The sequence below is a fragment of the Geomonas ferrireducens genome (assembly GCF_004917065.1).
GTDB classification, from domain to species: Bacteria; Desulfobacterota; Desulfuromonadia; order Geobacterales; family Geobacteraceae; genus Geomonas; species Geomonas ferrireducens.
On the sequence record NZ_SSYA01000002.1, the window covers coordinates 1,386,114 to 1,443,784 of the forward strand.

Below are 57,671 nucleotides of genomic sequence, written 5' to 3' on the forward strand. Positions count from 1 at the left end.
CGGGGGGGGGGCTCGCCGCCCCAGAGGGGATCGCCTGCGACGCCAAGGGGGGGATCGTAGTCGCCGACACGGGGACCGGCCGCCTGCTGAAATACAGCTTCAAGGATGCCGGCATCTCCGGGGGGAGCGAGGTGAAAGTGCCGCAGCTGACCGTACCGACCCGGCTGCAACTCGACTCGAAGGGGGACATCTACGCCCTGGACAGCAAACTGCGCCGCATCGCCCACCTGAAGGGGGACGGAAGCTTCGTCGGATACCTTGACCTGCACGGCGTCCCTGCCCCCGACCCGCAGGCTCGCAGCTTCCGGATCGGGGCCGACGACCAGTTCTACCTCCTCGACATCCTCGGCCGGAGGGTCCTGGAGCTCGACCCAAGCGGCAACTTCCGGCGCCAGCTCCCCTTTCCTGCCGAAGCCGGTTTCTGCTCAGACCTTGCGGTGACGCGGGGGGGCGACCTTCTGCTGCTGGACAGCCTCGCCTCCGTGGTCTACGCGACATCCAAGGGTGAGGCCGAATTCAAGCCGCTGTCCAAGGACCTCAAGGAGTACGTGAGCTTCGCCACCTACCTGACCACCGACAGCCGGGGCACCATCTTCGTTATGGATCAAAACGGCAGTTCCCTGGTGACCCTCGGACCGGACGGCACCTATACCGGGCGACTGCTCGCCCTGGGGTGGAAGGAGGGGCAGCTCTACTACCCCGCGCAGATCTGCGTGAGCGACGGCGGCCTGCTTGGCATAGCGGACCGGAACAACTCCCGCGCCCAGTTCTTCGAGCTCATCAAGTAGGACATGAGGGGGGGACTCGCCCCCTCGTACTGCGGAACACGCAAAGGATTGAATCATGAAGATACGCATGCTTTGCAATGGATGGCTCGCCATCCTCATGCTGGCCTGGGCCGCCATCTCATGGGCGGCCCCCCAGCCCGGCTTCAGCGTGGCCTTTCGGGCCTACCAGCAGCACGACTACCCCACCGCACTGCGGCTTTTCAAGGCCGACCACGGCGGAGACTCGTGCTACCTTCTCGGCATCATGTACTACAGGGGAGAAGGAGTCCCCGCCGACAAGAAGGAAGCGATCCGCTGGCTCACCGAGGCCGCGGAAAAGAACCACCTCCGGGCCCAGTACAACCTCGGCATGATCTACGACAAGGGGGACGGAGTCCCGCAGGACCTGAAAGAGGCGGCCAAGTGGTACCGCATGGGTGCGGAAAAGGGGCATGCACAGTCCCAGTTCAACCTGGGGCTCATGTACACAAACGGAGAAGGTGTCCCAAAGGATCACGGCGAAGCGGTCAAGTGGCTGCGCCTGGCGGCGAAGAAGGGACACGTCAACGCGCGCAAGCTGCTCAAAGTCATGGGTGAGAAGTATTGAACGCTGCAACGGGACGATCACCCCAAGGAGGAACGAGATGAAACATTTTTGCCTGGCCGCAGCCGTGCTGATGATGCTGGTGGTCGCCACAGGATGTAACAAGGCCTACGGGGTCGTCGGTACCTGGGCCAACCCGCAGGTACCGGAGACGGTCCAGTTCAAGGCCGATCATACCGGGGTGTTCGTCGTGAAGGGCTCCCCCTCGTTGCAGTTCACCTGGCAGGACGACAAAAACGGGATGGTGAGGCTGGACATATCGATCCAGGGAACGGTGAAATCGCTTTACGGCAAGCTCGACAACGGTGCCTTCGTCATCGCGGGGAACGGGCAGAAGGCGGTCTATCGCCGGCAGGATGACCAAAAAGGTTAAACGGCATGAAGGTGCCCACGAAATTTTTGACCGCACTTCTGCTGGTTGCGGCCGGAGCAGGCAACGCCCTCGCCTTTCACAGCGGCGGGGTCGCCGCCTGCGACGGTTGCCACACCGTGCACAACTCCTCCGGCGGGATGGCGGCGAGTACCAAGGGGTCGGCGAATCAGTACCTGCTGCAGGGCTCGGACCCGAGCTCGACCTGCCTCATCTGCCACTCCGGCTCCACCCCGACCGACAGCTACCGGGTGGCAACCAATCCGCCGCCTCCCCTGGGGCTGCCGCCGGTCCAGCTGACTCCCGGGGGCGATTTTGCCTGGCTGCAGAAGAACTACAGCTGGGTCGACCCCGCGACCGGCCTCGCGGTTTCCAGCAGCGGTGATGCCCACGGGCATAACATCATCGCCAACGATTTCCTGTATTTCCAGGACGCCCGCAACGCGCTGGCTCCCGGCGGCACGTACCCGTCTGCGAGCCTCAGCTGCATCAGCTGCCACGACCCGCACGGCGGGTACCGCATCCTCGACAGTAGCGGCACGGTGGCCAAGGGGGGCAAGCCGATTGCCGGTTCCGGCTCCTACGGCGCCCTCCCAACGGCAAGCGAGGCGGTCGGGAGTTACCGGATGCTGGCTGGAGCCGGGTATGCGCCCGCCTCGTACCCCCTGGCTCCCTTCGTCAACGATCCGCCCTCCGCCGTGTCTCCCGCAACCTACAACAGGTCGGAGAGCACCTCGGACACCAGGGTCGCCTATGGCCGGGGCATGTCGGAATGGTGCGGCAACTGCCACGCCGGCCTGACGCACTCCTCCTACCCCGGCGACACGGTAGGTAACCACCCCTCCGGCAACAGCGCCAAGCTACCGGCCGACGTCGTCGCCACCTACAACGCCTACATCGCCACGGGGAACCTGGGGGGGACCGTCGCCAACGCCTACACCTCGATGGTCCCCTTCGAGGAAGGGACCTCCGACGCGACGCAACTCGCCATTGCCACCACCTCGACCGCCGGCCCTTCCGTCGACGACAACGTGACCTGCCTTACCTGCCACCGGGCGCACGCCTCCGCCTGGGACAGCGCAACGCGCTGGAACTGCGCCAAGGGGGTCTACCTCACCGTGGCAGGCTCCTGGCCCGGAATCGATGCCCCCACCCTGCAGGGGCAGTCGGGGCCTGCGTCCACCGGCAAGACCATGGCTGAATACCAGCAAGGGATGTATGGGAGACCGGCGAGCCAGTACGCGACCAACCAGTGGTCCCTGTGCAACAAATGCCACGAGAACGACGCTTACAAACAGTAAATGTCCCGGCGAACTTTCTACCTGCCACCCGTCCGTTCCATGCTCCTAAAACAAAGCGCCCCTTGACCGGGGCGTTTTTCTGTCTCAAGCGTACAGCCATACCTTCTCTTCGCTAACGCCTCAAGTTATAGCCGTTCTCCCCGATGAGTCCATCATCGGGCCGAGAGAGCACCTTCCTCTTGTTGCCGCGGGAAAGGAGACAGGCTATGCGAGGAATGAAGGCGGCCATCGCTTTTTTGCTGGTGCTGACTGTCGATATCGCCGACGGGAACGCGGGCTTCCATAACGGCGGGACCGGGGCCTGCGACGGCTGCCACGGTTCGTTGGCGGGTGCCGGTTTTTCCGCTTTGCAGCCAGGCGCCACGACGAGTGAGATATGCCTGCGCTGCCATGCGGCGGCACGACCTGAAGACTACCAGGTCGCTACCAGTCCGGCCCCTCCCCACGGGGTCCCCCCCGCCTCACTCACCCCCGGCGGAGACTTTGCCTACCTGACCAAGCAGTACTACTGGTCCGAAGCCAACGGAGCGCGCGCGGTGAGCCCGGGAGAGCGGCACGGCCACAACATCGTCGCGCCGACGTACGCGTATTTCACCGATACAACCCTCACCTCGTCCCCCGGCGGGACCTATCCCTCAGATGCCCTTTCCTGCATCAGCTGCCATGATCCGCACGGCAACTACCGGGTAACCGACAGCGCAGGCAGTGTAACGGCGTCGGGTAATCCGGTCACCGGCTCAGGCTCATATGGCGCCTCCCCAAGCGCCACAGATGCCGTCGGGAGCTATCGTCTGCTTGCCGGCAGGGGATACGGTACCAGGGGCACGAGCCACGAGTTCGTCTACGACCCGCCCATCGCGGTCGCCCCGCGGGAATACAACCGCGGCGAAGATAGCGGTGATACCCGGGTCGCCTATGGCAAGGGGAGCAGCGAGTGGTGCCTGAACTGCCACGGCGGGCTGTCCAACTGGCAAGGGAGCGCCCATCTCCACCCTTCGGGGGTCGCCCTTGGTGAGGCGATCGCAAAGACCTACAACCATTACGTGAAAAGCGGCGACCTGAGCGGCAACGAGAGCGGCGCCTTCACCTCTTTGGTCCCCTTCCAAAGCGGCGACCTGACCGACGTGCGGCAACTGGCCTCGATCGCCACGTCCCACGCCGGTCCCAAGGGGGACGACAAGGTCATGTGCCTCACCTGCCACCGGGCTCACGCCTCGGCCTTCGACGCCATAACCAGGTGGGACACGAAGGAGACCGTCCTGACCGTGAATGGCGCCTATCCCGGCACCGATGCTGTCAGCCAGGGGAGCGACCCTGGCGCCGCCGGCGGCAAGACCAGGGCGGAGTACCGCATAGCCATGTACGACCGCGCCCCGTCGCATTTCGGCCGTTTCCAGCGCAGCCTGTGCAACAAGTGCCACGCCAGGGACTGATCCGAGTCAGGTCAGGCCACAGTTAATGCGGCATTGCCAGCCCGCCGTGCTATAATGAGCGACATGGCCACCTTCCCTCCCATGAGACGGACGATGTACGTCGTGTTGCGACTCGTTCTGCTGATCTGCGTTTCGCTCTGGCTCGCGTTCATTATCAACCACAAGAACTACGACTACGTCCTCAACAAGACCCTGCTCAGTATCCATACCAATCTCAAAACCTCCAAGCTCACCAGCGTCCTTCCGGAAGCGGTCGAGTCGATGCTGATCCAAAACCAGAGAGGACCGCTCCAGGAGCTTCTGGACCGAAATTACAGCATCTTCGCCCTGGTGATCACGGACTGCCGCACCGACTCCGTGTATTGCCCGGACCAGAAGGTGTTGATGACGACCTCCCCAAACCTCCTCGTCAGGAAACTTCCCGCTCCTGAGAACCTGGTCAACTATCCCTTCATCATGCTGCGCCTGACCGTTCCCGCCGTCGCGTCACGCTCACAGGCGCCTCGCCCCATCATCGGAAGGCTCTACACGATCAGCACCATGCCGGAGAGCTTCGCGGACGATTACCATGAGTGGCTGAAGGATCCCTTCGGCGACTACAGCCTGTGGAAGACCTACCTGACCACCACGGTGAACAGCCTGGTAGCCGCCCTGCTGGTGTGGGTGATCCTGGAACTCTTCATCAAGATAAAGTTGATCCAAGGGAGAGCCGCCCTGGAAAGGGAGCGCATTCTCATTGCCAACGCGGACAAGTATCTGCGCCAGATGGAAGACAAAGAAGCCCAGATCGCCGAGCAGGAAAAGGCCTCCTATGCCCAGTTTGAGGTACTAATCGGCCGGATCAAGGAGTTGGAGGCCACCCTGCGCCATGACAGGGAGCAGCAGCGTGCTGCCGAAGCGATCATACAGACCATCGAACAGGAATGGCAGGCGCAGGTGGTTCAATTCAGGGAACAACTGGAACAGACGGGCCGGGAGAAGGCCGCCTTGCTGAGCGAGGTGACACGATACCGAAGCGCATCGGGAAAGGAAAAAGAGGAGGCGTCGCGAACCCTCACCAACGCGATCTCCACTCCCTTCGAGAACGCGCTGGAACGCGAGATCAGGGAAACCCTCGGCTCCGCCACGAAGGCGAAATCGGGCGCGTGGAGGGTGCTGCACCAGGTTGATGTTGCGGTGGGAAAAGAGGTAAGCCGGTTCATTGACAGCGTGGTGATCAGCAAGGACTGCATCGCGGTGATCGAAGCGAAGAACTACTCCGGCAGCATCTTCGCAGAGGGAGACGTGGAGAATACCGCTTGGCACTGCCGGCCGGGGAACCGCGCAGCGGTGGCGATCAAGGCGAGCTGGGGGGTGAACCCGTACCACCAGGTACGAGAGTACGTGATGACCTTGATGAACGTCGTCAACACCCGTGGCAGCTGGCGGCTGCCCGTTTATGGAGTCATCGTCTTCCCCGGCGGGGCTGACCTCTCCGGGATAGGAGAGCGGCTCGGCAAATTCTATCGGGTGACCAGCAGCGACCGGCTCATCGCCACCCTTGACAACATCGAAGCGGAGGCCCGGCGCGAAAATGCCCATACGAAAAGGCCCCAGCCGTTGCAGGTCGAGGAGTTGGTACTGGGGCGTAGAACCATGAAAACTACCGCAAAGCTTGCGGCAAGATGATCTGACACCTGCTCACTGTCTGCGTCTGGATAACAAAAAGGCCAGTCAGCTGTTTCAGCTAACTGGCCGTGCTCACCACGCACGAGACCATCACCCAGGTGTACCAGAACCTACCCGACATCGAACTGTTCCGCAGCTTCGGTTCCGAGACTGAGACAAAATATTAGGAATCTGCAGTGTAGTGAAGTCACCCTCTATTGACTTCGAAAAAAGAAGCCGCAAATACTAAAATGACTTGAGAGAGAGGAGCTGTGCCTGGAATGATTCGTGGGCTCTTGATCGGCGTCCACCATCGTACTGATAGATGACAAAGGACGCGAGCCAACTAAGACAGAGTGAAGTTGACAACCATAAAACTGGTAGTATCAGTTTAGCAAACCAACCCCGCCGTCCAGGACTGGGGCGGATAGTATAGGGTCTTCCTTCAGGAAGATGGTCGGGCTGCCACCGAATTATCTGCCGGCAACTCGGCCTTTTTTCTGCCCGCACGAAGCGCAGCATTTTAGAGAGGAGCTCGCTAAGCCGAGGACAACACTGTCGGCAAGCCAACAACTCATCGGCGCAGAAATGGAAACGTCCCGACGGCCGGCACCGATCCTCACCGTCAACGCCCCTGAAGTGGTGGCGATGCCCATATGCGAAGCCTGTCGACCATCGTGCCGGTGATTGACGGGCGGAGCTTTTCACCTCTTTCAACTGCCCCATCTTGCATTTATCCAACACTAGCCTCCCGGCCTCCCGACTGCTCGTAAATCTTGCAACTGTCACTACCCGGTGGCCGCCTAAGCCCCGGCGCAAGTCTCTACGTGCGTCATGAACTTGAGCTGTCAGTGCCGGACCGCGGAGAACATACCGTTTCTGGGAACCAACGGGAGCTGCACCGGCAACGATGGAGGGATTATGTCCAGCTCCGCGCTCTGGACCTGGGATTTCCAAGCCAACGCGTACCGTATTCCCTTGCCCGGTTTGGAATACGCACAGGCATCATGCGCCCCGTTTAGCTCCGATACGCGGACGGAAGGAGGTGAAGGCGCATCCCGCTAGAAACGGGTTATGGTGACGTCACCGGAGGGGAAAGGGAAACGGGAAAGAGTAGTGCCAAGAAAGGGGGATACGATGAGACTGCCGAATCGGACGGAAGGAAGAAAGCCTATTGGCACCGGCAACGTGACATCGGTAGAGCATGGCTTCGCTCCCATGGCGGCAAAGCCCATGTTGCGCAATCTGCTGGCCATGCTTCTTTGTGTTTCCATGCTCCTGCTGGCGGTCGTGCAGGCATGGGGGTCTCCGGGGCGGATGGTCCTGGTAAACGGAAAACTCCATCGGATATTGAGGAACGCTTACTCCAACAACGAACTGAGATACGCCAGGGGGCACGCCGACGGGGACTGGAAGTTCGACTCCGAGAGCATAACCCTGCCGGCGTTCACCACGCCCTGGCCGAGCCGCACCTGGATCCCCAAGTACGGAACCAATGCGGATGCCGTTGAGACGTTTGCCGCCGAGGGACTGGCCGTCTTCGATAACAAGATCTTCGTCGCCTTTACGGCCGACGCCGACGGCTCGAATCACAGTGCGGGGATGGACGCCTACGTTGCCGCCTTTGATCTGACGCCGACCACCGACGCCCCGGACGGTCACTGGCTCCTGTTTCCCGGCGGCAAGGGTGGCGGCAACACGGAGGTAGTACAGTACAACAAGGTGGCCATCGGCTCGGCCCGCGTCGACACCCCGGCCAAGGGGTGGGGCTCGGGGGCGGCGATCACCGTGTGCGACAACCAGCTTTATCTCTTCACCAATAGCGGGGTCTATACCAGCGGCGACGGCACATCCTGGACCTATCACGCCGTCCCGTTCACCACCAACGCCCAGCACGAGCCGCTGGACGCGGTGACGCTCAACACGCCTGACGGCCAGAGAATCCTTGTGGCCTACGGTTACATATCCGGCCAGCACTACTATTACGATCACCTGGACGCGGTGGATTGGAACGGGAAGTTCGGCTCGGAATCCCAGTCCAAGATTCACAACGGCTCCAATGACGGCGGCCTGTACGACCCCAGCGGGCACTGGAGAGGCCGGGTATCGCTGTCGGTCGGAACCAAGGCGAAAGGGAACGCAGGAGACAACGAGGATCTGGCAGCCGGTGCCCTCGCCCCCGCGGTACAGCTCTTCGGACAATCAGGGGAGCAGTTCACCTCTTCCAACCACAACCCGGCGCGTCATGCGGAGTACGTTTATACCTCCATCGACGGCGGCTGGGGGACCTGGACCTGGGACAGCACGCGGGTCAAGTACTTCGACCACGTAAATCCCAGCCTCATGGTCTATCCCTGGTCCGAGTTCAAGTGCAATTCCAGCTATCCCGACAGGCAGGCGGTAAGACAATATATCGCTCTCCTTGGAGGTTATAACTGGTGGATCACCGAGACTCCCTTCGCGTTTGGTTCCGATTTCCTGGTCCCACAGCACATCGACGCCGTTCCGGCCTGTACCTTCGTCGATACCGACGGCAAAACGAAGCCCACGCCTCCTCCCGCCGGGATCGAAAACGTCACGGAAAGCATCAGCAAGAAGTACTGGACCCTCGTCGGGGTGATTCTGGGCTCGCCCCCCTTCAGCCGCCAGGGGCTCCCGGAAGGGAGCAACCTCATCGGCGAGCTCTCCGGGGTGGACTTCAACAGGAGCACGACGAACACCACTGAAACCACGACGGTAATGGAGAATACGGCATCGGTATCGGTCGGCAGGAAGATAACGGTGGGGCTTCTCGATATGTTGCATTTCAGCAGGAGCTTCGATGCAACCTACAAGCACACATGGGAGAAGGAGTCTGGAACCAAGTCGAGCGTGACGGTCGCAATTTCGGACGAACTGGGAACCGGAAAGCAGAATTACAACGTGATCGGCACCCGCGGCTGGGCGCTCTTCAGCGCACCCCACGTGTACGTGCAGAACTCGACGTTGTATGCCTACGATTACCGGACCGACGCCTCGATCGGGGGTACGGCGCTGATCGACCAGGGCACGGGCTACCAGATGGACCTGCAGACCATTTCCACCAAGGGGCGCCCGGACTACGTGCTGGAGGACTTTGATCTGCGGGATCCGGTCTCCAAAACCGCGGAGTACCCGGAGGGCACCAAACCGTGGTTCAAGGGGATGGGTTCTTTCAACTACGGCGACGTGTACGACAACGCCGCGAACCTCGATTACTGGATGGCGCCAAAAAATCTCGCCAACGGCGAAATCCTGAACTGGCAGAACGATGCCCGTTGGGAAACGAGGGCGGGGGACGGAGGCACGACGTGGTATCCGTGTAAATCCACGACTTCCACTTGCACCACCGACGTACTGGCCACCAGTTCCAGCAAAAGGACGATCGGCTACACCCTGGCCACGGAGAGCATGACCGGTTCGGGACACACCAACGAGATCCAGGTGAATGCCGGCATGAGCATGGGGGGGCAAGTCGGACTCAAGGGCTTCTCGATAGGGGCTGAGAACAACATCTCGGTCGGCTACGACGGGAGGTTCAGCTGGAACACCAAGACCACCACGGGGATCGGAACGACATTGGCGGCGTACGCCACGACCCCCGCCTGCTCGGACAGGAAGTGCTTTGACCGCATGAGGATCCGGACCTACTGGCTGCACCCGGTAGCAAGCGCTGCCGCGGAAGGCAAGGTCCCATGGGTTCCTACCGCCTACAGCAGCCAGTTGCCGTGGTGCCTCACCTGGAGAATCAGCATGGCTTGCCGTGTCGGCGAATACTGCGATGACGACGCCATCAGCATGGCGCTCTCCGCTCCCAATTCGTTCGGCGGCGGGATCAGCGGCACGGCCCTCCCTCCTGCCCGTGCGTTCGGCCGCATCGTCAACGGCACCGGCGGCAGCGATGGTGGCGCACCCTACAGCCACTATGTTGTCCAAGCCGGTCGCCTGGCTTGGACAGACGAGGATGGAAGGGAGCGGCGCATTCCTATGACTGCGGAACTCTTCGATCCCGCCAAAGGCGTCACCATCGAGGTCGCCAGCGGCTCGTGGTCCTCATCCGGGAATGGGTCCTGGCACCGCAGCGGGAAAGTCTGGAAGTTCCAAAGCAACCCCGGCGCGAAACCAAGCGTCAGTCTTAGCCTTGATTTCGGCTCGGCCACCTATGACCTCGCCATCGACAAGGCCGATTTCAACGGTCGCCTGCTGGCGGGCGTCACGCAAGCCAGGCTGGTGCTCGGAGTGAATCAACTGTACACCTTCTACACTGTCTTAAACCACGACATCAATCTCAGTTGGCGGTGGAACAAACCGGCCCCGGACGACCTCCGGGCGCATGTGACATCCTTTGAGGGGCGTTACGACAGCACCAACCAATCGGGGAAAATGTCGCTTGCCGGCACCTTGCCCGCCGTATTGCCTGACTTCGGCGACGTCGAAATCAACGTGAACGACCATCCGCTCGTCGTTCGGCTGATCACCATGGATGGGTTCCAGGAAGCCTTCGAAACCGGCGGGGGTTTCAAGTATGCGAAGGAAGGGGTGATCCTGGAGATAGATTTCGGGAAAAGGACATGGTCCGCGACCTTCAACGAGAAAGGGTTCCATAACCTTCTTGCGCCGCGGTGGGGTACGGTACGCGCGCGGTTCGTCGTGGGTGGCGTTCCCTGGCTGACGGAGGACGGTGCCGTCGTGGACTACAGCGCGCTCTTGGAGCTCCGCCACTAGGTGATCCGATCAGGAGGGGAGAGCCACCTGAACGTTCTCCCCTCCGGACTCGGTAAGGCACAGCCTCGCATCACTAGTCATACGGCAGTTTCGCAGGGGAATCGACCATTACAGGATCAATTCAACAAAGAGAGGGGGCGACCGTCATATCCGAGCGCAAACCTCAAAAACCGGTGCACAAATTGACAAACTAGCCGCGCCAATTGTTAATTTGGATACCAAATCTACACATTAAGGGGTCAAAGTGACAAATCAGGGGCCAAAGTGACAAATTAGGGGTCAAAGTGACAGACTAGAGGGGTCAAAGTGACAAATTAGAGGAGTCAAAGTGCAGATTAGAGGGCAAAGTGACAAATTAGAGGAGTCAAAGTGCAGATTAGAGGGCAAAGTGACAAATTAGAGGAGTCAAAGTGCAGATTAGAGGGCAAAGTGACAGATTAGAGGGTCAAGTGATTCATTCGGGTGCTGATGCGCCCCCTCACCCCGGGTAAGTGCGGATGAGGGGGTAGAACTGTGGATTAAGGGTCAAGTTGAGACAGCTTCGACCAGGGTCCGAATTCATTAGCCCCACGGACTGCCCGCATCTTCAAATAGTTCGTCTTGGAGCGGTCCACGCCCGGCACCTCGATTCCTCTGCATCTATGGGAAGCGGTAAGCAGTCTCCAGTTTGCTTCGACCTTCGGGTCTCCGTCGCACCCCCAGATCTGGTATCCCTTTGCGGTCGCCACCTTGGTGGCCGAAGCAATAAGGTGACCGGTCTTCCGGTCGTAGGACAAGTCGAAGTCTTTTGGCGCAATGAGGTGGAGCTGAGCAGAGGGTGTGCTCGTGTGTGCGGAACCCAAAGCCTCCAAAATTGTCGGGTCTTTGACGGCTAACAATTTCGCCATTCCGAAAAGGATCGTCATCTCCTGCTCGACAGCCTTCCTAATGGCATCGCACTCCTTCTGCTTCTCTGGATCGCCCTTCAATGATGCAGCGAAACTGGCCTCCAAACGTTCGTGGTTCTCCGCATATCTTTCCCTCGGCGAGAAGAGGGACATAAGGTACGCCCACTTATCCGGGGGCAACGCCTCCAGCGTCGCTGCGGATTTAATGATCAACTCGTGATTGCTCAAGTCGTTGAACGGCATAGCGCTAGACCTCCTTTGAGTTTGATTGGAGAAATCTTATCTAGTTTCCAAAAGATGGCAAGAGCACAGGCGATAACCATTTTCCTGCCGGCTCATGTCCGCTTAGCTCGGGTCGCAGGCGGCGTTGTTGATAGGTCGCCGGGGGACACTGCTGATATTATGAGATTTAAAGTTGTTGAGTGATCCGGAGGAAGGAGATTCAGCGGAATGGATTAAATAAAAAAGGCACTCAGCTGAAAAAGCCAAGTGCCTTGTTGTGTTTTGGTTGCGGGGACAGGATTTGAACCTGTGACCTTCGGGTTATGAGCCCGACGAGCTACCAGACTGCTCCACCCCGCGTCATGAACAACTCAACCTTTATACAGTACCCGCCAGCTCAAGTCAATGTAAACATTACCCTGACTTCTTTTTCTCAGGACGGCTGCTTGAACCCAACAACTGTGGGCGAATGATTGTTCGCCCCTGTGGGACCTTCGCTTTATTACTTCTTCACTGTAACCCTTTGACGAACAACCTCGAACAGGAAGATCCCGCCGGCAACTGATGCGTTCAGCGAGTTCACGCCTCCCTGAAGCGGAATGCTCACCACTTCGTCACACCCTTTTCGGACCAAAGGACGGATCCCCTCCCCTTCCCCGCCGATGACAAGGGCCACGCGGCCGGTGAAGTCCTGCTGGTATAAAGTGCTCCTGGCGGAACCGTCGGCTCCATAGATCCAGAAGCCTGCTTTTTTCAGACTCTCAAGGGCTTGAGAGATGTTGGTCACCTGTGCCACGGGGATGGTCTCGGTGGCGCCAGCGGAGGACTTCTCGACTACGGCGGTGACGCCTGCGGCGCGGTCCTTCGGGATCACGACGGCATGGGCGCCGGCACAGGCAGCGCTACGGATCAGGGCCCCCAGGTTATGCGGGTCCTGCACGCTGTCGAGCACAAGGATGAGCCCGTTCGGGTTACCTTCCAGTCCTTCAAGCACATCGTCGAGATCGGCATAAGGGAACGGCTCGACCTTCAGGGCGACGCCCTGGTGGTGTTCGGTGCCGCACAGGCGGCTGAGATCGCCTTTCTCACGCTGGCGCACCGGGATCTTCTTTTCGGCGGCCAGTTTTAGGAGCTTCTCCAGGCGCTTGTCAGCGCTGGTGCCGGCGACGAAAAGTTCGAAGATCTTGCGCGAGCCCCTGACGGCTTCCATGACCGGGTTCAGGCCGTAGATGATTTCTTCTTTTGACATGGTTCCCTCAAAATAGGTGGAGCTTCCTCACATAATGGGGAAGCTCCTTCATTTCTACTTCGCGTCCTATCCGGACGCGGTTGGTGTTGATTGTAGGTAAACCGAGTACGACTGCTAGCCGGCTACGATCTCGTCGACGATCTTCTGGGCGGCTTCGGCAGGATTTTCGGCAGCGGCGATGGGACGGCCGATGACGAGGTAGTCGGAGCCTGCCTTGACCGCTTCGGCCGGGGTCATGATGCGCTTTTGGTCGTCGGCGGAGGCAAAGCTCGGACGGACTCCGGGGGTGACGACGAGGAAGTCCTTGCCGCAGGCTTCGCGGATGAGCCCAACTTCCTGCGGGGATGCGACGACGCCGTCGACACCTGCGCTCTTGGCAAGTTTGGCCAGTTTCACCACCATCTCGGGAACCGGAAGATCGATGCCGATGCCGCGCAGGGTTTCCTCGTTGGAGGAGGTGAGCACGGTGATGGCGAGGACCTTCGGACGCGGCGTGCAACCGGAGAAGTTCTTGTCGAGGGTCTCCATGGTCTTGTTCATCATCTCGTAACCGCCCATCGCGTGCACGTCGCAAAGCTGCACGCCGAGGTGGCCTGCTTCGAGGGCGGCCATGGCCACGGTGTTCGGGATGTCGTGGTATTTCAGGTCGAGGAAGACCTCGCCGCCGCACTTCTGGATCATGCGAACCGCTGCGGGGCCGCAGGCGGTATAAAGCTGTTTGCCGACCTTGAACATGCCGACGTGCTGGGAAAGGAGCTCGGCCCAGTACTGGACATGGCTGAATTCCTTCACATCCATGGCAAAAATGATCTTCTTGATAGCTTCTTCTCTGGTCATGGTTCCATCCTTCAAAGTCTAAAAGCTCAACACAGAGTACTCTGAGGTCCACAGAGGTCACGGAGGAAAACCTTTTGGATTTCTCTGTGCTCTCTGTGTACCTTTGTGTCCTCTGTGTTCCGCTTCTTTTGTTTTATACCTGCAGCGCCTCTTTAACGGCTGCCTTCACCTTGGCGACGGCTTCAGCTATGGGCAGAATCTCCACCTCGCCGCTCCTTCTCTCTTTCAGCTCGACCTTGCCTTCCGCAAGGGTCTTGGCGCCGACCACGATCCTGAGGGGAATGCCGATCAGGTCGGCATCCTTGAACTTGAAGCCCGGGCGCTCGTCGCGGTCGTCGAGCAGCACTTCCACGCCTGCTTCCAGGAGTTCGTTGTAGATCTGCTCGGACGCTGCCTTCACTTCGTCTTCCTTGGTGGACAGCGCGGAGACGATGCAGTGGAAAGGTGCGATGGGGATCGGGAAGATGATGCCGTTCTCGTCATGGTTTTGTTCGATGCAGGCGGCGACGGTACGGCCGATGCCGATGCCGTAGCACCCCATGAAGATGATCTGCTCCTTGCCGTTGGCGTCGAGGAAGCTCGCGTTCAGGGCCTTGGAGTACTTGGTCCCGAGCTTGAAGACGTGGCCGACTTCGATGCCGCGCCAGATCTCGAGCTTGCCGCTGTCGCAGCGCGGGCAGGGGTCGCCGATCACGACGTTCCTGATATCGACGAACCCTTCGACGCTGAAGTCGCGTCCGATGTTGACGTTCTTCAGGTGCATGTCGGCGGCGTTCGCGCCGGTGACGAAGTTGTGCATCCCCTCCAGCGAGAGGTCGGCTACCACCTTCACCTTGCCGGCGAGGCCGACGGGGCCTGCGTAGCCGGTGGGAGCACCGGTCACCTTGAGGACGACGTCGTCCTCGGCCATTTCGATCTCGGCGGCGCCCAAGTGGTTCTTCAACTTGATCTCGTTCAGGTCGTAGTCGCCGCGCAAAAGGGCGACCACCGGCTCGCCGTCGGCGACGAGCACCAGGGTCTTCACCACCTGGGTAGCGTTGACGCCGAGGAATGCGGAGACTTCCTCGATGCTCTTCTGCCCCGGAGTGGCTATGCGCTCCATGGGACGGGGATCAGCGTGTTCCGTTGCCGCGCTCTTCCTGGTCTCGGCCTTCTCCATGTTGGCCGCGTACTCGCAGCAGGAGCAGGAGACGATGGCGTCTTCACCGGAGTCGGCAAGCACCATGAATTCGTGGGAGTAGTTGCCGCCGATGGTGCCGGTGTCGGCCTCGACGGCACGGAACTTAAACCCGCAACGTTCGAAGATGCGGCGGTAGGCCTTGTACATCTTCTCGTAGGAAACGTCGGCACCAGCCTCGTTCACGTCGAAGGAGTACGCATCCTTCATGATGAACTCGCGGCCGCGCATGAGGCCGAAGCGCGGGCGGATCTCGTCGCGGAACTTACCCTGGATCTGGTACAGGTTGATGGGCATCTGCCGGTAGCTCCTGATCTCCTTGCGGATCAGGTCGGTGATGACCTCCTCGTGGGTCGGTCCCATGCAGAACTCGGCGTCCTTCCTGTCCTTGAAGCGGAGCAGTTCTTTGCCGTAGAAGTCCCAGCGCCCGGATTCCTTCCAGAGCTCGGCCGGCTGCACGGCGGGCATGAGGAGCTCGATGGCCCCTGCCCGGTTCATCTCCTCACGGACGATCTGCTCCACCTTGCGGATGGAGCGCAGCCCCAGCGGCAGGTAGTTGTAGATGCCTGCGGCGAGCTTCCTGATCATGCCGGCGCGCAGCATCAGCTTGTGGGAGATGACCTCCGCATCGGAAGGGGTTTCCTTAACGGTGGGGATAAAATACTGGGAGTAACGCATTAGTTCGACCTCTTTATGAATTTAAAAAACACTTTAAGCTTTCGACGTTGCCTTCAGGACTTCTTCAATGAGTGCGTCGGCCAGTTGGTCCTGGGGGACCTTGCGCAGGATCTCGCCGTGCTTGAAGAGAAGCCCCTCGCCCCTACCGCCCGCTATGCCGAAATCGGCTTCACGCGCCTCGCCGGGACCGTTCACCGAGCACCCCATGACGGCGACGGTGATGTTGCTCTCCACGTAGGCCAGGCGCCGCTCCACTTCCTCGGCGACTGGGATGAGATCTACCTGGCACCTGCCGCAGGTCGGACAGGAGACGAAGTTGATGCCGCGCTGTCTGATGCCGAGCGACTTCAGGATGTCATAGGCGACGCGCACCTCGTGTACCGGATCGCCGGTCAACGACACGCGCATGGTGTCGCCGATTCCCTGGTGCAACAGGATGCCGAGCCCCACTGAGGACTTGATGGTGCCGGAAAAGACGGTGCCCGCCTCGGTGACGCCGATGTGCAGCGGGTAATCGACGGCATTGGAGAGGAGCCGGTAGGCCTCAAGCGTCCTCAGCACGTCGGACACCTTGATGGAGATCTTGATCTCCCGGTAGTTGAGGTCCTCGAGGATGCGGACGTGGCCGAGTGCTGACTCAACCATCGCTTCGGGGGTCGGGTGCCCGTACTTGACCAGGAGTTCCTTCTCCAGCGAACCGCCGTTCACGCCGATGCGGATCGGGATTTGTCTTTCGGCGGCCGCCTTGACCACCTCGGCGACCTTCCAGCGCTCGCCAATGTTACCTGGGTTGAGGCGAAGGCCGTCCACGCCGGATTCGAGCGCCTGCAGGGCGAGCTTGTAGTCAAAGTGGATGTCGGCGATGAGCGGCATGGGGCTCCCCGCCTTGATTGCGGCAAGGGCCTTTGCGGCATCCATGTCTGGCACCGCGCAGCGCACTATCTCGCACCCTGCCTCGGCGAGGCGACCTATCTGTTCCAGTGTCGCTGCAACGTTCCTTGTGTCGGTGGAACACATGGACTGAACCGAGCAAGGAGCGCCGCCACCGATCGGCACGTTTCCTATCATGATCTGCCGGGTGAGTTTTTTCATAGCGGGACATACTAGCTAAATCTATGGGGAAAAGCAAGGAGGATAACCCCTCCGCTGTTGCAGTGGAGGGGCTGCGACAGTCCGCAAATTCCCGCGCCACTTATTAGCGGTGGGACTATACTGTGCCTATTGGAGGTAAAAGACACAGGAGGTAGCTGTCATGAGTAAACTCGATCTGCTGAATCCAACAAACAGCACGGTCATCTTCATCGACTTCCAGCCTCAGATGACTTTCGGAGTAGCCAGCATAGACAGGCAGACCCTTATGAACAACGTGATCCTGTTGGCAAAGGCCGCCAGGATCTTCCGCGTCCCCACCATCCTCACCACCGTCGAGAGCAAGAGCTTCTCAGGCAACATGTGGCCCCAGCTCCTGGACATCTTCCCTGACAACGACATCATCGAGCGGAGCTCCATGAATTCCTGGGACGATCCGAAGTTCGTGGAAGCGGTGCAGGCCGCGGGGCGCAACAAGCTGATCATGGCCGCGCTCTGGACCGAGGTCTGCCTCGCCTACCCGACGCTCGATGCCATGAAGGCGGGGTATGAAGTGTACGCCGTGGAGGACGCCTCCGGGGGGACCAGCGTCGTCGCCCACAACGCGGCGATGCGTCGCATCGAGCAGGCGGGAGCCGTGCCGATGACAGCGTTGCAGGTGCTGCTCGAGTACCAGAGAACGTGGGCGCGCAAGGAGACCTACGACGACGTGATTGCGGCGGTGAAGGAGCATGGCGGCGCGTACGGCCAGGGGGTCGAGTACGCCTACACCATGGTGCACGGGGCACCGGCAAGCCGCACCGTTTCCTCGAAATAGTAAACCGGCAGGCAAGGGATCAACCCCTTGCCTGCTTTTTTCGGGAGGTAACGCAGATGAAGGGACCTGACCTGATTATATATAACGGCAGGATCAGCACGCTGGACGCCCAACGTCCCGAAGTCTCCGCCGTCGCGATCAGCGACGGCAAGGTGGAGGGTCTCGGCGGGGAGGAGCTGATCGCTGATGCCGACGAACATACGCAAAGGATCGATGCTGCGGGACGGCGGATAATCCCGGGGCTGAACGACTCGCACATCCACGTCATCCGGGGCGGGCTCAACTTCAACATGGAGCTGCGCTGGGATGGGGTGCCGTCGCTGGCGCTCGCCCTTGAAATGCTGAAAGAGCAGGCGAGACGGACCCCGCCGCCGCAATGGGTACGGGTGATCGGCGGCTGGACCGAGTTCCAGTTCAAGGAGCGGCGCATGCCCACCCTGGAGGAGTTGAACCTGGCGGCGCCCGACACCCCGGTCTTCGTGCTGCATCTCTACGACCGCGCCTTGGTGAACCGGGCGGCGCTGCATGTGCTTGGTTACGGCAAGGATACGCCTGACCCGCCGGGTGGGGTGATCGAGCGGGACAGAAACGGCAACCCGACCGGACTTTTGATTGCGAAACCGAACGCCATGCTGCTATACGCGAGCCTCGCCAAGGGGCCGAAGCTCGCCTTCGAGGACCAGATGAACTCCACGCGCCATTTCCTCAGGGAGTTGAACCGGCTCGGGCTAACGAGCGCCATCGATGCGGGAGGCGGCTTCCAGAACTACCCGGACGACTACCGGGTGATCAACGAGCTCGCCGACCGGGGTGAACTGCCGCTGCGCATCGCATACAACCTCTTTACCCAGCACCCCAAAGGTGAACTCGCCGATTTTTCGGAGTGGGTGACCATGACGGGACCGGGACAGGGGGACGATTTCCTTCGCATGAACGGGGCGGGCGAGATGCTGGTGTTCTCGGCGGCGGATTTCGAGGACTTCCTGGAACCTCGCCCGGACCTCCCGTCGGATATGGAGGGAGAGCTCGTGCAGGTGGTACGGCTTCTGGTCGAGAAGCGCTGGCCCTTCAGACTCCACGCCACCTACGACGAGTCGATCACGCGCTTCCTCGACGTTTTCGAGGCGGTGCACCGCGTCGTTCCTTTCGCAGGGCTCCGTTGGTTCTTCGATCACGCGGAGACTATCTCGGCCAGGAATCTGGAGCGGGTCGCCGCACTCGGCGGCGGCATCGCGACCCAGAACCGCATGGCCTTCCAGGGCGAATATTTCCTGGAACGCTACGGCGAGCGGCTCACGTCACACGCTCCCCCCATAAGGTCCATGCTGGAGATGGGGATTCCGGTGGGAGCTGGTACCGACGCGACGCGGGTGTCGAGCTACAACCCGTGGCTCTCGCTCTACTGGATGGTGAGCGGGCGAACCATTGGCGGAAGCATCCTTTACCCCGAACAGAACCGGCTGACCCGCATGGAGGCCCTAACCCTGTACACCCGCGGGAGCAGCTGGTTTTCCCAGGAGGAGGGGAAAAAAGGTTCCCTCGCTCCGGGCGCGCTGGCCGACCTCGCCGTGCTCTCGTCCGATTACTTCACGGTTCCCGAGGAGGAGATCAAAGGGATCGAGTCCGTGCTTACCGTCGTCGGCGGGAAGGTGGTGTACGGCGGAGAGGAGTTCGGCAACCTGGTCCCGCCCCTACCGGTGAGCCCGGACTGGTCGCCGGTGGATCGGTACGGGGGGTATCACAAAGTGGATGCGCAAGCCGACGTGCAGCCCCTACATAGGGGGCACGCCCACACCTCGTTGCAGAGGGGATGGCGCTTCCCACCCCCCGGATGCGACTGCTTCGTGTATTGAGGCGTCACTTGTGCGCGTAGAGACCTAGGAGCTCGGTCTGTGCCAGGATTTTCCCCCTCATGGCAAGGTCGAGTTCTTTTCTCGTGCTGTTGGAGGGAAGGTTCAGACGTTCGGAGAGTGCGTAGAGGCGGAAGTAGTAACGGTGCTGCCCGGACGGCGGGCACGGGCCGCCGTAGCCTTTGCGCCGCCAGCTGTTCATCCCCTGCTCGGCCCCGTGGGGAACGCCACCCTGCGCGATTTCCCTGGTGGCCGGATCGATATTCCAGAGCACCCAGTGCACCCAGGTCCCAGCCGGGGCGTCGGGGTCGTCCATGATGAGGGCAAGGGATCTGGCTTCGCCGGGGACTCCGGAGATGGCAAGCGGCGGGCTCGTGTCGGAGCCGTCACAGGTGAAGGCGGCCGGAATGCGGGCCGAGTGACTGAACGCGGAACTGGTCAGTTTCATCTGCGACATCTTTGCCTCCTTTGCCTGCAGCGGCAATGCGGCGCACAACATCCCCACCACAAGGAACAGCAGCTGTTTTCTCAGGCCGGCCATGATCACCTCCAAGGCTTAAATCTTTCTCGACTTGTCTCTATCCGACACAATGAGAGTTGCGCCAGCGTTAGTGTATCCCTCGGGGTCACCTATGCAAGGCAGAGTGGCAGCAATTCGGCGGTTGACACGGTTGGCTTTTCAATCTATGAAAGAAGGATGAAAAATACCAGCAAACCAAAGCATTTCACCGAGAACTCAAAACCTTCCCGCAAGGAAAATACTCCCGCTCCGAAGACGAAGAAGCCTGCAGCCAAGCCGGAACGGGCAGCGGCGGTCCCTTCCCGCGCGGAGAAACCTGCCCGTCCCGCAGCAGGAAAGCCACGCGACCAGCGCGAGCAACCTGCAGGAAAAACCTTCAAGAAGGCCGATGGCAAAGCGTCCGCCAAGCAGGCAAAGGGGAAACCGGCGCGTCCGGCCGGAACCAGGGAAGAGCGCCAGCCTGCGCTGCGCAGCGGCCAAGTGCTGGAACTCCAGATTATTTCCAACAACGAAGAGGGGTTCGGCGTCGCCATCCACGAAGGGACCCGCGTTCTCATAGCCGGCGGACTCGCCGGTGAGACCGTTGTCGGGAAGATCACATACGTCGGGCGCAGGGAGTCCTTCGCCAACATAATTAAGCTTTTGAAGCGGTCTCCCGACCGCGCCCCCTCAGCTGCCTGCAAAATGGGGAAGGCCTGCGACGGTTGCGGGCTCATGCAGATGCGCTACCCGGCCCAGCTCGCCTGGAAAAAGGAAATGGTGAGCCGCCAGATCCGCAGATACCCTTCCCTTTCCAGCGCCACCATACATGACGTGATCGCCTCACCGAGCGAGCTAGGCTACCGCAACACGGCGAAACTCGTCGTCGCCGGCAAGCACTCCGACCCGGTGATCGGGATATACCGTCGCAATACGCACGACGTGCTGGAGATCGAGGACTGCGCGCTGCACCATCCGCTGATCAACAAGGTGGTTAAGGCCGCGAAGGCCGGGATCAAGAAGGGGAAGGTGCAGATTTACAACCCGAAGAGCGAGATGGGGCTCTTGCGCTACCTGGTGGTGCGCGTGGCCGAGCCCGGGAACCAGGTCATGGTGGTCTTCGTGACCACGGATCAGGGCTACAACGAGATGCATCACCTGGCCAAGTTCGTCCAGCAGGCGGTCCCCGAGGTCGCCGTCGTGGCACAGAACATCAACAACTCCACGGGGAACGTGATCTTCGGCCACAAGGACCGCTCCATAACGAAGGCGCAGAGCCTGAAGGCCTTCATCGGCGACAAGAGCTTCAACCTCTCGCCGCACTCCTTCTTCCAGGTGAACAGCGGCGCCGCCCGCATCATCTACGAGAAGGTGCGGGAGTTCGCGCATCTCTCAGGCAAGGAGCGGGTGATCGACCTTTACTGCGGCATCGGCGGCATCTCGCTTTTCCTGGCGGACCGGGCCCGCGAAGTGGTGGGGATCGAGGTGGTCGAGGCGGCCGTCGCCGACGCCACCGCCAACGCGGCAATGAACCGCGCCGATAACTGCAGCTTCGAGGCGGGCGACGCCGTGCATCTCATCGACGAGATCGGCGAGGAGGGTGGCGCCGACCTGATCGTACTGAACCCGCCCCGGAAAGGGTGCGAAGAGAAGGTCCTGAAGAGCGTAGCGGCCATCAATCCTGCCCGCATCATCTACGTCTCCTGCTCGCCGGAGACCCTGGCGCGCGACCTGGACATCCTGTCCCGCCTGGGATACCGGACCCTCGAGGTGCAGCCGGTGGACATGTTCCCGCAGACGGTACACGTCGAGGACGTGGCACTCCTGGAAAAGGCGCAAGACTTAAAGGCTTAAAGCAAAGGCGCAGAGCCGCCAAGACGCAAAGAGGTAAAAGACTGGCTTTGGGAATTTCTCGAAGCCTTTCTTTTGCTGGTGTTTTTCATTCCTGTTTATCTTGGGCACGGCATCCTTCATTGTTTCTGAACATCTTTAACGCAAAGACGCGGAGCCGCAAAGACGCAGAGTATAGAGATGCCAGACTTGTTTTTTCCAGTTTAAGGTTTTCTTAGCGCCTCTGCGCCTTGGCGTCTTTGCGTTAAGTTTTTCGTCTTCAGACGAGGGTTTTCATGGACCGGCTGATTGCGGCATTGAAGCGGTTTTTCCCGGAGCCCCTGCACCCTTCCATCTTTCTGGTCGGCGGGATGGTGCGGGACGTCCTTCTGGGGGTGGATTGCCAGGATGTGGACCTCGTGGCTGCGGCCCCCGTCTCGGAGCTCACCGCGCTGGGGTTTCGCCTAGTCGAGTCGAAGAGCACCCCTAATATCTATTTCCGCTTCAAGGAGCCCTTCGGGAAGATCGAAATAACATGGCTCCCGTCGCTCGATGCGCTCCCCGAGGACCTTTCCCGGCGCGACTTCACCGTGAACGCCATGGCCATGTCACTGGAGGGGCGGCTCGTCGATCCTCTCGGCGGTAAAGCCGACCTTGAAGGTCGCGTGCTGCGTTGCTGCTCCCCCGAAAGCCTTACCAATGATCCGCTGCGCATCCTGCGCGCCTTCCGGTTCGAGTGCGAGGGTTGGCGGCTCGATGCTGAAGCGGAGCGGATCCTGAAGGGACGCGACTGGACCGCATCCCTGCAGCGCATCCCGGTGGAGCGGTTTTCCCAGGAGATGCTCAAGGCGCTCACCAAGGAAGACCCCTCCCGATTCTTCCGCCGCATGCTGGAGTTAAACATCGGCGTCAACTTCCTCCCCGAGATCTTCAGGATGGTGGAGATTCCGGCAGGTCCTCCGCAGCACCACCCCGAGGGTGACCTCTTCACGCATTCCCTGCAGGTGCTGGAACGGATGGCTAGACTGACACCCGAGCCCGTCGCCCGCTTCTGTGCCCTCTTCCACGATCTCGGCAAGCTCTACACGCCACCGGAACTGCATCCCAAACACCACGGGCACGATACGCTGGGGGCCGAACAGGTACCGGCCTTCTGCAGGAGGCTGAGACTACCGGCCGCGCTGCAACGTGCGCTGCAGGCAACGAACCGGCTGCACAACAACGCCAATCGTTGGGAGGAACTGCGGGACTCGACGAAGATACGGCTCGCGCTGGATGCCATCAAGGGGGGGATTCAGGAGTTCCTGCCTTTGCAGGTGGCGGCGGACTTTCATGCTTCCATGCCGGGATGGGAGGTGGCGCTCGAGGTGGCTAAATTGAACGCGGCGCAGTTGGGCATCGATCCGGCACTGCTGGACGGTAAGGAAGTGCCTCCGGAGAAGTTGCAGCAGATCATCATGCAGCAGAGGGTGAGTCAGTTCAGGGCACGCCTGGGTGGATGAATCCTTCCCTCACCCTGTCCCTCTCCCGTCGGGCGAGGGGACGCGCCTCGCTTCATTTCCGCAGAGGACAGTTTTCTCCCCGCCGCCGGCACTCCTTCTACCTTCTACCTTCTACCTTCTACCTTCTACCTTCTACCTTCTACCTTCTACCTTCTACCTTTTCACCGTTACCTTATCTATTTCGAATCGGTCGGGGTCACCGCTCGGTCGAAGCCTAGTTTCAGAATCGAGCTGTCGAAGATCATCTCGAACATGTGCTCGATTCTAAAAAAGGCGGCTAGAACGGCGGGGTCGAAATGAGCTGCCGGGTTGATCCGGTCGTCCCCGTTTCGAAACACATGGAGGGCCTCTTCATGGGTCATGGCCCCCTTGTAACTGCGGCGTGATCGGAGCGCGTCGTACACGTCAGCGACCTTCACGATGCGCCCCGAGATGGGAATCCGTTCCCCCCTGAGCCGTTTGGGGTACCCGGTGCCGTCCCAGTTCTCGTGATGCGAGAGTGCGATCTCTCTGGCGATCCGAAGTCGCGGGGAATCGCCGATGATCTCGGAACCGTAGGCGGGATGCTGGCGTATCAGTTTCATTTCCCGCGGCGTCAGCCTTCCTTCTTTGAGCAGGATCTCGGTGGGGATGCGGATTTTCCCCACATCGTGCATCTGCGCCGAAATGGACATGTCGTTCACGAACTCGTTGTTGAACCCCATGTTGGCGGCAAGTGCGCCGGCGTAGCGGTTCACGCGCACGATGTGGCGGCCGGTGTCGGGCTCGGCGGCCTCGCAGGCCCGCGCGAGCGCCTGTATGGTGTAGGTGAAAGCATGCTCCGTCTCGCGCATCCCGTTGGAGACGGTCAACAGTGAACCGATCATGACGGCGGCGCTGCGCAGAACATCGGCGTCGTACTCGGTTACCCTCCCCTGATAATTGAAGGCCTCAATCACCCCTTTCACGTCGCCGCTGATCCGGCAACTTACGAAGTTGAGGATCGGCTCCCCCATCGCTTCGACCACCTTGGGATGAAAGAATGACTGGAATTCACCGATGTTCGCACAGATGTCGTTCCAGTTAAGCGCCACCACTTCGGCTCCACCTTCCACAAGGAGAAGGCTCCCGGCGTAGCTCGAGCCGGGTTCGATGCTTATTGCCTCTGAGCGCTCCAGCAGTCGCTCGTCGCGCAGATGAAATACCTGTCCGTTGCAGCAGGTGGCGTCGGGCCCTTCGTTGGCGATGAGGATGCCAGAAGGGCCGCGGCGGCCGTTGCCTCCAAGTAATTTACCCAGCACTTCGTTGTATAGTTCGTCGCTGCTGAACTTGCGGCGGGTTAGATCGCGCAAGGTGTCATCGGTGAGGGTGATGAGATCGAGGGTCTGTCTCAGCGCTAGTTGACACAGTTCCAATGGCATGCGGGGATCCTCTCAGGCTTTGCTTTGTAAGAGTGGATTCTAGCTTATAGGTGGCATAGTGCAAGATTCGGCGGCTGCGGACATCGGAGTTGTCGGAGTTGTCGGAGTTGTCGGAGTTGTCGGACAAGTCTGACTGGTCTGACTGGTCTGACTGGTCTGACTGGTCTGACTGGTCTGACTGGTCTGACTGGTCTGACGGACTGGCTGCATGCCGCGCTAACAGGCTGGCGAACTAGCAGGCTGGCGGGCTAGCGGGCTAGCGGGCTGGCATGCTTGCGAACAGCCATCCCTCGGGGGCGGCGGCACAAAAAAAAGGCCCGGCTGTTACGCCGGGCCTTTCCGTGCTACAGAGGTGATGCGATTAGGCCTTGGCCGCAGTCGCCTTCTCGAAACCAAGCTGGAACGCCTTCTTGTTCAGCTCCATGAAAGCTTCCGGAACACGGGCGAGAACCGCCTTCTCGGCCCCTTCCTTGCTGACCACGCCGGTCAGCGCCACCATGGCACCAAGCGCCACGATGTTTGCCACGATCTCACGGCCGACTTCGTTCTTGGCGGTGTTGATGATCGGGAAGGAAACGGTCTTGAAGTTCCCCTTGGGAAGCTTGGTGACCAGATCGGAATCGACCAGCAGCACCCCGCCTTCCTTCAGGTCGTGGGAGTACTTGTCGCAGGCTTCCTGGGTCAGCGCGAGGAGCGCGTCGACGACGGTCGCCTTCGGATAGTCAATCATGGTGTCGGAAACGATGACCTCCGACTTGGATGCACCGCCCCTTGCCTCGGGGCCGTAGCTCTGCGACTGAACGGCCTGCTTGCCGTCGTAGATGGAAGCGGCTTCCGCCATGATGACGCCGGCGAGGATGAGACCCTGCCCGCCAGCCCCGGAAAATCTGATTTCATATCTCTGAGACATCTGAGGTTCTCCTCCTTTTTTATTTCTTGGCGCGCTCGATGACTTTCGCGTACTCGGTGGTGTACTCCGGCTTCTCTTCCTTGTACAGAACGCCGGTGATGATCTTCCCTTCGAGCTGCTCCGGGGTCATCTTCTCGGCGGCCTTCACCGGAACGGCGATGTCCTTCAGACGGTTCATCATCTCGATGACGGACTTGAACTTGTTGCGACGACCGTAGGTGGTCGGGCAGTCGTCGAGAATCTCAACCACGGAGAAGCCCTTGTGCTGGATCGCTTCCACGATCAGCTTGTCGATCTGGGTCGCGTGGTAGGCGGTGCCGCGGGCAACGAAGGTCGCGCCTGCGCCGATGGCCAGTTTCGCCACGTCGAAGGACGGATCAGGGTTGCCGTACGGGGTGGTGGAAGCCTTGGCACCGGTCGGGGTGCACGGGGAGAACTGGCCGCCGGTCATCCCGTAGATGTTGTTGTTCATGATGATGTAGGTCATGTCGATGTTGCGGCGGCATGCGTGGATGAAGTGGTTACCGCCGATGGCGGTACCGTCGCCGTCGCCACCGCAGAGGATGACGTTCATCTCGGGGCGGGCCATCTTTACGCCGGTGGCGAATGCAGCAGCACGGCCGTGAGCGGTGTGCAGGGTGCAGCAGTCGAGGTAGCCGGGAAGACGGGATGCGCAGCCGATACCGGAGACGATCGCGGTGTTCTCTTTGCTAAGGCCGAGGGTGTCGATGGCCCTGATCAGGCCCTTCATGACGATGCCGTGACCGCAGCCCGGGCACCAGATGTGCGGCAGTTTCCCGGGACGGATGTACTTATCGTAATCAAAAGACATGTTACTTAACCTCCTTGATCTTTTCGAGGATCTGCCCCGGGTTGATCGGCTCGCCGTCGACGCGGAAGATGCCGTGGACGCTGGCTTTGCCTTCGGCGCAACGCTTCACTTCGCCGGTGCACATGCCAAGGTTCATCTCCGGAGTGATGAACGCCTTCACCTTGCCGGCAAGTGCTGCGATCTGCTTGTCCGGGAACGGCCAGAAGGTCTTGATCCTGAAGAGACCGGCCTTGATGCCCTCTTTCCTCGCCTCGTTTACCGCGAAGCGTGCGGAGCGGGAGGTGGAGCCGAAAGCGATGATGGCGACTTCGGCGTCATCGAGCATGTACTCCTCGAAGGTCACGATGTCGTCGACGTTGGCGTCGACCTTGCGCACCTGGCGCTCTTCTTCTGCCTGAACCAAGGCAGCCTTGGTGGTCGGGAAGCCGTCCTGCGCCTTGTTGAGGCCGGTTACGTGGAACTTGTAGCCGGAGCCGTAAGCGGCCAGCGGCGGAACGTCGCCGAAGCTCGTGTCGTACGGCTTGTACTCTGCCGGCGGAACGCTCGGGGCGGTCCTGTTGATCACTTCGAGCTCACCTGGCTCGGGGAACACGATGCGCTCGCGCATGTGAGCAACGATCTCGTCCGGCATAACCATTACCGGGGTGCGGTACTTCTCGGCCAGGTTGAAGGCGCGCACGGTCTCTTCGAAGAGCTCCTGCACGGAAGCCGGTACAAGGCAGATGGCCGGGTGGTCGCCGTGGGTGCCCCACTTGGCGCTCATCACGTCGGACTGGGAAGGACCGGTCGGCATGCCGGTGGAGGGGCCGCCCCTCATGACGTTCACGATGACGACGGGAACCTCGGCGATGCAGGCGTAGCCGATGAGCTCCTGCTTCAGGGAGAGACCCGGGCCGGAGGTCGCGGTGAGCGCCTTGGAGCCGGCAAGGGAAGCACCTATGACGGAAGCCATGGCGCCGATCTCATCCTCCATCTGGATGAATTTCCCGCCAATTTTGGGAAGTTCTGCGGACAACACCTCAGCGACCTCGGTAGAGGGAGTAATCGGATAACCGCCGAAGAACGTGCACCCGGCGTAGAGTGCCCCCTGTGCGGCAGCTTCGTTCCCCTGAAGGAATGCAACTTTTTTAGCCACTTTCTTACCTCCTAAAATTGTTTACGATACTTTGATTGCAAAATCAGGGCATCTAAGCTCGCACTGCATGCACTTGATGCATGCCTCAAGGTTCTTGACGCTTGCCACAAAACCCTTCATTTCCAAGACCTTGGTGGGGCAGAATTCCACACAGATGTGGCACCCCTTGCAGTACTTCTCGATGATCTCGATGTTCGCCGGTGTTTTCTCCATCAACGTAGCTCCTTTGACAAATTGCCCTCGCAGGCTGTGCAAATTGTGGGTATATAACACATAGTGTATACAAAATGCAAGCGCCCGAATTTACGCCCGGCCCCTCACGTTTTGTAAAAAGGGGGTAGAGAGGGGAAACCTCCCTACCCCCTGGTAGTACCTGCTGCAGTTCTTTCTTACTTCATGGAACCAACGAGTTCCTTAACGGCGGCGACGGACTTGTCCATCATCGCCTGCTCTTCTGCGTCGAGTTCGAACTCGAGGATCTGCTCGACGCCGTTCTCGCCCAGGACGCAGGGAACGCCGACGTAGAAGCCTTTCACGCCGAACTCGCCGTTCAGGTATGCGCAGGTCGGCAGTACGCGCTTCTGGTCCTTCAGGATGGACTCCGCCATGCAGATCGCGGAGGAAGCCGGGGAGTAGAAGGCGGAACCGGTTTTCAGCAGGGCGACAACCTCGCCGCCTGCACCGCGGGTCCTCTTGACCATGGCGTCCATGACTTCCTTGGCCTTAGCCTTGTCCTTGTATTTCTTCTCGAGGAGTTCCATGACCGGGATGCCGTTCACGGAGGCGTAACGGACCAGCGGCACCATGTCGTCGCCGTGGCCGCCCAGGGTCATCGCGTTCACGTCCTTGACGGAAACGCCGAGTTCCCAGGCGATGAAGGTCTTGAAGCGTGCGGAGTCGAGGACGCCGGCCTGACCGATGACGCGGTTGTAGGGGAAGCCGGTGATCTTCTGGCACAGGGTCACCATCGCGTCGAGCGGGTTGGAGATGACGATGACGAAGGAGTTCGGTGCGTGGGCTTTGATCCCTTCCGCGACGGAGGTCATGATCTTGGAGTTGACCTCGATCAGGTCGTCGCGGCTCATGCCCGGTTTGCGGGGAAGACCTGCAGTGACGATGACGACGTCGGCGCCCTGGATGTCCTCGTAGCTGTTGGTGCCCTTGAGGCAGCAGTCAAAGCCGTCAACAGAGCCTACTTCGGCGATATCGAGCATCTTGCCCTGCGGAAGGCCTTCCACGATGTCGAACATCACCACGTCACCCAGTTCGCGCAGAGCTGCGAGCTGTGCAAGTACGCCGCCGATCTGACCACCACCGATAAGTGCGATTTTCTTACGTGCCATGTTTTCTTCCTCCGTTAATAGAATGTGATTATCTTCCGGTGAAGCGAATCCTACGTTTACGCCTGTTAGTTGATCGAGTCAACGATCGCGTTCAGGGTTGCACTCGGACGCATCGCGGCCTCGGTCTTGGCATCATTCGGGTGGTAGTAGCCCCCCATGTCGACCGGCTTGCCCTGGGCGCCGATGAGCTCGGCGTTGATCTTCTCTTCGTTCTCCTGGAGCGCCTTCGCCACCTTGGCGAACTTGGCGGCGAGGCCGGCGTCCTTGGTCTGGGCGGCGATAGCCTCGGCCCAGTACATGGCCAGGTAGAAGTGGCTGCCACGGTTGTCGATCTGGCCGACTTTACGCGCCGGGTTCTTGTTCTGATCCAGGAACTTGGTGTTGGCAACGTCGAGGGTCTCGGCGAGGAGCGCGGCCTTCTCGTTCTTGAAGGTAGCGGCCAGGTGCTCGAGGGAGACCGCGAGGGCAAGGAACTCGCCCAGGGAATCCCAGCGCAGGTAGCCTTCCTGCTGGAACTGCTGCACGTGCTTCGGAGCGGAGCCGCCCGCACCGGTCTCGAAGAGGCCGCCGCCCGCGAGCAGCGGAACGATGGAGAGCATCTTCGCGGAGGTGCCGAGTTCGAGGATCGGGAAAAGGTCGGTCAGGTAATCCCTGAGCGCGTTGCCGGTGACGGTGATGGTGTCCTTGCCGGCCTTCGCCCTCGGGAGGGTGAACCTCATCGCCTCGACCGGGGACATGATGTGGAGCTCGAGACCGGTGGTGTCGTGATCCTTCAGGTAGGTGTTCACCTTCTCGATCATCTGGGCGTCGTGTGCGCGGTTCTTGTCGAGCCAGAAGACGGCCGGAGCACCGGTTGCGCGGGCACGGCTGACGGCAAGCTTGACCCAGTCGCGGATCGGGAGATCCTTCGCCTGGCAGCCGCGCCAGATGTCACCCTGCTCTACCTGGTGCTGGATCAGCACTTCGCCTGCGGCGTCGACGACGCGCATGGTGCCGTTGAGCGGTGCGACGAAGGTCTTGTCGTGGGAGCCGTACTCTTCGGCCTTCTGCGCCATGAGGCCGACGTTGGAGGTGGCGCCCATGGTGGTCGGGTCGAACTGGCCGTTTTTCTTGCAGAAGTCGATGCACTCCTGGTACCACTCGGAGTAGCAGGTATCCGGAATCACACACTTGGTGTCGGCGAGTTTGCCGTCCGGGGCCCACATCTTGCCGGAGTCGCGGATGACGACCGGCATGGAGGCGTCGATGATGATGTCGTTGGAGGCGTGCAGGTTGGTGATCCCTTTGTCGGAATCGACCATGGCCAGCGGCGGCTGCTTGGCGTAGGTGGCCTGGATGTCGGCCTCGATCTCTGCCTTCTTGCCTGCCGGGAGCTTGTCGAGTTTCTTGTAGAGGTCGCCAAGGCCCAGGTCGGCGTTGACGCCGATCTCCTTGAAGGTCGCCTCATGCTTCTCGAAGACGTCCTTGAAGTAGACGGAGACGAAGTGACCGAAGATGACCGGGTCGGAGATCTTCATCATGGTCGCCTTAAGGTGCACGGAGAAGAGGATCCCCTTTGCCTTGGCGTCGTCGATCTGCTCCTGGATGAACTTACGCAGCGCCCGTACGTTCATGAAGGAGCCGTCCAGCACCTCGCCAGCCTGCAGCGGGAGCTTCTCCTTCATCACGGTCACCTTACCCAGGTTGTCGACGAACTCGATCCTGGCGGTGGTGGCCTCTTTCAGGGTCACCGATTTCTCGGAGTGGTAGAAATCACCGGCGCTCATGTTGGAAACATGGCTCTTGGAGTCGGAGGACCAGGCGCCCATCTTGTGCGGGTGCTTCTTGGCGTATTCCTTGACCGCCTTGGCGACGCGACGGTCGGAGTTACCCTCACGCAGGACCGGGTTTACCGCGGAGCCGAGCACCTTGGCGAAGCGTGCCGCGAGCGCCTTCTCTTCGTCGGTTTTGGGCTCTTCCGGGTAGTTGGGGATGTTGTACCCCTGGCTCTGGAGCTCGGCGATGGCGGCTTTGAGCTGCGGGATGGAGGCGGAGACGTTGGGGAGCTTGATGATGTTGGCTTCCGGCTTCTGGGTCAGCTCACCGAGGTAGGCGAGTTCGTCAGCGATCTTCTGCTCCGGGGTCAGGTTCTCCGGGAAGTTCGCGATGATCCTGCCGGCCAGCGAGATGTCCCTGGTCTCTACCTCGACGCCAGCCGCCTTGGTGAAGGCGTTGACGATGGGGAGCAGGGAGTAGGTTGCCAGTGCGGGGGCCTCGTCGATCTTGGTCCAAACGATCTTTGCATTAGTTGTCATGATCTCTCCTTGGTTTTTATGCAATGCACAAATACAAAATGGTGGGCAAAGCCACGCTGCATCGCCCGACATGGTGTTTTATCTGTCTGCGGGAGCCCGTCAACCGCCTGCCATCCGGGGCAAAAGCCTCCCCTTCGCGGCGTCTCGCAAAATATATGAAGGATTATGGGATGTTAGCAGGATATTTTTGGATTTCAAATTTTGTATACAGTATACAAAACGTTTTTCACTGTCAAGGGAAAATCTGGGAGGGATCTCGTGAAGAAATAAATGTGGGTCAGCGTGAAAACGGGAGTGAGGTAAAGCGCGGAAGCCGCAGCAGACCCATGAAAAAAAGCAGGTCATTGCAGGTGCTTATGGGCGCACACGGGCGAGCGGGCGACAGTGGCTTCAACAAGGAGTGCGTGGAAGTCCTCTTCCCTTCCTGGCACTTGGCGACCGTCCGTAATGGCCTTTTTTTGATACCGAGGAAATACCGTTTAAAAATATCGTCCTACAAGGGTTTGGATCAGTGCAGCGGGTGTTCCTGAGCGTAGCGCCTCGCCTCGGCGTAATCGTCGCGCCCAAGGTTCCTGGGTACCCTGAGGATCTGGCCGGGCCAGATGTGCCGCGGGTCGCGGATTTGGTCGCGGTTGGCGCGATAGATCAGGGGCCAGAGATTCCTGTCGCCGTAGACCTCGGAGCGCGATGCGATAAGAGGGAGCGATTCCCCCCGGCGCACCGACCAGGATGGGACGAGGACCGGCTCCTTGACCGGGGGCTTTGCCTTCTTACGCTCAGCCTCGGCGGCCTCCTTCTGGGCCTTTTCAAGCGCCCGCGCCTTTGCGAGGCGCTCCTCTTCCAGCTTGGCGAGCCGCTCCAGCTCGGCTTGCCGCTGCTCTTCGGCAAGCCGCGCCTTTTCCTCGGCCAAAAGGCGCGCCTTCTCGGCAGCCACCTCCTGGGCCAGAAGGTCTCCCTTGAGCAGGGTGAGCTGGAAGTAACGATCCGCCTCCTTCGACTCATCCTCCATCATGTAGGCGTCCCCTTTCAGGAACGCCTGAAGCACGCTGGCGTACTCGGCGGGGTACAGACGCTCTCCACCCTCGAACTTGAGCTGGTCAAGCTTGGCGGCGGCTTCCTCACGAAACCGCGGCGGCTGCGTTGCGCAGGCCGCCGCGGAAATAAGAAGCAGCAGGGTTATCAGTCGGGCCAAAAGCCTCAATGGCGGACGCCCCTTTTTACTGTTTGACGGCGAGACGGATACCCAGGTCGCGCAACTGCAGCGTATCGACGCCGGAGGGAGCTTCGGACATGAGGCAGGCACCCTTTTGCGTCTTCGGGAAGGCGATGACGTCGCGGATCGATTCGGAGCCGGTGATGAGCATCATGAGACGATCAAGGCCGAAGGCGATGCCGCCGTGCGGCGGGGTGCCGTACTCGAGGGCGTCCAGAAGGAAGCCGAACTTGCCGCGGGCGTTCTCCTCGGAGAGGCCGAGCATCTTGAACATCAGGGACTGCACCTCCTCCTGATGGATCCTGATGGAACCGCCGCCGATCTCGTTGCCGTTCAGCACGAGGTCGTATGCCTTAGCGCGGCAGCGGCCGGGATCGCTCTCGACGTACTGCAGGTCCTCGTCCATCGGCGCGGTGAAGGGGTGATGCACCGCAGCCCAGCGCTTCTCCTCGTCGTCCCACTCAAGCAGCGGGAAATCGGTGATCCAGACGAAACGGTACTCGTTCGGGTCGGTGAGCCCCATCTTGGCGGCCAGGTGGTTCCTGAGCTTGCCGAGGGAGTCGTTGACCACCTTCGGTTTGTCCGCGACGAAAAGGAGCAGGTCCCCTTCCTCGGCGCCGAAAGCCTTGTCCATGGTGGCGATCTCTTCCGGGGTGAAGAACTTCGCGATCGGGGACTGCCACCCTTCCGCGGTCATCTTCACGTAGGCGAGCCCCTTGGCGCCGTAGATCTTGGCGAATTCGGTGAGGTCGTCGATCTCCTTGCGGCTCATGGAGCCCGCACCCTTCACGTTCATCCCCTTGACGATGCCGCCGCCGCTCACCACGTCCGCGAAGACCTTGAAGCCGGAGTTCTTTACGATGTCGGAGAGCTCGACAAGCTCGAGGCCGAAGCGCAGGTCCGGGTTGTCCACGCCGAAGCGGCGGATCGCCTCCTGGTAGGTCATCCTCTGGATCGGGAGCTCGACCTTCACGCCGCGCGCCTCGGTGAAGATGCGGGCCATGAGCCCCTCCATCACGGTGATGATGTCTTCACGGTCGATGAAGGACATCTCGCAGTCGATCTGGGTGAACTCGGGCTGGCGGTCGGCGCGCAGGTCCTCGTCGCGGAAGCAGCGTACGATCTGGAAATAACGGTCGAAACCGGAAACCATGAGGATCTGCTTGAAGAGCTGCGGGGACTGCGGCAGCGCGTAGAAGTCACCCTTGTTGATGCGCGAAGGCACCAGGAAGTCGCGGGCGCCCTCGGGGGTGGACTTGGTGAGGAACGGGGTCTCGAGCTCGAGAAAACCGTTGTCGGTCAGATACTGGCGGGTCAGCTGGGCGACCTTGGAGCGCAGGATCAGGTTCTGCTGCAGCTGACCGGTCCTAAGATCAAGGTAGCGGTACTTGAGGCGGATGTTCTCGTTCACGTCGACGAAGCCGTCCAGCGTGAAGGGGAGCGTCTTGGAGGGGTTCAGGAGCTTGCACTCCTTGACCAGCACCTCGATCTCGCCGGTCTTCATCTTCGGGTTCACGGTCCCTTCCGGGCGGGCCGCCACGGTCCCCTTGATGGCGAGGACGTATTCGTTCCTCGCGCCCTCGGCCTTTCCGTGTGCATCGGCGTTTCTTTCCGGGTCGAAAACCACCTGGGCGATGCCGTCCCTGTCGCGCAGGTCAACGAAGATGAGACCGCCGTGGTCGCGCCGCTTGGAGACCCACCCCATCAGGACCACATCCTGACCGATGTGCTCGGCCCTCAACTCGCCGCAATAACTGGTTCTCTTCCAATCGCCCAGAAAATCTATCATGTAAACCCTCCTTGGTTTTATCTGCAGGGAAATAAATCGCGTAACTATAACTAAAAAGAAAATTTGCTTCAACCAAAAAGGAGCCCGCGGCAAGCCCTTTAAAAGGCATAACACGCGGCGCTCAAAGCAGCGAAGCCGGATGCAGAGGCAGAAAAGGCCCGGCAGAGATCTCTGTCGGGCCTTAAAGGTGGTTCGGGTAAAGGTCTATTCGGAGCCGCGCATCGATACGTAGACGGAGCAGCGCTTCTGAGCGAAGTCCAGGTGCTCTAGCATCGCGCCGCGGGCGCCGTCGGCATCCCGGTCCCGGATCATCTCGTAGATCTTCAGATGATGGTTGAAGAGCAGGCGCTGATCCTCTTCGGTTAAGTAGACGGCGCGCCAGACATCACGCTGGAATTCCTGCATCGCCTCGAAGATGCTCTGCATCATGTGCGACCAGACCACGTTGTGCGTGGCGCGGGCCACCAGCATGTGGAAATGGGCGTCGAAATCCTCGGAGTGCTTCAGCTCCTCGAGGTTCTTCCTCATCCCGTCGATCACCGCCTCCAGACGCCTGATGTCCTCGGGGAGCGCACGGGTAGCCGCATACCAGGCGGTCCAGGATTCCATCCCCTTGCGTACCTCGATGACGTCCAGAGCGCGGTCACCGTCGATGCGGATCAGTTCGGTGAGCGGCATGGCCGCCGTATTCTCCACCAGGGAGCGCACCAGGGTTCCGCCTCCCTGGTAGGTCTCGACGAGGCCGGAGGATGTGAGGATGTTCAGCGCCTCGCGCACCGAGGGGCGGGATACCCCGAACATCTCGGCCAGTTCGCGCTCGGGAGGAAGTTTCTCTCCCGGGTTGAATTCACCCGCCAAAATGGAGCTGCGGATCTGCTCGGCGATCTGCGTCGATACCTTTTTGGGTTTTATCGGCGTAAATTTCATGAAGGAACCGATACTACATTAGATAAGCTAAGGCAACATAATTTTTGGGCTCTAGACGCGCCAATGGCGTCAAATTGACGCACTCGGCGACGGATTTTGGAACCGGCTTTCACCCCTCTCTCAGGCGTTCATACTCATCTGCAGAAGCTCGGTCAGGTGAATCACCTTGACCGGCGGTGTCGCCTCGGAGAGGGCCTTTTTGAGCTGCAACAGACAACCGGGGTTGCTGGTGACGAGGTAGTCGGCACCGGTCTTTTGTACGTTTAAAACTTTGCGCGAAAGCACCCGGTCCGACATCTCCGGCTTCTCGATATTGTAGGTACCCGCCGACCCGCAGCAGGCGTCAGCCTCCGGGAGTTCGCGGAAGTCGATGCCCGGTATGAGGTTAATGAGGGTGCGCGGCTGGCTTCGGATCCCCTGGCAGTGCGCGATGTGACACGCGTCGTGGTAGGTCACCTTGAGCGGGAGCGGTTTCAGTAGCTCCTTAAGGGCGCCCGCCTCGCCGGCCAACACCTCGGAGATGTCGCGCACCTTCGCGCTGAAGGTGGTGGCCCCCTCTTCCCCGTCCAGGTGGTGACCGTACTTTTTGAGCTCCGCGCCGCAGCCGCCGCAGTCGGTCACCACGAAGTCGAGATCGTGCGACTCGAAGAGATCGGTGTTGAAGCGGGCCGCGTCCTTCAGCCCCTCCATGTCGTGCCCCAGCATGTTCGGGGCGCCGCAGCATTTCTGGTCCTTGGGGGTCACCACCTTGTACCCGAGAGCGGAAAGGAGCGTGACCGTGGCAAGACTAGCCTCGCTGAAGATGAGACTCATGACGCAGCCGAGGAAGAAGCCGGCCGTCCCCTTCTCCTTCCCCACCGCAGGAGTCACTTCCTTTATGGTCTGGCGCAGCGGCGCATCGGGTAGTTTCGGGAGGAGTCCCTCCATGCGCCCCAACGCCTCGGGGAACATCTTCAAAAGCCCGAGGGAGCGGACCACCTTCTGCAGGCCGGTTTTCTGGTACAGCCTGAGCGGCGCCGTGGCCGCCTCGAGACGGTCCGGGTGCGGCACGAGCTTTCTAAGGACCATGTCCTCCATGAGGGAGAGGCCCTTTTCGTTTTTCCGCTCACAGCGGAACTCGGCGACCAGTTCGCCTGCATTGACGCCGCAGGGGCAGGCCGAAGCGCACGCCTGGCAATCGAGACAGAGCGAAACGTACTCGAGGAACTTCTCGCTCTCCACGAGTTCCCCGTCCTGAAACTTGCGCACCAGCGCCACGCGGCCGCGCGGCGAGGCGGTCTCCAGGAAGGTCTCCTTGTAGGTCGGGCAGTGCGGCAGGCACATGCCGCAGCGCATACAGTTGATGAGTTTTACGTAATCCATAATGGCCTCTTTCTTAATGGTGCGTGCCGGCGGTCCGACTGGTCCGACTGGTCCGACTGGTCCGACTGGTCCGACTGGTCCGACTGGTCCGACTGGTCCGACTGGTCGTTGCTGGTCGCTGCCAGCGCCTGGCTAGAAGATCTTCCCGGGGTTCAAGGTTCCCCTGGGGTCGAACGCTCCCTTGATGCCGCGCATGACGCGCAGCCCGGACTCGCCCACGAGCTTCGGCAGGTACTTCTTCTTGGCAACCCCTACCCCGTGCTCACCGGTAATGGTCCCCCCAATGGCGATGGTCGCCTCGAAGATCTCGCCGAAGGCCTGGTGCGCCCTCTTGATCTCGTCCGGGTTCCGCTCGTCGGTGAGGCAGGTCGGATGCAGGTTGCCGTCGCCGGCGTGCCCGAAAGTGCCGATGAGCAGGTCGTACTTCTTAGCGGTGTCCTGGATCAGCTTCACCATCGGGGCGATGCAGCTCCTCGGCACGGTGGCGTCCTCAAGGATCGTGGTGGGACGCACGCGGGCGAGGGCGGAGAGCGCCACGCGGCGGGCGGTAGCGAGCTTCAGCGCCTCCTCGGGGCTTGCCGCGGTCTGGAAGAAGGAGCAGTGGTGCCGCTCGCAGATCTCCCTGATCCCCGCGGCGTCCTCCTCGACCTGTGCCGGGTGACCGTCCACCTCGATGAGGAGCACGGCGTCGACGTCAAGGGGAAGACCGACCTTCGCGTAGTCCTCGACGCACTTAATGGTGGTGCGGTCGAGAAACTCCAGAGTCGCCGGGATGATACGCGCCGCGATGATGTGCGAAACGGTGAGCGCCGCCTGCTCGAGTTGCGGGAAGTGCACCAGCATGGTCTTCTTCGTCTGCGGCTTGGGTATCAGCTTTACGGTGACCTCGGAGAAGACGCCCAGGGTCCCCTCGGAGGAGACGAGGAGCTGGTTCAGGTTGTATCCCGCCACATCCTTCACCATCTTTCCGCCGGTCTTCAGGATGTCGCCGTTGGCAAGCACGGTCTTCAGCCCCATCACGTAATCGTCGGTGACGCCGTACTTGAGCCCCCTGAGCCCCCCGGAGTTCTCGGCAACGTTGCCACCCATGGTGGAGATGTTCATGCTCCCCGGGTCGGGGGGGTAGAAGAGCCCCTTTGCCTCCACCTCGCGGTGCAGGGCCGAGGTGATCACGCCGGTCTCAACGGTTGCTGTCAGGTTTTCCTCGTCGATCTCGAGAATGCGGTTCATCCGGCTGGTCTGCAGCACGACCCCGGCGTCGAAGGAAATAGAGCCACCGGAGAGGTTGGTGCCGGAACCGCGCGGGGTGACCCTGATGCCGGAACCGTCGCAAAGCGCCATGACCCGGGCGATCTCTTCCGTGCATTTGGGAAGCACCACGACTCCCGGCCTGCTCTGCAGCTCCGGGGTAGAGTCGTAGCCGTAGCAGGCAAGCGATTCTGGGTCCGAAAGGGTATATTCCGCTCCTACTATCTCGGCGAGCGCCTTTATGAAACTGTTTTCCATGGCAATCGTTTCCTTTCTTGCCGGGACCGCCCAAGGGCTTCAGTCCCCGTTTTGTGGTGAACCGCAGAACCTGCCGTCAGTGCAGGAAAAGAGGCAGATAGTATGGTGCGACGAGCGCAGTGAATACGGCCGCGATGGCCATGGCGACGCCCCCCATCGCTCCGGCTGTTTCGTTTTCGAGAAGGGCCACGGCGGTCCCCTGCCCGTGCGAGACGGTGCCCAGGGCAAGGCCGCGAGCGACCGGGCTTTTAACGCGGCAAAGCGACAGAAGCGATGGCCCCATGATGGAACCGATCATCCCGGTGGCGACCACGAAGGCGGCGGTGAGACTCGCCTCGCCGCCGGTCAGCCGCGATATCTCCACCGCTATCGGAACGGTCACCGACTTGGGTCCCAGGGAGAGGAGCACACGGTCGCCGAGCCCCAGTCCCCTTCCAGCAACGAGGGCGGCAGCCATGGTGGTCAGGGAGCCGGCTACGACGCCGGACAGCACCGGGAGGGCGTGACTCTTCAGGACCCGGCGGTTGTGGTACAGCGGCAGTGCGAGGGCAACGGTGGCGGGCCCCAAGAGATAGGTCATGACGTCCTTCGCCGGCCGATACTCCTCCAGGGTCAGCCCCGTCGCCTGCAAAAAGGCGATGAGGGCCACGGTGCTTAAAAAAACCGGGTTAAAAAGCGGATGCCGGTAAGTAAGAAAAAGCCGGCGCGTCGCGAGATAGGCCCCCAGGGTGAGCGCCACGAAAAGGATGAAGAGAGGGAGGTTGTTCAAGGCTCCCTCCTCTTTTGCAGCAGTTGCACCGACGTTCCGGTGACCGCCACGCCGAGCGCCGCGCTTACCAGGAGGATGATGAGAAGTTCCAGACCGCTTTGGCGCATCAACGAGCCAAACGACATGAGCCCCACCGAGATCGGAATGAAGAAGAAGGCGAAATGCTTGAGCAGGAATCCGCTCGCGGTCTCGATGTAGCGAGGTTTAACGAGGCCGGAGGTCAGCAGGGCGAACATGATCAGCATCCCCGCGACGTTGCCCGGAAGGGCTAGATGCAGCGCCCCGACCAGGTACACGCCAAGACGAAAAACCAGCCACAACAGTGCGGTCTGCCAGATTATGTTCAGGAGGTTTCTTGCCATCGAGATGCTGCCTCTTTTGTGGGCTCCATCCCCTGCCGTCACTGAAGAAAAGGGCGTGGGGAAGGGACGGGGGTAATACAAACCTGCGGCAGTCGGCAGTCTTCCCCGGGAGGAACTCCTCCCGGGGAAGACTGCCGACTTACGGGATCATCCAGGGGAATACGTAGGCCTGCAGCGCCACGATGCAGCCCATCACCGTGGTGAGAAACAGGGCGTGCTTCAGGGTGAAGCGGAACAGGTTCCCCTCTTCGCCTACGAGACCGGTGGCGGCGCAGGCGACGGCGATGGACNAGTCTTCCCCGGGAGGAACTCCTCCCGGGGAAGACTGCCGACTTACGGGATCATCCAGGGGAATACGTAGGCCTGCAGCGCCACGATGCAGCCCATCACCGTGGTGAGAAACAGGGCGTGCTTCAGGGTGAAGCGGAACAGGTTCCCCTCTTCGCCTACGAGACCGGTGGCGGCGCAGGCGACGGCGATGGACTGCGGGGAGATCATCTTGCCCATGACGCCGCCGCTCGTGTTGGCCGCGCCGGTCAAAAGCGGGTTCATGCCGAGTTGCTCTGCGGTCACCTTCTGCAGTCCGCCGAAGAGGACGTTGCTGGAGGTGTCGGAGCCGGTCAGGAAGACGCCGAGCATGCCGAGGAACGGAGACAGGAACGGGAAGAGCGCGCCCGCTTTCGTGAAGGAGATGCCCATGCTGGTGGTCATGCCGGAGGCGTTCATCACGAAGGCAAGGCCGACAACGGAGGCGACTGTGACTGCGGGCCAGCGCATGTCGTACAGGGTCTTGCCCAGTACCTTGAAGAAGTCGACGATCCCCACACCGCAGATGAGGGCGGAGATGATGGCGGCGATGAGAATCGCGGTACCGGCCGCGGACATGAAGTTGAAGGTGAACTTGGCGGCGATCTTGGCAGGAAGCTGGTCGGAGAGTGCCTTGTCGAGTGCCTTGAATTGCGCCTTGTCCACCGCTTTGGATTCGACGATATCCTTCTGGAGTTTCTGCAGGTCCTTCTGCTTCTTATCCACCGCGTCGAAGGCGGCGAGGCGCTCGGTGGTCAGCACTGCCTTCCCAACAGGAAGGCTCTGCTCGACCACAAGGAGTTTGTCCTCCAGGCTCTGCAGTTCGGTGAGACCTGCGGCGAGTGCTGCCTGCTTGGCGTCGGCGGAAGAGAGAGAGGCTGCCTGTTTGGCTGCTTCCTCCTTCACCGCAGCAACCTTCTTCACCCCGTCTTCGGGCTTGGAAACCTTCTTCACGATGGCGTTATCGAGTCCGGCAATCGGGAGCACCACCTTACTCTTGTCAAGGGAGGTCTTGAGCGACGGGATGCCCCAAACAAGCACCATGATGGTCAGCGCCAGGTAGGGAGCCCAGGCGCGGAAGACCTGTGCACCGGTGTAGTCGTGGCTTTCCTTGCCGGAAAACTCCGGCTCGTGGTCGAAGGTCCAGACCGTGGCAGGCTGCCAGAACTTGAGCAGGATGACGAGGGCGGCCAGGGTGGCGAGCGATGCGGTCACGTCGGGGAGGTAGGGGCCAAGGTAGCTCGCGGTACCCCACTGGACACCGGCGAAGGTGACACCGCAGACGATGATCGCCGGGAGCACCTCGAGGGTCTTTTTGAGGCCGCACATGATGATGATTACGTAGAACGGTATGAACACGGAGACGAAGGGAAGCTGGCGCCCGACCATGGTGGAGAGTTTCATCAAGCCGCCGTCGTCGTACCCCATGACGCCGGCAAGCGCGACGACCGGAATCCCGATGGCGCCGAAGGCGACAGGTGCGGTGTTGGCGATGAGACAGACACCCGCAGCATAGAAGGGCCGGAACCCGAGACCGACAAGCGTCGCGCCCGCGATGGCGACCGGGGTGCCGAAGCCCGCCGCCCCTTCGATGAAGGCGCCGAAGCAGAAGGCGATCAGAAGAGCCTGCAGGCGGCGGTCACCGGTCAACCCGGCCAGCGAGGCACGGATGACCTCGAACTGCCCGCCTTTCACCGTTATGTTGTAGAGGAGGATCGTCGTGATCACGATGTAGAAAACGGGGAAGAGACCGAAGGCGGCGCCGTGGAAGGTGGCAAGCCCTGCCAGCTTGGCCGGCATCTGCCAGACGAAGATGGCGATGGCGACAGCCGAGGCGACGGCCAGCGGCCCCGCCTTGTGGGCCTTCATCTTGAAGACGGCGAGACAGACGAAGATGACGACGAGAGGGATGGCGGCAACCAACGCCGACATCGCGATACTTCCCGCGACGGGAGTGTAGCTCTGGATCCATGGCATGACTGTAGTTCTCCTTTGATTCGTGATGCTGGTATGGGCGGCAAAAAGATTGCGATTACGGGTGCATAAAAAATCATCAAAGCAGCGCGGCAGCGTCGGTAAGGACAAGAGACCCAGCGCCTGGAAGCCAGGAGAACCGGCCAATCAAACCAGGTTATACGTTTTGGTCAGGCCAATTAACCATCTTTTTATAACAGTGTCAAGTTTTTTCGTATTCAGCGACTAAATGGCTTTACTTACGCTTTTTTTTGGACTAAAGTACATTGGCCTTTTGGTAATATCAGTTATTTCATATGCCTTTTACGGAGTCTCCCGAACGAACGTATGACACAATAACAGAACAGCGTCGTGGCAATTTAAAACGGCTTTAGCGACGTGGGGTCTGTGAGACGACCGTACCGTGCGCCCCCAGAGGCGGGCAGAGAATAATCTAGATGGAGGGAAGTCAGCATGTTTGAGCAATTCAAGACCCGGGCGACAGGGGTCGGCGCCGAGGTCCATCGTGTCGTCACCCGCAGGGACGCCGTCGACTTCATCCTCGGTTTCCTGAAAAAGGAAGGGGTGTCCGATCTATCCGGCAGCTATGCCGTCTGGGCCGATGGACCGTTTCTGCGCGGTGTGGACCGAGAGCTTCTAAAACAGGTCCCAGGGCTCTCACTCAAGGTGACAAGGGAGCGCACGGCGCAGGCGAAGATCGGCATCAGCGAGATGAGCTTCGCCGTCGCCGATACAGGTTCCCTCGTGCAGGACCAGAGCGCAGTCGACCAGCGCCTCGCTTCCTCCCTGACCGGCATCCACGTCGCGATCGTCCCCTCCGCCAACATCGTCTGCGACAAGACAGCCCTCTTCTCCCGCATCTCCCCGAAGACAAGCCGGTATATCGCCTTCATCACCGGCCCGAGCCGCACCGCAGACATCGAACGCGTGCTCACCATAGGTGTACACGGCCCCGAGCGGCTCATCATACTCTTTGTCGACGAACTGGGAGGTGCTGCGTAATGAAGAAGGAATTCAAGGCATCGATCAACCGGGCACTCAACGACGCCAACCTCACCGGAGCGCTGGGCAAGTTTTCCGAGGCCTACCGGGTGAACCGGGCGAAGGCTTACGAGGGGATCGACTTCGAGGCACTGCGCGGCCGCATAGCCGAGGCGAAATCATCGGCGGCCTGCCACCTGGACGAGGTTGCGGAAGTCTTCAAAGAAAACGCCGAGGCGCTCGGCGCCAAGGTTTTCCGGACCAGCGACCCTGAACAGGTCAAGGAGTACATCCTGCAGGTCGCCCGTGACAACGGCGTGAAGAGCGTGGTGAAGTCAAAGTCGATGGCGAGCGAGGAGATCCACCTGAACAAGGCGCTCCTCAACGCGGGGATCTCCGTGGCCGAAACCGACCTGGGCGAATGGATCATCCAGCTCGCCGGACAGACGCCGTCGCACATGGTCATGCCTGCCATCCACCTGACCAAGGAGGAGGTGGCGGAGATCTTCAGCAAAGAGGTCGAGGAACGCCTGGACAGCGACATCCCGCGCCTGGTCAAGGTGGCGAGAAACGAACTCCGCCCCAAGTTCCTTGCCGCTGACATGGGGATCTCTGGAGCGAACATAGCCGTCGCCGAAACGGGTAGCATCGTGCTCGTCACCAACGAGGGGAACGCGCGGCTTACCACCACCCTCCCCCGCATCCACGTGGCCCTCGTCGGGGTGGAAAAGCTGGTTGAGAAGTTCGAGACGGTGGTACCGATACTCGACGCGCTTCCCAGGAGCGCCACCGCCCAGCTCCTCACAAGCTACGTCTCCATCATCACCGGCCCGTCCCCGAACGACGACGGCTCGCTCAAGGATCTGCACATCATCCTGATGGACAACCGGCGCACCGAGATGGCGCGCGACCCCAAGTTCAAGCAGGCCCTGCAGTGTATCCGCTGCGGCTCCTGCCTGAATGTCTGTCCCATCTTCCGCCTGGTGGGGGGGCACGTATTCGGAAAGATCTACACCGGCGGCATCGGCACCATCCTCACCGCCTGGTTCGATGAGCTGCAGAAATCCGAGGAGATCCAAGGGCTCTGCATCCAGTGCGGCAACTGCACCGAGGTCTGTCCAGGGAAACTCGACATCCCCGAGATGATCCTGGAGATCAGGCGCCGCCTTGTCCTCGAGAAGGGGCAGCCCCTGGCACAGAAGGCGATCTTCAGCGTGGTCAACAACAGAAAACTCTTCCACGGTATGCTGCGCGCCGCCTCGGTGGCGGGCAAACCGTTCACCTCCGGGAAGTTCATCCGCCACCTGCCGCTCTTTCTCTCCGACCTCACCGACGGCAGGAGCCTCCCCGCCATCGCGGAGAAACCATTCCGTGACATCTTCCCCGAGATCCGGCAGCCCAAGGGGGGTGAGAAGGCGGTATTCTACGCCGGCTGCCTGATCGACTTCGCCTATCCGGAAACCGGCATCGCCCTCGTCAAGCTCCTGAACAAGGCGGGGATCGAGGTCCTCTTCCCCGAGGAACAGACATGCTGCGGGGCACCCGCCCTGTACAACGGTGCCTACGAGGTCGCGGCCCACAACGCGGTCGACAACATCAAGGCACTCCTGGAGGTGGAGGCCAGGTACGTCGTGTCCGCCTGCCCCACCTGCACCGTCGCGCTGGCGCATGATTTCGCGAAGACCCTGCAGGACCAGGGACGCAGCGAGTGGCTGGACAAGGCAAAGGAGCTCGCCGAAAAGACAGTCGACCTATCGACGCTGGTGAAACGCCTGGTGGAAGAGGGACGACTCAGTTTTGAGGAAGGGGAAGACCTGGGCAAGATCACCTATCACGACTCCTGCCATCTGAAAAGGACGCTGAAGGTGTCGCAGGAGCCGCGAGAGCTGCTGCAAAAGGCGGGTTACGAACTGGCCGAGATGTACGAGTGCGACATGTGCTGCGGCATGGGGGGCTCCTACTCGATGAAGCTCCCCGAGATCTCCGCCCCGATCCTGAAACGCAAGCTGCATAACATCAAGGAAACGGGGGCTCCGCTGGTCGCCATGGACTGCCCTGGTTGCGTGATGCAGATCCGCGGCGGATTCGACCAGGACGGCGAGACGGTTCGGGTCCGGCACACCGCCGAACTCCTTGCGGAGCGGCTAAAATAGCAACCTCAACAGCCGGAAATGGAAAAAGCCGCTCGAAAGAGCGGCTTTTTTCGTTATAGCTGTGTGTTAAACCTTCACCCTTTAATCTTGGCTTCCTCCGGCTTAGCGAAGATGGCTTTGACTGCGCCTATTACCAGCATCGCTGCAGGTACCAGTTGGCCGGCTACGATGACTGCGGCAAACCCCATGAAGGCCCAGACGAGGAGGCCAGGCTCATCCGCCTGTGCGCCGTTGGCGGCAAATGCCGTTGTTGCAGATGCGGCTGTTGCGATGATCGTATTGATATATGTTCTCGCTCTCATGACATCCTCCTTTTGGACCTGTCGTTTTCTGCTGACTTACGATCAGCATCAAACATGCCAGGCCTTCAAAAAGAGTGCATTCAGAGAAAAAAGCTTGTCAAAACAGCAGATTACCAGCCATGCACGCGAACCAAGCGCAGAGCGATTGACCTTTAACTTGTATGTTTTTTCCATACACCTCGCACCGCCTCAGAATGCCTTACGACGGAGATATGGCTTAAATCACCGTAATCACATGTGAATCAGGCGGACAAGCGGGTGTATATGCGCCGCATGCGGGTCGGTTGATGGTGTAGTAAAAACGGGAGCGCCCCGGTGTGCCCCCTTCTCCGTCTACTTCGCCTTGACCATTTCCACCTCGATGTTGATGACGACCTCATCGCCTACCGCAACGCCACCGGCCTCGAGCATCTTGTTCCAGACCAGCCCGTAATCCTTCCTGTTGATCGTCGCCGTTGCCGAGGCCCCTCTTCGGATGTTGCCCATCGGGTCCCTGATCTCACCGCTGAGCCCTTCCACCTGCAGCACAACCGGCTTGGTGACGCCATGCAGGGTCAGGTTTCCCGCGACCTTGAACGTGCCGCCGGCTCCCTTCATGACGCCGGTGGACACGAAGGTCATGGTCGGATATTTCGCCACATCGAGAAAATCAGGGCTTTTGAGGTGGGCATCCCTTTTGGCAACCCCGGTATCGATCGAGGTCGTATCTATGGTCACCGTGGTTGAAGACTTTGTGATGTCCTTGTCGTCAACGTTGACCACGCCTGCAACCTTGCCGAAGCCCCCCTTGACGTTTGATACCATCAGGTGCCGCACTTTGAAGCCGACGTTGGTATGTTCCGGATCGATGTTCCACGTAGACGCGATGGCAAATACCGGTGCCATGATGAGAAACGCTGCGGTAAAGAATCCCGCCACCCTTGTCATAGCTGTTTTATGCATTGGTTCCTCCTCTTGAACGAACTGACGTTTAGACACAATGGAAAGAATACCATTTCGATCCTATTTGTCCAAATGAAAGAGAAGTGAGAGAGTGGCTCTGAAGAGAAAGCTGGGGAGCGATCTGGCGGGGAGATGAAACTGGCTTAGCTGCGTCTGGTTACGGCTTCGGCGGCGATCAGGCGGTGCCGGCCCTTCTTTCCTCGCCGCTGTACGTCGTGTTGCGCTGTGCGCGCACGGGGTCGACACCGATGCGGACCCATCCGGATTTACGCCGGAACCGGGTTATGGCGCCGCTCTTGATCAGGGGCTCCAGCATGAAGTCTTTTACGTAGTCGTACCTGTCGTCGTTGTAGCTCACCTGAATGAGCATAACGTCCTCCCATGTGGGGAAAAGTCTGTCGTCGTTTCGCGATGCGCGCTGTGAGAAATCCTGACCGTGCCACGGGAACTTTTAACATGGATTGGTAAAAAAGTCCAAATTTTACCGTATCAGGATTAACGCAGGTGCACCGATGACTGCCCCACCAGAAACGACAGCAGGGGAAGATCATTGATCTTCCCCTGCTTTGTATCGGAGTTGCCCCCACAACCTTAAAGAAAAAGGCTTCTATTCTCCCAGGTAGGTGTAGGCCTGCAGCGTCTTGTCGAGAAGCTCGAGGAAATGGCTGCTCTCCTCGATGGAGACCTTCTGCAGCGAGACATCCTTCTCCAGGTTGTTTCTCACCCGCTTCAGGATCTCCTGCGCGTCGTACTGCACGTACTTCAGGCTCTCCCAGGTCGCGTCGCCGGTGATGACCGTATCGATCTTGTAGTTGGTCTTCTTGTTGAAGGTGATGTGCACCGCGTTGGTGTCACCGAACAGGTTGTGCATATCGCCCAGGATCTCCTGGTAGGCGCCGATCAGGAAGAAGCCGATGTAGTACTGCTCGTCCCCCTTGATCTTATGCAGCGGCAGCGCCTTGGTCCTGCCGTTTTCGCCCACGAAGCTGGTGATCTCGCCGTCGGAATCGCAGGTGATATCCGCGATGGACGCGAGGACGTCCGGCTTCTCGTCCAGGCGCTGGATCGGCACGATCGGGAAGAGCTGATCGATGGCCCAGGAGTCCGGGATGGACTGGAACAGCGAGAAGTTGGCGAAGTAGGTCTGCCTCAGGCTCAGCTGGAAGTTCTGCAGCTCGTCCGGGATCGGCTTCATCTTTTCGACGATGGAGTTGATTTTCCTGATGATCTTCGAGTAGATCCACTCCGCGTTGGCCCGCTCGGCCATGTTTAGGTAGCCGAGGTTGAAGAGGCTCACCGACTCCTGGATCAGCTGGATGGTGTCGTGGTAATCCTCGCGCAGGGAGTGCTTGTCGATGCTCTTGTAGATGTCGACCAGCTTCTTGACCGTAGGAGAGAGTTTCTCCGTCTCGGTCAGGATGAACTCGAAGTCCGGCATGAGCGTCTGGGTGTTGTTGTTCAAAACGTCGGTGATCAGCACCGAGTAGTGCGCGACCGTCGCGCGCCCCGACTCGGAGATGATGTTCGGGCAGGGAACACCGGCATCTTCACAGATGTTCTTCACCTGGTAGATGACGTCGTTCGCATACTCCTCGAGCGAGTAGTTCACGCTGGAGAAGTAGCTCGATTTGGAGCCGTCGTAATCGACCCCGAGACCGCCACCGATATCGAGGAACTCGAGATCGACGCCGAGCTTCCTCATTTCGGCGTAGATCCTTGTCCCCTCGATGAGGGCGTTCTTGATCTTGTCGATCTTGGTGATCTGGCTCCCGACGTGGAAGTGCAGGAGCTTCACCGTGTTCAGCATGTCGTTTTCACGGAGCATGTCGATCGCGGCGATGATCTCGGAGATGCGCAGGCCGAACTTCGCGTCCTCGCCGCCGGAGGTGGACCACTTGCCGATCCCCTTGGAGGAGAGCTTGACGCGGATGCCGAGCTTCGGGGTGATCCCGGTGCGTTTAGCCACCTCGACTATCTTCTCCAGTTCGAAGAGCTTCTCCACCACGATGGTGATGTCGTAGCCCACGCGGGTGGCGAAGAGGACCGTCTCGATGAACTCGGTGTCCTTGTAACCGTTGCAGATGATTGGGAGGTTGCTGCCGGTCACCATGGAGATGGCGGCGACGAGCTCCGGTTTGGAACCTACCTCAAGGCCTATGTTGTACTTCTTGCCGAAGTTCGCGATAGCCTCAACCACCTGGCGCTGCTGGTTCACCTTGATCGGGTAGAAGGTCTGGTACCTCGCCGGATAGTTGTTGTCGTGAATGGCGTTCTTGAACACGCGGCTGATCGAGGCGATACGCCCCTCCAGGATGTTCATGAAGCGCAGAAGGATCGGCGGCTTGATCTTCCTCTTGATCAGGTCGTCGACCAGCACCTTGAGATCAATCGAGTATTTCGAATTGGGGGTCGGGTGCACGCAGACGTTACCCTTCTTGTTGACCGAGAAGAGTTCGGCGCCCCAGTTATCGATGTTGTAGGTCTTGGAGGAATCGTTGATGGTCCATTTAGCCATTTTCAGTTCACCATGTGCAGCAAAGTGGAGTGTTGACAGTCATCACGACAAGCGGTTCTTGAAGTCTTCATAGCTGAAGCTGCGCACAACGCGCAGTTCACCGGTTTCCGGCTCATAGGTGCAGATATGCGGCAGCTGGATGCCGTTAAAAGTAGTGGTCTTCACCATCGTGTAGTGCGACATGTCCAGGAAGGCAAGTTTCTCCCCCGGGACGAGCTTGTGGTCGAAAGACCAGTCGCCGATGACGTCGCCGGCAAGGCACGAGGGACCGCCCAGGCGGTAGTCATGCTCCTTCTCGCCGGGGAGGTACCCTTCCTGGATCTCGGGACGGTACGGCATCTCCAGGATGTCGGGCATATGGCAGGTGGCCGAGACGTCCAGGACCGCTATGTCCAGCTCGTTGTGCACCACGTCGAGCACCTCCGAGACGAGGATGCCGGTACCGATGGCGATCGCTTCCCCGGGCTCGAGGTAAACCTCGAGGTCGTATTTCTCCCGGTAGTAACGCACCAGCTCCACCAGGGCGTCGATGTCGTAACCCTCGCGGGTGATGTGGTGCCCTCCCCCCAGGTTCAGCCACTTCATCTGCGGCAGGAACGCGCCGAACTTCTCCTCGAAAACCTTGGAGGTCCGCTCCAACGGCTCAAAGAGCTGCTCGCACAGGGTATGGAAGTGCAGGCCTTCGACACCGGCCAGGGATTTACCCTCGAACTCCGAACGCAGGATGCCAAGGCGCGACTTCGGTGCCGCCGGGTCGTAGATCGGGGTGTGCCCCTCGGAATGACCCGGGTTGACCCTGAGCCCTACCGACACGCGCCCGGCGTACTGCTCCCACATGGGACGGAAGCGCTCCAACTGGTTGAACGAGTTGAACACCAGGTGGTTCGAGGTGGTGAGGAGCTCCGCCACGTCGCTTTCCTTGAAGGCTGCGGAGAAGCTGTGCACCTCGCGGCCGAATTCCTCGCGACCAAGGCGCGCCTCCCATGGGGAGCTTGCGCAGATCCCGTGCAGCGTCTGCGCGATGATCGGGAAGACGCTCCACATGGAAAACGCCTTCAGCGCCAGAAGGATCTTGGCGCCGCTGCGCTTTTGCACCTCGTCGAGTATGGCCAGGTTGTGGCGCAGCCGCCCCAGGTCGACCACGAAGGCCGGGGACGGGGCAAGCCGCGTCATCTCTTCTACGTGCAGTTTGGTCACTTACAGTTCCGCCCAGTCGCCGCCGTCGACTACGACGGTGGGAAGGCCCATGGGGCCTAAAGTCTCGATGAACGCTTCCGGATCGAACTGCTCCATGTTGAACACGCCCTCGCCGCGCCACTTGCCGGTCAGCATCATGATCGCGCCGACGACGGCGGGGACGCCGGTGGTGTAGCTGATGGCCTGGCTCTTCACCTCGCGGTAGCACGCCTCGTGGTCGCAGATGTTGTAGATGTAGACCTGTTTCCTCTTGCCGTCCTTGATGCCGCGGGCGATGACGCCGATGCAGGTGCGCCCCTTGGTGAGCGGCCCGAGGCTCCCCGGGTCCGGCAGAACCGCTTTAAGGAACTGCAGCGGCACGATCTTCTGGCCGTTGAACTCGACCTCGTCGATGCGGGTCATGCCGACGTTTTGCAGCACCTCCAGGTGCTTCAGGTAGTTGTCCGAGAAGGTCATCCAGAACTGCGCCTTCTTGATGGTCGGGATGTGCTTCACCAGCGACTCCATCTCCTCATGGTACATGCGGTAGATGTTCATCGGGCCGATGCCGTCCGGGAAGTCGAAGACGCGCTTGGTGGCAAGCGGAGCGGTCTCGACCCAGTCGCCCTTCTCCCAGTGACGGCAGGCCGCGGTCACCTCGCGAATGTTGATCTCCGGGTTGAAGTTGGTGGCGAAGGGCTGGCCGTGGTTCCCCGCGTTGGCGTCGATGATGTCGATCTCGTGCACCTCGTCCAGGTACTTCTTGGCAGCGAGGGCGGTGTAGACGTTGGTGACGCCCGGGTCGAAGCCGGAGCCGAGAAGCGCCATGAGCCCCTTCTCCTTGAAGCGGTCCTGGTAGGCCCACTGCCAGCTGTACTCGAACTTAGCGGTGTCGAGCGGCTCGTAGTTGGCGGTATCCAGGTAGTCCACGCCGGTGGCGAGGCAGGCGTCCATGATGGTCAGATCCTGGTACGGAAGCGCCACGTTGATGACGAGCTTGGGCTGCTCGCGCTTGATCAGCTCGATCAGTTCAGGCACGTTGTCGGCATCCACCTGGGCGGTGTCGACCGGGAATTCTATCTGGTCCGCAATGGCGCGGCACTTGGATTCGGTACGGGAAGCGAGGGTAATGGCGGTGATCACGCCGGTTGCCTGAGCGCACTTGTGGGTAACTACGCCACCTACGCCGCCTGCCCCGATAATCAATACTTTGCTCATTTGACTTACTCTCCTCTGTTCAATAGTAAAACGTTGGGGGTGTCACAACCCAGAGCAGCTTTGCCGCGCTCTTTCCTACATTCTTCACAGCATGTTTGCGGTCCGAGGAGAAGTAGAAGCACTCTCCCTTGTCCACCGTGTACAGCTTGTCATCCAGCCGCAACTGCACCTTGCCGGAAATGACGAAGCCGAACTCCTCGCCCTCGTGGATGGGCTGTTCGTCCATTTCTCCGCCGGGATCAAGCGTCACCAGCACGGGGTCCATCTCGCGGTTCTGCGCCCCCGGCACCAGGAGCTCGACCTTGACGCTGTCCCCATCGTCCGTTGCCTGCACGCGTGCATCCTTACCGAACACTATGTCCTGATCCGGCTCCTCGCTGAAGAACTCCTGCATGCTTATGCCGAAGACATCCACGATGTCTTTGAGAGTCGCGATGGACGGCGACGTGGCGTCGTTCTCCAACTGAGATATGAAGCCCTTGGTCAGATCTGCTCGGCTGGCCAGCTCTTCCTGAGTCAGCGAATTGGCCATCCTGAGCCTCTTCAACCTCTCACCGATTTTCAAGCAGTCCTCCCCGGTTTAGTAACAGTAAACCTTTTGTATTTTGGCAATGTATTGCCTTACCCGTATTTTGTCAACAAAAAGTTTAGTAATGGTATACTTCCTGTTTAACATTTAACATTCATTAATTTTTAACTGCCAGGAATCGGCCGATTTTACGGCAACCTACACGACTTCAAAACCGACCTTTCCGTATACAGCGAAGCCCCTTCCGCCACTGCCACAGGACGGGGGAAATCCTGCCGTCCCACCAGCCGATGCCGTCTTTAACGTATACCGGTTCACGCTAACTAGCTGTTGAGCCGTCACTTTTTTTATGCTACTAATCGTAATTCGGCACCCTACCTCCTGTGCCGGTCACACTCCAGACAGAGGAAACAGCATGAACCTTTTAGATGGCAAGAAATGCGCTGACAGTCTGATCGCGGGAATAGCAAAGCAGGTCGCGCGTCACGTAGACGCGGGGCTTCGAAAGCCGCACATGACCGTGATCCTGGTTGGCCACCACGCCCCGAGCGAATCCTACGTCAAATCCAAGATCACGACCTGCGCGCTCTCCGGATTCGACAGCAATTTAATCCGTCTCCCCGAGACGGTCGCCGAGAAAGAGCTCCTCGCCCTCATCGCCGAGATCAACGAGGACAACTCCACCGACGGCGTCATCGTCCAGCTCCCGCTTCCCAAGCAGATTAACGCGCAGCGCGTGATTAACGCCATCTCCCCCGATAAGGACATCGACGGCTTTCACCCCACGAACTTCGGCAGGATGGCCCTGGGGCAGAAGGCGTTTCGCCCCGCGACCGCCTACGGCATCTGCAAGCTTTTGCAGTTCTACCAGGTGCCGGTGGCAGGCAGGCACTGCGTGGTGATCGGGCGCTCCAACATAGTCGGCAAGCCGATCTCCATCATGCTCTCCAACGATTTCGACATCGGCAATGCGACGGTCACCCTCACCCACATAGAGACGCCGCGCGAACTGCTCATCGAGGAGACGCGTCGCGCCGATATCGTCATCGTGGCGGTCGGTATCCCCGGGTTCGTCACTCCGGACATGGTGCGGGACGGCGTCACCCTGATCGACGTCGGCATCAACCGTCTCGAGAACGGCAAGCTCGTCGGCGACGTCGCCTTCGACGCGGTCGCCCCGAAGTGCGAGTGGATCACCCCGGTCCCCGGCGGCGTGGGACGCATGACCGTCGCCGCACTCATGATCAACACACTCGCCGCCTACCAGAACAACTTCGAGCTGGCTTAACGGCTGAACACGTTCAACGTTCAACGTTCAACGTTCCTACTTCTCCCCACATTGCTAAGGTTCATCCACAGAATTTCGGAGAGTGTGGCGTGTTGACCGATGGGCAGTACACGTGCCCTAGCGTCCCCCCTTTGCGAAGGGGGGACAGGGGGGATTTGCCTCTACCCACGAAAGCAAATCCCCCTAAATCCCCCTTTGCAAAAGAGGGACTCTACCAGCGGCAGGTTATCACGAACCGGCAACAAAAAAGGGTCCCGGCATTTCTGCCAGGACCCTTTTTCTGTAACAGCACGAAACCTTCTTCCTTTATCCTGCCATTATCCCTTTTATCCCCGTCATCCCTGTTAATCGCCTTAAAAAATGAACTGGGAAATAGTGTAGGCGACCACGGTGGAGACACCCACGCCGATCAAACCCGGGATCATGAAGCTGTGGTTCAAGAGGTACTTCCCGATCCTTGTGGTGCCGGTACGGTCCATGTTGATGGCGGCGAGATCGCTCGGGTAGAAGGCGAAGAAGAAGTAGGCGTAACTTGCCGGCATGAGCCCGAGGAGCAGCGGAATCGGAAGACCGAGGGCGAGCCCCAGGGGGAGCGTGATGGCAAGGGTGGCCGCCTGGCTCTTCACGAAAGCGGAGATGCAGAAGGTCGCGATGGCGAAGGTCCAGGGGGCCAATTTAACCATGATGCCGATGTTGTCGATCAGGTACTTCTTGTTTGCGGTGATGAAGGTATCGCTCATCCAGGCAATGCCGAAGATGGAAACGACGGCGATCATACCCGCGATGAAGACGCTGGAGTGGGCGATGTCTTTCGCTTTTACCTTGGCGGCGAAGAGGATGAAGGCGCCGTAGGCAAGCATGATGAACTGGACGACGGTGGTCATCGGGATCGGCTTCTTGTCGGCAGCCAACGGCAGCAGCCACGGGCAGCTCGCCATCAGGATGATGGTGCCGACACCTGCGAAGAAGAGCGCGACGGAAACCTTGGCAACGGTGGAGATCTTCTTGTCCAGCGTGGTGACATCCGCATCGAGCCCCTTGCGGAACTCGGGGTCCTGAAGGCGCGCCTGGAATTCCTGGTCCTTGTCGAGCTCCAACCCGCGGTTGAAGCTCCAGGCTGCGGCGGCCAGAACGCCGATGATGCCGGCAGGCATAGTGACCGAGATGATGTCGATAAGGGTCACAGGGTGCCCGGCTTTCGCCGCAAAGCCCAGGAAGAAGGTGACCGCGGCGGCCACGGGGCTCGCTGTGATCCCCATCTGGGAGGCCACGCTGGAAATCGCCATCGGGCGTTCAGGACGGATCTTCGTCTTGATCGCGACATCTGAGATGACCGGAAGCAGGGCATAGACGGCGTGGCCGGTGCCGCAGCAGACGGTCAGGAAGAAGGTACAGAGCGGGGCGAGGATGGTGACGTACTTCGGATGGGCACGCAGCAGCTTCTCCGTGAGCTGTACCAGGTAGTCGAGCCCCCCCGCCACTTGGAGCGTAGCCGACGCGGTGACGACGGCCAGGATGATGAGCATAACGGCGATCGGTGGCTCGGACGGGGCGCTACGGAAACCGAGCACCAGTACCGACACCCCCAGACCACCGATCATGCCGAGAGCCACGCCGCCTTTGCGGATGCCTATGAGCACCGCACCGAGGACGAGTACGAATTGGATCCAAAACATCGCTGCCATGACAACCTCCTTTGTTGCACCTGGTTAGCTGTTGCGCGAAGCCGTCACCGGCGCCGCGTTCGTTATCTAACCCTGGTAGAGCAGGCTTGATGCCAAAATCCAACTTTCACTCATCCATCTGTAATTACAGAGAAAAAGCCTCATCCCGGGGAACATGACAACAAAAAATGCCATAACCTGGGGCTATGGCATTTTCAACTACGGCAAAAAAATTCATGTAAATTCAACTATATACTAAACGATAACCTTTTTTATCATTATAACCGCAGGTTATGCATGTTCATTAGAGCCCCCAGCCGCACAACCGGTCGATCTCCCAACCGTTTCAGGAATGCATCATCTTGAGCCGCTTACTGAGGGCCGGCTGCGAGATGCCGAGAAGGCGCGCGGCGAGCGTCTGGTTGCCATTGGCGCGGGCGAGCGCCTCCTGTACGAGGAAGGCCGCGGCATCGCTGAAGGTGGGGAGCTCATCGAAGCCGCTGAAGGGGTTTTGCCTGGGAGGTGCCGCTGTCGAGGGACCTGCCTCGGCCTGTGCGGACTCGACCGCCTTCACGAAGCTGTCCATGGAGAGCATCCGGTCGCGGTGCACGCTCACCGCATCGTAGACCATCGCCCTCAACTCCCTCACGTTGCCGGGAAAACTGTAGGTGGAGAGAAACTGCGCAAGCCCCTTGGGAGGGGTCGGCTTCTTCTTTCCGAGCGCCTCGGCGGCCTCGGCGAGGAAGTGATCGAGCAGCAGCGCGATGTCGCCGCGCCGCTCACGGAGCGCCGGTATCTGCACCCGGTGGGTGCGCAGCCGGTAGTAGAGGTCGCGGCGGAATTTTCCCTCCCCCTCCTTCGCCTGCAGGTTCTGGTGCGTCGCCACGACGACACGCGCCCTCAGGCGCTTCGGTAGGTCGCACCCGAGCGGAAAGTACTCCCGTTCCTGTAAAAGCCTGAGGAGCTTCACCTGGGAAGCGATGCTCAGGTCTCCGATCTCGTCGAGAAATAGCGTACCGTCGGCCGCCTCCTCCACCATGCCGCGCCTTGCCTGGTCGGCGCCGGTGAAGGCCCCGCGCACATGGCCGAACAGGGTGTCGGCGAAAACGGTATCGTCGAGCCCCGCCACGTTCACGGTAACGAGCTTGCCGCGGCAGCCGCTCAGACGGTGCACCGCCTGGGCGATCAGCTCCTTCCCTACCCCGCTCTCGCCCGTGATGAGCAGCGGCTGCGGGCTCTTCGCCACCGCCTCGATGTAGGAAAAGACGTCCAGCATGGAGCGGTCGCCGGTCACGATGGCGGAAAAGGCTTCCGGGTGTGAAAGCTCGCGCGTGATGAGGCGGTTCGACACCTCCTGGAACTCCGCCTTCATCTCCACCATCCGGATCGCACGCAACACGCTCCCTACGATGCGCTCCTCCTCGTCGGTCTTCACGCAGTAATCGAAAGCCCCAAGCCTCATGCAACGCACCGCCGTCTCAAGCTGGTTCAACCCACTGAGGATGATCACCGCCGTGTCGGGATAGTGCTCCGCGATCTGGGCCAGCACCTCCTCGCCCGAGAGGTGCGGCATGGTGAGGTCGAGCATGACCAGCCCGATGCGCTTCTCCCCCAGTATGGAAAGCACCTGGCGGCTGTCGCTGCAGGTGGTGATGTTGCTGATCCCCCCGGCGGTCTCCAGGGTGAGCGTCAAAGAGCCGAGCCAGTCGGGCTCGTCGTCGACCAAAAGGACTCCGAAATCGGGGTAGAGAGTCTCGCTCAAGCGTTTTCCTCCTTCAGATAGGCGGGAAGGGTCAAAGTGACCGTGGTGCCGCTGCCGTCCGACTGGAACTCGAGGGTCCCGCCGTGCTCCTTGACGATGCCGGCGGAAACGGAGAGCCCGAGCCCGGTCCCCCCCTTATCCTGCTTCGTTGTAAAAAACGGGTCGGTCAGGCGCGACAGGTGTTCGGGCGCGATGCCGGTCCCCTCGTCGCGCAGCTTGAGGACCACGGCGTTGCGGAATGCGTCGTGCCAGGTGACGAGCTCGATGCCGCGCTCGGAATCGGGCAGCGCCTGGCAGGCGTTCAGGATCAGGTTGACCAGCACCTGCTCGATGCGCTGCCGGTTGCCACGCACCCGAGGGAGCCCTTTCCTGTAGCCGACGCTGAAATTGCGGGTCGCCTTGCGGATGGTCGGTTCCACGAGACGGACCGCCGCCTGCGCCGCCTGGTTCAGGTCGATGACGTCGTTGCCCCCCGTCGTGTCCTGCCGCGCGAAATCCTTGAGGTCGTCCACGATCCTCTTGATGCGCTTGCCGGCGTCCTGGATCTTCGCCAGGGACTTGGGCACCTCCTGCCGCATGCGGGAGTACGGCAGGCCGCCGCAGGTGAAGTCGCCGTTTTCCTCGTAGTAGCGCTCCAGGATCTTGGTGGCATCGGTGTGGAAGCGCTTCAGGATCGGGGCCTCCAGCAGGATGATCCCGGTCGGGTTGTTGATCTCGTGCGCGACGCCGGAAACGAGGACGCCGAGCGCCGCCATCTTGTCCGCCTGCACGAGCTGCTGCTGGTTTAGGCGCAGCTCCTCCTCCACCTGGCGCCTCTCGGCGACTTCTCGGGTGAGGTCGGCGGTGCGCAGCGCCACCTGCCGGTGCAGCGTCCGGGACCAGAGGGCGAAGCCCCCCAGAAGCAGCACGAGCGGCACCACGACGACGGCTGCGTACTTCATTATGGTCCACAAGTCGATGGGGGCCGTGTCGACCACCCCCAGCCACTTGTTGTGAATGGCGTCGTACTGGCCGGTCTTTTTGAGGATGGCGAGCCCCTCGTTGAAGCGCGATAGCAGCTCGGCGTTCCCCTTGTCCACGGCGTAGCAGTAGCGCTGCGTGGCGACATTACGCACCACCGGGACCAGGTTGGTGAGCTTCAACTCCCGGATCATGTACATCCCCGGGACGATGGCAACCACGGCGTAGTCGATCTTGCCGGACGCGACGAGGCGCATGGCGTCCGCCGGGGTCTCGGTCAGGGTGAGCCGGGCCCCGACCCCCTTGCGGGTCAGGTAGTCGTGCATGATCCCGCCGCGGTGCACCGCCACGGTCTTCCCCTTCAGTTCCTCCAGGGTGTTCACCGAGGCGTTGTCCCTGCGACCGAAGATGGCGTGGTTCACCACGGCGTGGGGGACTGAGAAATCGACCTCCCGGGAGCGCTCCTCGGAATAGGACATCCCCTCCAGTACGTCGACACGTCCGGTCTGGAGCGCGTCGCGCATCTCCGCCCACCCCCCGAGACGGAACTCCACCTT

Annotated in this window: 46 protein-coding genes and 1 tRNA gene (1 of these 47 only partly in view); 14 read left to right on the forward strand and 33 right to left on the reverse strand. The window is 60.4% G+C overall.

Annotation, left to right across the window (positions count from 1 at the left end; genetic code table 11):
- Positions 1 to 137 precede the first annotated feature (137 nt).
- The 7 genes from E8L22_RS21575 to E8L22_RS14975 all read left to right on the forward strand — a co-directional run bounded on the left by E8L22_RS21575 (position 138) and on the right by E8L22_RS14975 (position 10,865).
- Positions 138 to 788: an NHL repeat-containing protein gene (locus tag E8L22_RS21575; RefSeq protein WP_198420166.1), complete on the forward strand. Its 651-nt coding sequence runs from the start codon at positions 138 to 140 to the stop codon at positions 786 to 788.
- A 55-nt stretch (positions 789 to 843) separates the two neighbouring features.
- The gene (locus tag E8L22_RS14950; protein ID WP_246044660.1) at positions 844 to 1,374 is read left to right on the forward strand and encodes a tetratricopeptide repeat protein; all 531 of its coding nucleotides are present in this window, start codon (positions 844 to 846) and stop codon (positions 1,372 to 1,374) included.
- A gap of 37 nt (positions 1,375 to 1,411) precedes the next feature.
- Positions 1,412 to 1,744, forward strand: coding sequence for a hypothetical protein (locus E8L22_RS14955; protein WP_136525915.1), 333 nt, complete (start codon positions 1,412 to 1,414; stop codon positions 1,742 to 1,744).
- Between the two features lie 5 nt (positions 1,745 to 1,749).
- Positions 1,750 to 3,042 (forward strand): cytochrome C, encoded by a 1,293-nt coding sequence (locus E8L22_RS14960; RefSeq protein WP_136525916.1) that lies wholly within the window; start codon positions 1,750 to 1,752, stop codon positions 3,040 to 3,042.
- Positions 3,043 to 3,248: 206 nt separating this feature from the next.
- Positions 3,249 to 4,475 (forward strand): hypothetical protein, encoded by a 1,227-nt coding sequence (locus E8L22_RS14965; protein WP_136525917.1) that lies wholly within the window; start codon positions 3,249 to 3,251, stop codon positions 4,473 to 4,475.
- Between the two features lie 93 nt (positions 4,476 to 4,568).
- Positions 4,569 to 6,143 carry a nuclease-related domain-containing protein gene (locus E8L22_RS14970; protein ID WP_162604843.1) on the forward strand — a complete coding sequence of 525 codons (1,575 nt, stop codon included), beginning with the start codon at positions 4,569 to 4,571 and terminating at the stop codon, positions 6,141 to 6,143.
- A gap of 1,116 nt (positions 6,144 to 7,259) precedes the next feature.
- Positions 7,260 to 10,865, forward strand: coding sequence for a hypothetical protein (locus E8L22_RS14975; RefSeq protein ID WP_136525919.1), 3,606 nt, complete (start codon positions 7,260 to 7,262; stop codon positions 10,863 to 10,865).
- A 518-nt stretch (positions 10,866 to 11,383) separates the two neighbouring features.
- Here E8L22_RS14975 and E8L22_RS14980 read toward each other — a convergent pair.
- From E8L22_RS14980 to ispG, 6 genes are all read right to left on the reverse strand, one after another.
- Positions 11,384 to 11,995, reverse strand: coding sequence for a hypothetical protein (locus E8L22_RS14980; protein ID WP_136525920.1), 612 nt, complete (start codon positions 11,993 to 11,995; stop codon positions 11,384 to 11,386).
- A 262-nt stretch (positions 11,996 to 12,257) separates the two neighbouring features.
- Positions 12,258 to 12,334, reverse strand: a tRNA-Met gene (locus E8L22_RS14985).
- A 142-nt stretch (positions 12,335 to 12,476) separates the two neighbouring features.
- Positions 12,477 to 13,223, reverse strand: a complete 747-nt coding sequence (rlmB, locus tag E8L22_RS14990) for a 23S rRNA (guanosine(2251)-2'-O)-methyltransferase RlmB (protein WP_136525921.1) — start codon at positions 13,221 to 13,223, stop codon at positions 12,477 to 12,479.
- A gap of 114 nt (positions 13,224 to 13,337) precedes the next feature.
- Positions 13,338 to 14,060 (reverse strand): orotidine-5'-phosphate decarboxylase, encoded by a 723-nt coding sequence (gene pyrF / locus E8L22_RS14995; protein WP_129126492.1) that lies wholly within the window; start codon positions 14,058 to 14,060, stop codon positions 13,338 to 13,340.
- A gap of 133 nt (positions 14,061 to 14,193) precedes the next feature.
- Positions 14,194 to 15,915, reverse strand: coding sequence for a proline--tRNA ligase (locus tag E8L22_RS15000; protein ID WP_136525922.1), 1,722 nt, complete (start codon positions 15,913 to 15,915; stop codon positions 14,194 to 14,196).
- A gap of 33 nt (positions 15,916 to 15,948) precedes the next feature.
- The gene (gene ispG, locus E8L22_RS15005) at positions 15,949 to 17,007 is read right to left on the reverse strand and encodes a flavodoxin-dependent (E)-4-hydroxy-3-methylbut-2-enyl-diphosphate synthase (protein ID WP_136525923.1); all 1,059 of its coding nucleotides are present in this window, start codon (positions 17,005 to 17,007) and stop codon (positions 15,949 to 15,951) included.
- Positions 17,008 to 17,167: 160 nt separating this feature from the next.
- Here ispG and E8L22_RS15010 point away from each other — a divergent pair, with 160 nt between their 5' ends.
- A complete protein-coding gene (locus E8L22_RS15010; RefSeq protein ID WP_136525924.1) occupies positions 17,168 to 17,821 on the forward strand; it encodes a hydrolase in 654 nt (217 codons plus the stop codon).
- A gap of 56 nt (positions 17,822 to 17,877) precedes the next feature.
- The gene (locus E8L22_RS15015) at positions 17,878 to 19,674 is read left to right on the forward strand and encodes an amidohydrolase (RefSeq protein WP_136525925.1); all 1,797 of its coding nucleotides are present in this window, start codon (positions 17,878 to 17,880) and stop codon (positions 19,672 to 19,674) included.
- Positions 19,675 to 19,678: 4 nt separating this feature from the next.
- On the opposite strand, the gene E8L22_RS15020 is transcribed toward E8L22_RS15015, so the two are convergent.
- Positions 19,679 to 20,212 (reverse strand): YbhB/YbcL family Raf kinase inhibitor-like protein, encoded by a 534-nt coding sequence (locus tag E8L22_RS15020; protein WP_198420167.1) that lies wholly within the window; start codon positions 20,210 to 20,212, stop codon positions 19,679 to 19,681.
- Between the two features lie 156 nt (positions 20,213 to 20,368).
- Between E8L22_RS15020 and rlmD the strand changes: the two genes are divergently transcribed.
- Both rlmD and E8L22_RS15030 read left to right on the forward strand, forming a co-directional pair.
- Positions 20,369 to 22,024 carry a 23S rRNA (uracil(1939)-C(5))-methyltransferase RlmD gene (gene rlmD / locus E8L22_RS15025; protein ID WP_246044661.1) on the forward strand — a complete coding sequence of 552 codons (1,656 nt, stop codon included), beginning with the start codon at positions 20,369 to 20,371 and terminating at the stop codon, positions 22,022 to 22,024.
- 272 nt (positions 22,025 to 22,296) lie between these two features.
- Positions 22,297 to 23,502: an HD domain-containing protein gene (locus E8L22_RS15030; protein ID WP_136525926.1), complete on the forward strand. Its 1,206-nt coding sequence runs from the start codon at positions 22,297 to 22,299 to the stop codon at positions 23,500 to 23,502.
- Positions 23,503 to 23,678: 176 nt separating this feature from the next.
- Here E8L22_RS15030 and E8L22_RS15035 read toward each other — a convergent pair whose 3' ends face one another.
- The 16 genes from E8L22_RS15035 to E8L22_RS15110 form a co-directional block, all read right to left on the reverse strand.
- Positions 23,679 to 24,902 carry an HD-GYP domain-containing protein gene (locus E8L22_RS15035; RefSeq protein WP_136525927.1) on the reverse strand — a complete coding sequence of 408 codons (1,224 nt, stop codon included), beginning with the start codon at positions 24,900 to 24,902 and terminating at the stop codon, positions 23,679 to 23,681.
- A gap of 361 nt (positions 24,903 to 25,263) precedes the next feature.
- Positions 25,264 to 25,812 (reverse strand): 2-oxoacid:acceptor oxidoreductase family protein, encoded by a 549-nt coding sequence (locus E8L22_RS15040; protein WP_136525928.1) that lies wholly within the window; start codon positions 25,810 to 25,812, stop codon positions 25,264 to 25,266.
- A 19-nt stretch (positions 25,813 to 25,831) separates the two neighbouring features.
- Positions 25,832 to 26,644: a 2-oxoacid:ferredoxin oxidoreductase subunit beta gene (locus tag E8L22_RS15045; protein WP_136525929.1), complete on the reverse strand. Its 813-nt coding sequence runs from the start codon at positions 26,642 to 26,644 to the stop codon at positions 25,832 to 25,834.
- A gap of 1 nt (position 26,645) precedes the next feature.
- Complete coding sequence (locus E8L22_RS15050; protein WP_136525930.1) at positions 26,646 to 27,779, reverse strand: 2-oxoacid:acceptor oxidoreductase subunit alpha; 1,134 nt, start codon at positions 27,777 to 27,779, stop codon at positions 26,646 to 26,648.
- Between the two features lie 21 nt (positions 27,780 to 27,800).
- Positions 27,801 to 27,992, reverse strand: a complete 192-nt coding sequence (locus tag E8L22_RS15055; RefSeq protein ID WP_129126504.1) for a 4Fe-4S binding protein — start codon at positions 27,990 to 27,992, stop codon at positions 27,801 to 27,803.
- A 176-nt stretch (positions 27,993 to 28,168) separates the two neighbouring features.
- The gene (gene mdh, locus E8L22_RS15060) at positions 28,169 to 29,122 is read right to left on the reverse strand and encodes a malate dehydrogenase (RefSeq protein WP_129126505.1); all 954 of its coding nucleotides are present in this window, start codon (positions 29,120 to 29,122) and stop codon (positions 28,169 to 28,171) included.
- 65 nt (positions 29,123 to 29,187) lie between these two features.
- On the reverse strand, positions 29,188 to 31,416 hold the full coding sequence (locus tag E8L22_RS15065; RefSeq protein ID WP_198420168.1) for an NADP-dependent isocitrate dehydrogenase: 2,229 nt from the start codon (positions 31,414 to 31,416) through the stop codon (positions 29,188 to 29,190).
- 508 nt (positions 31,417 to 31,924) lie between these two features.
- The gene (locus tag E8L22_RS15070) at positions 31,925 to 32,608 is read right to left on the reverse strand and encodes a LysM peptidoglycan-binding domain-containing protein (protein WP_246044662.1); all 684 of its coding nucleotides are present in this window, start codon (positions 32,606 to 32,608) and stop codon (positions 31,925 to 31,927) included.
- A gap of 25 nt (positions 32,609 to 32,633) precedes the next feature.
- Positions 32,634 to 34,418, reverse strand: coding sequence for an aspartate--tRNA ligase (aspS, locus tag E8L22_RS15075; RefSeq protein WP_136525932.1), 1,785 nt, complete (start codon positions 34,416 to 34,418; stop codon positions 32,634 to 32,636).
- Positions 34,419 to 34,622: 204 nt separating this feature from the next.
- Positions 34,623 to 35,345 carry a FadR/GntR family transcriptional regulator gene (locus E8L22_RS15080; RefSeq protein WP_136525933.1) on the reverse strand — a complete coding sequence of 241 codons (723 nt, stop codon included), beginning with the start codon at positions 35,343 to 35,345 and terminating at the stop codon, positions 34,623 to 34,625.
- Positions 35,346 to 35,465: 120 nt separating this feature from the next.
- On the reverse strand, positions 35,466 to 36,707 hold the full coding sequence (locus E8L22_RS15085) for a (Fe-S)-binding protein (protein WP_136525934.1): 1,242 nt from the start codon (positions 36,705 to 36,707) through the stop codon (positions 35,466 to 35,468).
- Positions 36,708 to 36,839: 132 nt separating this feature from the next.
- Positions 36,840 to 38,213, reverse strand: coding sequence for an FAD-binding oxidoreductase (locus tag E8L22_RS15090; RefSeq protein WP_136525935.1), 1,374 nt, complete (start codon positions 38,211 to 38,213; stop codon positions 36,840 to 36,842).
- Between the two features lie 76 nt (positions 38,214 to 38,289).
- Positions 38,290 to 38,982 (reverse strand): LrgB family protein, encoded by a 693-nt coding sequence (locus E8L22_RS15095; protein WP_136525936.1) that lies wholly within the window; start codon positions 38,980 to 38,982, stop codon positions 38,290 to 38,292.
- Positions 38,979 to 39,344: a CidA/LrgA family protein gene (locus E8L22_RS15100; RefSeq protein ID WP_136525937.1), complete on the reverse strand. Its 366-nt coding sequence runs from the start codon at positions 39,342 to 39,344 to the stop codon at positions 38,979 to 38,981. The genes E8L22_RS15095 and E8L22_RS15100 overlap by 4 nt, the downstream gene beginning before the upstream one ends.
- Positions 39,345 to 39,483: 139 nt before the next feature.
- Positions 39,484 to 39,726 carry an L-lactate permease gene (locus E8L22_RS22070; RefSeq protein WP_136526119.1) on the reverse strand — a complete coding sequence of 81 codons (243 nt, stop codon included), beginning with the start codon at positions 39,724 to 39,726 and terminating at the stop codon, positions 39,484 to 39,486.
- Positions 39,678 to 41,627, reverse strand: coding sequence for an L-lactate permease (locus E8L22_RS15110; protein ID WP_136525938.1), 1,950 nt, complete (start codon positions 41,625 to 41,627; stop codon positions 39,678 to 39,680). The genes E8L22_RS22070 and E8L22_RS15110 overlap by 49 nt, the downstream gene beginning before the upstream one ends.
- Before the next feature lie 450 nt (positions 41,628 to 42,077).
- Between E8L22_RS15110 and E8L22_RS15115 the strand changes: the two genes are divergently transcribed.
- Positions 42,078 to 42,626, forward strand: coding sequence for a LutC/YkgG family protein (locus E8L22_RS15115; RefSeq protein ID WP_136525939.1), 549 nt, complete (start codon positions 42,078 to 42,080; stop codon positions 42,624 to 42,626).
- Entirely contained in the window at positions 42,626 to 44,758 is a 2,133-nt protein-coding gene (gene ldhH / locus E8L22_RS15120; protein WP_136525940.1) for an L-lactate dehydrogenase (quinone) large subunit LdhH, read from the forward strand. The genes E8L22_RS15115 and ldhH overlap by 1 nt, the downstream gene beginning before the upstream one ends.
- A gap of 74 nt (positions 44,759 to 44,832) precedes the next feature.
- Here ldhH and E8L22_RS15125 read toward each other — a convergent pair whose 3' ends face one another.
- From E8L22_RS15125 to E8L22_RS15155, 7 genes are all read right to left on the reverse strand, one after another.
- Complete coding sequence (locus E8L22_RS15125; protein WP_136513848.1) at positions 44,833 to 45,060, reverse strand: hypothetical protein; 228 nt, start codon at positions 45,058 to 45,060, stop codon at positions 44,833 to 44,835.
- Between the two features lie 333 nt (positions 45,061 to 45,393).
- On the reverse strand, positions 45,394 to 45,987 hold the full coding sequence (locus E8L22_RS15130; RefSeq protein WP_246044689.1) for a YceI family protein: 594 nt from the start codon (positions 45,985 to 45,987) through the stop codon (positions 45,394 to 45,396).
- Positions 45,988 to 46,177: 190 nt separating this feature from the next.
- Positions 46,178 to 46,372 carry a GSU3473 family protein gene (locus E8L22_RS15135; protein WP_136525942.1) on the reverse strand — a complete coding sequence of 65 codons (195 nt, stop codon included), beginning with the start codon at positions 46,370 to 46,372 and terminating at the stop codon, positions 46,178 to 46,180.
- Positions 46,373 to 46,609: 237 nt separating this feature from the next.
- Positions 46,610 to 48,517 (reverse strand): biosynthetic arginine decarboxylase, encoded by a 1,908-nt coding sequence (gene speA / locus E8L22_RS15140; RefSeq protein ID WP_136525943.1) that lies wholly within the window; start codon positions 48,515 to 48,517, stop codon positions 46,610 to 46,612.
- 42 nt (positions 48,518 to 48,559) lie between these two features.
- A complete protein-coding gene (gene nspC, locus E8L22_RS15145) occupies positions 48,560 to 49,690 on the reverse strand; it encodes a carboxynorspermidine decarboxylase (protein ID WP_407925353.1) in 1,131 nt (376 codons plus the stop codon).
- 24 nt (positions 49,691 to 49,714) lie between these two features.
- Positions 49,715 to 50,911 (reverse strand): saccharopine dehydrogenase family protein, encoded by a 1,197-nt coding sequence (locus E8L22_RS15150; RefSeq protein ID WP_136525945.1) that lies wholly within the window; start codon positions 50,909 to 50,911, stop codon positions 49,715 to 49,717.
- Between the two features lie 19 nt (positions 50,912 to 50,930).
- The gene (locus E8L22_RS15155; RefSeq protein WP_135871140.1) at positions 50,931 to 51,476 is read right to left on the reverse strand and encodes a helix-turn-helix domain-containing protein; all 546 of its coding nucleotides are present in this window, start codon (positions 51,474 to 51,476) and stop codon (positions 50,931 to 50,933) included.
- A gap of 379 nt (positions 51,477 to 51,855) precedes the next feature.
- On the opposite strand from E8L22_RS15155, the gene E8L22_RS15160 reads away from it, so the two are divergent.
- A complete protein-coding gene (locus E8L22_RS15160; protein ID WP_136525946.1) occupies positions 51,856 to 52,728 on the forward strand; it encodes a bifunctional 5,10-methylenetetrahydrofolate dehydrogenase/5,10-methenyltetrahydrofolate cyclohydrolase in 873 nt (290 codons plus the stop codon).
- 353 nt (positions 52,729 to 53,081) lie between these two features.
- On the opposite strand, the gene E8L22_RS15165 is transcribed toward E8L22_RS15160, so the two are convergent.
- The 3 genes from E8L22_RS15165 to E8L22_RS15175 all read right to left on the reverse strand — a co-directional run.
- Positions 53,082 to 54,413 (reverse strand): anaerobic C4-dicarboxylate transporter, encoded by a 1,332-nt coding sequence (locus tag E8L22_RS15165; RefSeq protein ID WP_136513853.1) that lies wholly within the window; start codon positions 54,411 to 54,413, stop codon positions 53,082 to 53,084.
- Between the two features lie 325 nt (positions 54,414 to 54,738).
- Positions 54,739 to 56,154 carry a sigma-54-dependent transcriptional regulator gene (locus E8L22_RS15170; protein WP_136525947.1) on the reverse strand — a complete coding sequence of 472 codons (1,416 nt, stop codon included), beginning with the start codon at positions 56,152 to 56,154 and terminating at the stop codon, positions 54,739 to 54,741.
- On the reverse strand, positions 56,151 to 57,671 hold the 3' portion of the coding sequence (locus E8L22_RS15175) for a transporter substrate-binding domain-containing protein (RefSeq protein WP_136525948.1). 285 nt of this gene lie beyond the right edge of the window; the window shows 1,521 of its 1,806 coding nt (coding positions 286-1,806); the start codon falls outside the window, past its right edge; the stop codon is at positions 56,151 to 56,153. Before E8L22_RS15175 ends, E8L22_RS15170 begins: the two co-directional genes overlap by 4 nt.

Bases quoted from the DNA above. Each gene is read 5' to 3' on its own strand.
- E8L22_RS14950 (WP_246044660.1), top strand. From the start codon at position 844: ATGAAGATACGCATGCTTTGCAATGGATGGCTCGCCATCCTCATGCTG.
- E8L22_RS14955 (WP_136525915.1), top strand. From the start codon at position 1,412: ATGAAACATTTTTGCCTGGCCGCAGCCGTGCTGATGATGCTGGTGGTC.
- E8L22_RS14960 (WP_136525916.1), top strand. From the start codon at position 1,750: ATGAAGGTGCCCACGAAATTTTTGACCGCACTTCTGCTGGTTGCGGCC.
- E8L22_RS14965 (WP_136525917.1), top strand. From the start codon at position 3,249: ATGCGAGGAATGAAGGCGGCCATCGCTTTTTTGCTGGTGCTGACTGTC.
- E8L22_RS14970 (WP_162604843.1), top strand. From the start codon at position 4,569: ATGTACGTCGTGTTGCGACTCGTTCTGCTGATCTGCGTTTCGCTCTGG.
- E8L22_RS14975 (WP_136525919.1), top strand. From the start codon at position 7,260: ATGAGACTGCCGAATCGGACGGAAGGAAGAAAGCCTATTGGCACCGGC.
- E8L22_RS14980 (WP_136525920.1), bottom strand. From the start codon at position 11,995: ATGCCGTTCAACGACTTGAGCAATCACGAGTTGATCATTAAATCCGCA.
- rlmB (WP_136525921.1), bottom strand. From the start codon at position 13,223: ATGTCAAAAGAAGAAATCATCTACGGCCTGAACCCGGTCATGGAAGCC.
- pyrF (WP_129126492.1), bottom strand. From the start codon at position 14,060: ATGACCAGAGAAGAAGCTATCAAGAAGATCATTTTTGCCATGGATGTG.
- E8L22_RS15000 (WP_136525922.1), bottom strand. From the start codon at position 15,915: ATGCGTTACTCCCAGTATTTTATCCCCACCGTTAAGGAAACCCCTTCC.
- ispG (WP_136525923.1), bottom strand. From the start codon at position 17,007: ATGAAAAAACTCACCCGGCAGATCATGATAGGAAACGTGCCGATCGGT.
- E8L22_RS15010 (WP_136525924.1), top strand. From the start codon at position 17,168: ATGAGTAAACTCGATCTGCTGAATCCAACAAACAGCACGGTCATCTTC.
- E8L22_RS15015 (WP_136525925.1), top strand. From the start codon at position 17,878: ATGAAGGGACCTGACCTGATTATATATAACGGCAGGATCAGCACGCTG.
- E8L22_RS15020 (WP_198420167.1), bottom strand. From the start codon at position 20,212: ATGGCCGGCCTGAGAAAACAGCTGCTGTTCCTTGTGGTGGGGATGTTG.
- rlmD (WP_246044661.1), top strand. From the start codon at position 20,369: ATGAAAAATACCAGCAAACCAAAGCATTTCACCGAGAACTCAAAACCT.
- E8L22_RS15030 (WP_136525926.1), top strand. From the start codon at position 22,297: ATGGACCGGCTGATTGCGGCATTGAAGCGGTTTTTCCCGGAGCCCCTG.
- E8L22_RS15035 (WP_136525927.1), bottom strand. From the start codon at position 24,902: ATGCCATTGGAACTGTGTCAACTAGCGCTGAGACAGACCCTCGATCTC.
- E8L22_RS15040 (WP_136525928.1), bottom strand. From the start codon at position 25,812: ATGTCTCAGAGATATGAAATCAGATTTTCCGGGGCTGGCGGGCAGGGT.
- E8L22_RS15045 (WP_136525929.1), bottom strand. From the start codon at position 26,644: ATGTCTTTTGATTACGATAAGTACATCCGTCCCGGGAAACTGCCGCAC.
- E8L22_RS15055 (WP_129126504.1), bottom strand. From the start codon at position 27,992: ATGGAGAAAACACCGGCGAACATCGAGATCATCGAGAAGTACTGCAAG.
- mdh (WP_129126505.1), bottom strand. From the start codon at position 29,122: ATGGCACGTAAGAAAATCGCACTTATCGGTGGTGGTCAGATCGGCGGC.
- E8L22_RS15065 (WP_198420168.1), bottom strand. From the start codon at position 31,416: ATGACAACTAATGCAAAGATCGTTTGGACCAAGATCGACGAGGCCCCC.
- aspS (WP_136525932.1), bottom strand. From the start codon at position 34,418: ATGATAGATTTTCTGGGCGATTGGAAGAGAACCAGTTATTGCGGCGAG.
- E8L22_RS15080 (WP_136525933.1), bottom strand. From the start codon at position 35,345: ATGAAATTTACGCCGATAAAACCCAAAAAGGTATCGACGCAGATCGCC.
- E8L22_RS15085 (WP_136525934.1), bottom strand. From the start codon at position 36,707: ATGGATTACGTAAAACTCATCAACTGTATGCGCTGCGGCATGTGCCTG.
- E8L22_RS15090 (WP_136525935.1), bottom strand. From the start codon at position 38,213: ATGGAAAACAGTTTCATAAAGGCGCTCGCCGAGATAGTAGGAGCGGAA.
- E8L22_RS15100 (WP_136525937.1), bottom strand. From the start codon at position 39,344: ATGGCAAGAAACCTCCTGAACATAATCTGGCAGACCGCACTGTTGTGG.
- E8L22_RS15110 (WP_136525938.1), bottom strand. From the start codon at position 41,627: ATGCCATGGATCCAGAGCTACACTCCCGTCGCGGGAAGTATCGCGATG.
- E8L22_RS15115 (WP_136525939.1), top strand. From the start codon at position 42,078: ATGTTTGAGCAATTCAAGACCCGGGCGACAGGGGTCGGCGCCGAGGTC.
- ldhH (WP_136525940.1), top strand. From the start codon at position 42,626: ATGAAGAAGGAATTCAAGGCATCGATCAACCGGGCACTCAACGACGCC.
- E8L22_RS15125 (WP_136513848.1), bottom strand. From the start codon at position 45,060: ATGAGAGCGAGAACATATATCAATACGATCATCGCAACAGCCGCATCT.
- E8L22_RS15130 (WP_246044689.1), bottom strand. From the start codon at position 45,987: ATGACAAGGGTGGCGGGATTCTTTACCGCAGCGTTTCTCATCATGGCA.
- E8L22_RS15135 (WP_136525942.1), bottom strand. From the start codon at position 46,372: ATGCTCATTCAGGTGAGCTACAACGACGACAGGTACGACTACGTAAAA.
- speA (WP_136525943.1), bottom strand. From the start codon at position 48,517: ATGGCTAAATGGACCATCAACGATTCCTCCAAGACCTACAACATCGAT.
- nspC (WP_407925353.1), bottom strand. From the start codon at position 49,690: ATGACGCGGCTTGCCCCGTCCCCGGCCTTCGTGGTCGACCTGGGGCGG.
- E8L22_RS15150 (WP_136525945.1), bottom strand. From the start codon at position 50,911: ATGAGCAAAGTATTGATTATCGGGGCAGGCGGCGTAGGTGGCGTAGTT.
- E8L22_RS15160 (WP_136525946.1), top strand. From the start codon at position 51,856: ATGAACCTTTTAGATGGCAAGAAATGCGCTGACAGTCTGATCGCGGGA.
- E8L22_RS15165 (WP_136513853.1), bottom strand. From the start codon at position 54,413: ATGGCAGCGATGTTTTGGATCCAATTCGTACTCGTCCTCGGTGCGGTG.